The 52,425-nt window shown below is 53.1% G+C and carries 49 protein-coding genes and 1 pseudogene; 34 read left to right on the forward strand and 16 right to left on the reverse strand.

The features are described from left to right. The 4 genes from FDX14_RS01705 to fhuB form a co-directional block, all read left to right on the forward strand. Positions 1-753 (forward strand): TonB-dependent siderophore receptor (locus FDX14_RS01705; RefSeq protein ID WP_137348916.1); only part of this gene is annotated, 753 nt, incomplete at its 5' end. Positions 754-800: 47 nt separating this feature from the next. Continuing rightward, positions 801-1,598 carry a Fe3+-hydroxamate ABC transporter ATP-binding protein FhuC gene (gene fhuC / locus FDX14_RS01710; RefSeq protein WP_042312203.1) on the forward strand — a complete coding sequence of 266 codons (798 nt, stop codon included), beginning with the start codon at positions 801-803 and terminating at the stop codon, positions 1,596-1,598. Next, the gene (gene fhuD / locus FDX14_RS01715; protein ID WP_137348917.1) at positions 1,598-2,488 is read left to right on the forward strand and encodes a Fe(3+)-hydroxamate ABC transporter substrate-binding protein FhuD; all 891 of its coding nucleotides are present in this window, start codon (positions 1,598-1,600) and stop codon (positions 2,486-2,488) included. The genes fhuC and fhuD overlap by 1 nt, the downstream gene beginning before the upstream one ends. Then, on the forward strand, positions 2,485-4,467 hold the full coding sequence (fhuB, locus tag FDX14_RS01720) for a Fe(3+)-hydroxamate ABC transporter permease FhuB (protein ID WP_137348918.1): 1,983 nt from the start codon (positions 2,485-2,487) through the stop codon (positions 4,465-4,467). Before fhuD ends, fhuB begins: the two co-directional genes overlap by 4 nt. A gap of 113 nt (positions 4,468-4,580) precedes the next feature. Here the strand turns inward: fhuB and hemL are convergent, their stop codons facing one another. After that, a complete protein-coding gene (hemL, locus tag FDX14_RS01725) occupies positions 4,581-5,861 on the reverse strand; it encodes a glutamate-1-semialdehyde 2,1-aminomutase (protein WP_042312195.1) in 1,281 nt (426 codons plus the stop codon). Positions 5,862-6,029: 168 nt separating this feature from the next. Between hemL and clcA the strand changes: the two genes are divergently transcribed. The 3 genes and pseudogenes from clcA (at position 6,030) to erpA (ending at position 7,877) form a co-directional block, all read left to right on the forward strand. Further along, positions 6,030-7,451 (forward strand): H(+)/Cl(-) exchange transporter ClcA, encoded by a 1,422-nt coding sequence (gene clcA, locus FDX14_RS01730; protein WP_137348919.1) that lies wholly within the window; start codon positions 6,030-6,032, stop codon positions 7,449-7,451. 23 nt (positions 7,452-7,474) lie between these two features. Further along, positions 7,475-7,540 (forward strand): annotated as a pseudogene (gene yadW, locus FDX14_RS25275) (small protein YadW). Beyond that, complete coding sequence (erpA, locus tag FDX14_RS01735; protein ID WP_006686771.1) at positions 7,533-7,877, forward strand: iron-sulfur cluster insertion protein ErpA; 345 nt, start codon at positions 7,533-7,535, stop codon at positions 7,875-7,877. The pseudogene yadW and the gene erpA overlap by 8 nt, the downstream one beginning before the upstream one ends. Positions 7,878-7,977: 100 nt before the next feature. On the opposite strand, the gene FDX14_RS01740 is transcribed toward erpA, so the two are convergent. The 3 genes from FDX14_RS01740 to mtnN are packed head-to-tail and all read right to left on the reverse strand — an operon-like array spanning position 7,978 to position 10,130. Further along, a complete protein-coding gene (locus FDX14_RS01740; RefSeq protein WP_038637378.1) occupies positions 7,978-8,601 on the reverse strand; it encodes a TRIC cation channel family protein in 624 nt (207 codons plus the stop codon). A 37-nt stretch (positions 8,602-8,638) separates the two neighbouring features. After that, complete coding sequence (gene btuF / locus FDX14_RS01745) at positions 8,639-9,439, reverse strand: vitamin B12 ABC transporter substrate-binding protein BtuF (protein ID WP_042312193.1); 801 nt, start codon at positions 9,437-9,439, stop codon at positions 8,639-8,641. Then, positions 9,432-10,130, reverse strand: coding sequence for a 5'-methylthioadenosine/S-adenosylhomocysteine nucleosidase (gene mtnN / locus FDX14_RS01750; protein ID WP_042312191.1), 699 nt, complete (start codon positions 10,128-10,130; stop codon positions 9,432-9,434). The genes btuF and mtnN overlap by 8 nt, the downstream gene beginning before the upstream one ends. A gap of 83 nt (positions 10,131-10,213) precedes the next feature. Here mtnN and dgt point away from each other — a divergent pair, with 83 nt between their 5' ends. The 3 genes from dgt (at position 10,214) to cdaR (ending at position 14,599) form a co-directional block, all read left to right on the forward strand. Next, complete coding sequence (dgt, locus tag FDX14_RS01755) at positions 10,214-11,731, forward strand: dGTPase (RefSeq protein ID WP_042312189.1); 1,518 nt, start codon at positions 10,214-10,216, stop codon at positions 11,729-11,731. A 129-nt stretch (positions 11,732-11,860) separates the two neighbouring features. Then, positions 11,861-13,294, forward strand: a complete 1,434-nt coding sequence (gene degP / locus FDX14_RS01760; RefSeq protein ID WP_005132129.1) for a serine endoprotease DegP — start codon at positions 11,861-11,863, stop codon at positions 13,292-13,294. A 147-nt stretch (positions 13,295-13,441) separates the two neighbouring features. Then, complete coding sequence (gene cdaR / locus FDX14_RS01765) at positions 13,442-14,599, forward strand: DNA-binding transcriptional regulator CdaR (protein ID WP_042312184.1); 1,158 nt, start codon at positions 13,442-13,444, stop codon at positions 14,597-14,599. A gap of 83 nt (positions 14,600-14,682) precedes the next feature. Here the strand turns inward: cdaR and FDX14_RS01770 are convergent, their stop codons facing one another. The 4 genes from FDX14_RS01770 to map all read right to left on the reverse strand — a co-directional run bounded on the left by FDX14_RS01770 (position 14,683) and on the right by map (position 19,615). Further along, positions 14,683-15,069: a DUF3461 family protein gene (locus FDX14_RS01770; RefSeq protein WP_003018562.1), complete on the reverse strand. Its 387-nt coding sequence runs from the start codon at positions 15,067-15,069 to the stop codon at positions 14,683-14,685. A 109-nt stretch (positions 15,070-15,178) separates the two neighbouring features. Then, positions 15,179-16,003 (reverse strand): 2,3,4,5-tetrahydropyridine-2,6-dicarboxylate N-succinyltransferase, encoded by an 825-nt coding sequence (dapD, locus tag FDX14_RS01775; protein WP_006686779.1) that lies wholly within the window; start codon positions 16,001-16,003, stop codon positions 15,179-15,181. Positions 16,004-16,034: 31 nt separating this feature from the next. Beyond that, entirely contained in the window at positions 16,035-18,707 is a 2,673-nt protein-coding gene (gene glnD, locus FDX14_RS01780) for a bifunctional uridylyltransferase/uridylyl-removing protein GlnD (RefSeq protein ID WP_042312181.1), read from the reverse strand. A gap of 113 nt (positions 18,708-18,820) precedes the next feature. Beyond that, positions 18,821-19,615, reverse strand: a complete 795-nt coding sequence (gene map, locus FDX14_RS01785; protein WP_137348920.1) for a type I methionyl aminopeptidase — start codon at positions 19,613-19,615, stop codon at positions 18,821-18,823. Between the two features lie 451 nt (positions 19,616-20,066). On the opposite strand from map, the gene rpsB reads away from it, so the two are divergent. The 20 genes from rpsB (at position 20,067) to tilS (ending at position 43,523) form a co-directional block, all read left to right on the forward strand. Then, complete coding sequence (rpsB, locus tag FDX14_RS01790; protein WP_003018553.1) at positions 20,067-20,792, forward strand: 30S ribosomal protein S2; 726 nt, start codon at positions 20,067-20,069, stop codon at positions 20,790-20,792. Positions 20,793-20,928: 136 nt separating this feature from the next. Further along, on the forward strand, positions 20,929-21,780 hold the full coding sequence (tsf, locus tag FDX14_RS01795; RefSeq protein WP_003018551.1) for a translation elongation factor Ts: 852 nt from the start codon (positions 20,929-20,931) through the stop codon (positions 21,778-21,780). Between the two features lie 145 nt (positions 21,781-21,925). Continuing rightward, positions 21,926-22,651 (forward strand): UMP kinase, encoded by a 726-nt coding sequence (gene pyrH / locus FDX14_RS01800; protein WP_003018549.1) that lies wholly within the window; start codon positions 21,926-21,928, stop codon positions 22,649-22,651. 139 nt (positions 22,652-22,790) lie between these two features. Continuing rightward, positions 22,791-23,348 (forward strand): ribosome recycling factor, encoded by a 558-nt coding sequence (gene frr, locus FDX14_RS01805; protein ID WP_006686783.1) that lies wholly within the window; start codon positions 22,791-22,793, stop codon positions 23,346-23,348. Between the two features lie 97 nt (positions 23,349-23,445). Further along, positions 23,446-24,642 carry a 1-deoxy-D-xylulose-5-phosphate reductoisomerase gene (gene ispC, locus FDX14_RS01810; RefSeq protein ID WP_061380843.1) on the forward strand — a complete coding sequence of 399 codons (1,197 nt, stop codon included), beginning with the start codon at positions 23,446-23,448 and terminating at the stop codon, positions 24,640-24,642. A gap of 187 nt (positions 24,643-24,829) precedes the next feature. Next, the gene (gene ispU, locus FDX14_RS01815; protein ID WP_137348921.1) at positions 24,830-25,588 is read left to right on the forward strand and encodes a (2E,6E)-farnesyl-diphosphate-specific ditrans,polycis-undecaprenyl-diphosphate synthase; all 759 of its coding nucleotides are present in this window, start codon (positions 24,830-24,832) and stop codon (positions 25,586-25,588) included. Between the two features lie 12 nt (positions 25,589-25,600). Then, a complete protein-coding gene (cdsA, locus tag FDX14_RS01820) occupies positions 25,601-26,458 on the forward strand; it encodes a phosphatidate cytidylyltransferase (RefSeq protein ID WP_038637406.1) in 858 nt (285 codons plus the stop codon). Positions 26,459-26,469: 11 nt separating this feature from the next. Next, positions 26,470-27,822 carry a sigma E protease regulator RseP gene (gene rseP / locus FDX14_RS01825; protein WP_061380841.1) on the forward strand — a complete coding sequence of 451 codons (1,353 nt, stop codon included), beginning with the start codon at positions 26,470-26,472 and terminating at the stop codon, positions 27,820-27,822. 29 nt (positions 27,823-27,851) lie between these two features. Continuing rightward, on the forward strand, positions 27,852-30,266 hold the full coding sequence (gene bamA, locus FDX14_RS01830; RefSeq protein WP_079225453.1) for an outer membrane protein assembly factor BamA: 2,415 nt from the start codon (positions 27,852-27,854) through the stop codon (positions 30,264-30,266). A gap of 122 nt (positions 30,267-30,388) precedes the next feature. Further along, positions 30,389-30,874, forward strand: coding sequence for a molecular chaperone Skp (gene skp / locus FDX14_RS01835; protein ID WP_016151765.1), 486 nt, complete (start codon positions 30,389-30,391; stop codon positions 30,872-30,874). A 3-nt stretch (positions 30,875-30,877) separates the two neighbouring features. Then, entirely contained in the window at positions 30,878-31,903 is a 1,026-nt protein-coding gene (lpxD, locus tag FDX14_RS01840) for a UDP-3-O-(3-hydroxymyristoyl)glucosamine N-acyltransferase (RefSeq protein ID WP_042312169.1), read from the forward strand. Positions 31,904-32,006: 103 nt separating this feature from the next. After that, positions 32,007-32,462 carry a 3-hydroxyacyl-ACP dehydratase FabZ gene (gene fabZ, locus FDX14_RS01845; protein WP_003018528.1) on the forward strand — a complete coding sequence of 152 codons (456 nt, stop codon included), beginning with the start codon at positions 32,007-32,009 and terminating at the stop codon, positions 32,460-32,462. A gap of 3 nt (positions 32,463-32,465) precedes the next feature. Then, entirely contained in the window at positions 32,466-33,254 is a 789-nt protein-coding gene (gene lpxA / locus FDX14_RS01850) for an acyl-ACP--UDP-N-acetylglucosamine O-acyltransferase (RefSeq protein ID WP_003018525.1), read from the forward strand. Further along, on the forward strand, positions 33,254-34,402 hold the full coding sequence (gene lpxB / locus FDX14_RS01855) for a lipid-A-disaccharide synthase (protein WP_042312164.1): 1,149 nt from the start codon (positions 33,254-33,256) through the stop codon (positions 34,400-34,402). The genes lpxA and lpxB overlap by 1 nt, the downstream gene beginning before the upstream one ends. Beyond that, the gene (gene rnhB, locus FDX14_RS01860) at positions 34,399-34,995 is read left to right on the forward strand and encodes a ribonuclease HII (protein ID WP_038637421.1); all 597 of its coding nucleotides are present in this window, start codon (positions 34,399-34,401) and stop codon (positions 34,993-34,995) included. Before lpxB ends, rnhB begins: the two co-directional genes overlap by 4 nt. 24 nt (positions 34,996-35,019) lie before the next feature. After that, positions 35,020-38,502 carry a DNA polymerase III subunit alpha gene (dnaE, locus tag FDX14_RS01865; RefSeq protein WP_137348922.1) on the forward strand — a complete coding sequence of 1,161 codons (3,483 nt, stop codon included), beginning with the start codon at positions 35,020-35,022 and terminating at the stop codon, positions 38,500-38,502. Between the two features lie 12 nt (positions 38,503-38,514). Beyond that, positions 38,515-39,474, forward strand: a complete 960-nt coding sequence (accA, locus tag FDX14_RS01870; RefSeq protein WP_042312159.1) for an acetyl-CoA carboxylase carboxyl transferase subunit alpha — start codon at positions 38,515-38,517, stop codon at positions 39,472-39,474. Between the two features lie 99 nt (positions 39,475-39,573). After that, entirely contained in the window at positions 39,574-41,712 is a 2,139-nt protein-coding gene (ldcC, locus tag FDX14_RS01875; RefSeq protein ID WP_042312156.1) for a lysine decarboxylase LdcC, read from the forward strand. Positions 41,713-41,779: 67 nt separating this feature from the next. After that, complete coding sequence (locus tag FDX14_RS01880; RefSeq protein WP_061380838.1) at positions 41,780-42,169, forward strand: VOC family protein; 390 nt, start codon at positions 41,780-41,782, stop codon at positions 42,167-42,169. Positions 42,170-42,230: 61 nt separating this feature from the next. Further along, the gene (gene tilS / locus FDX14_RS01885; RefSeq protein WP_137348923.1) at positions 42,231-43,523 is read left to right on the forward strand and encodes a tRNA lysidine(34) synthetase TilS; all 1,293 of its coding nucleotides are present in this window, start codon (positions 42,231-42,233) and stop codon (positions 43,521-43,523) included. Positions 43,524-43,606: 83 nt separating this feature from the next. Here the strand turns inward: tilS and rof are convergent, their stop codons facing one another. Both rof and FDX14_RS01895 read right to left on the reverse strand, forming a co-directional pair. After that, positions 43,607-43,867 (reverse strand): Rho-binding antiterminator, encoded by a 261-nt coding sequence (gene rof, locus FDX14_RS01890; RefSeq protein WP_032940409.1) that lies wholly within the window; start codon positions 43,865-43,867, stop codon positions 43,607-43,609. Beyond that, positions 43,854-44,054 (reverse strand): YaeP family protein, encoded by a 201-nt coding sequence (locus tag FDX14_RS01895; RefSeq protein ID WP_005132083.1) that lies wholly within the window; start codon positions 44,052-44,054, stop codon positions 43,854-43,856. The genes rof and FDX14_RS01895 overlap by 14 nt, the downstream gene beginning before the upstream one ends. A gap of 188 nt (positions 44,055-44,242) precedes the next feature. On the opposite strand from FDX14_RS01895, the gene FDX14_RS01900 reads away from it, so the two are divergent. From FDX14_RS01900 to nlpE, 3 genes are read left to right on the forward strand one after another with little or no spacing between them, the layout of a single operon-like run. Further along, positions 44,243-44,788, forward strand: a complete 546-nt coding sequence (locus FDX14_RS01900; RefSeq protein ID WP_042312149.1) for a YaeQ family protein — start codon at positions 44,243-44,245, stop codon at positions 44,786-44,788. Continuing rightward, complete coding sequence (arfB, locus tag FDX14_RS01905) at positions 44,785-45,207, forward strand: alternative ribosome rescue aminoacyl-tRNA hydrolase ArfB (RefSeq protein ID WP_042312146.1); 423 nt, start codon at positions 44,785-44,787, stop codon at positions 45,205-45,207. Before FDX14_RS01900 ends, arfB begins: the two co-directional genes overlap by 4 nt. A 30-nt stretch (positions 45,208-45,237) precedes the next feature. Next, positions 45,238-45,936 carry an envelope stress response activation lipoprotein NlpE gene (nlpE, locus tag FDX14_RS01910; protein ID WP_094300986.1) on the forward strand — a complete coding sequence of 233 codons (699 nt, stop codon included), beginning with the start codon at positions 45,238-45,240 and terminating at the stop codon, positions 45,934-45,936. A gap of 42 nt (positions 45,937-45,978) precedes the next feature. Here the strand turns inward: nlpE and proS are convergent, their stop codons facing one another. The 6 genes from proS to metN form a co-directional block, all read right to left on the reverse strand. Then, positions 45,979-47,697 (reverse strand): proline--tRNA ligase, encoded by a 1,719-nt coding sequence (gene proS, locus FDX14_RS01915; protein WP_042312143.1) that lies wholly within the window; start codon positions 47,695-47,697, stop codon positions 45,979-45,981. 113 nt (positions 47,698-47,810) lie between these two features. Next, a complete protein-coding gene (tsaA, locus tag FDX14_RS01920; protein ID WP_137348924.1) occupies positions 47,811-48,518 on the reverse strand; it encodes a tRNA (N6-threonylcarbamoyladenosine(37)-N6)-methyltransferase TrmO in 708 nt (235 codons plus the stop codon). Then, positions 48,515-48,919, reverse strand: coding sequence for an envelope stress sensor lipoprotein RcsF (rcsF, locus tag FDX14_RS01925; RefSeq protein WP_016151780.1), 405 nt, complete (start codon positions 48,917-48,919; stop codon positions 48,515-48,517). The genes tsaA and rcsF overlap by 4 nt, the downstream gene beginning before the upstream one ends. A 116-nt stretch (positions 48,920-49,035) precedes the next feature. Next, positions 49,036-49,851, reverse strand: coding sequence for a methionine ABC transporter substrate-binding lipoprotein MetQ (gene metQ / locus FDX14_RS01930; RefSeq protein ID WP_006686809.1), 816 nt, complete (start codon positions 49,849-49,851; stop codon positions 49,036-49,038). Positions 49,852-49,895: 44 nt separating this feature from the next. Next, positions 49,896-50,549, reverse strand: coding sequence for a methionine ABC transporter permease MetI (locus tag FDX14_RS01935; RefSeq protein ID WP_006686810.1), 654 nt, complete (start codon positions 50,547-50,549; stop codon positions 49,896-49,898). Further along, the gene (gene metN, locus FDX14_RS01940; protein WP_061380834.1) at positions 50,542-51,573 is read right to left on the reverse strand and encodes a methionine ABC transporter ATP-binding protein MetN; all 1,032 of its coding nucleotides are present in this window, start codon (positions 51,571-51,573) and stop codon (positions 50,542-50,544) included. Before metN ends, FDX14_RS01935 begins: the two co-directional genes overlap by 8 nt. Before the next feature lie 189 nt (positions 51,574-51,762). Here metN and gmhB point away from each other — a divergent pair, with 189 nt between their 5' ends. Continuing rightward, entirely contained in the window at positions 51,763-52,329 is a 567-nt protein-coding gene (gene gmhB, locus FDX14_RS01945; RefSeq protein WP_061380833.1) for a D-glycero-beta-D-manno-heptose 1,7-bisphosphate 7-phosphatase, read from the forward strand. Positions 52,330-52,425: the final 96 nt, after the last annotated feature.

Consider the following 52,425-nt stretch of genomic DNA (forward strand, 5'->3'; position numbering starts at 1 on the left):
CAGGTGTCTGGAAATATAGGGGCAAATCCAGGCGGGATTAACTATCTCTTCGACAATGGTATTACGCCATACTTTAGCTACAGCGAATCATTCGAGCCGAACCCTTCAAAAGCATGGGCGGCAACACCTGCTGATAACGTTGCTTATGCGCCGTCAAAAGGTAAGCAATATGAAGCTGGCGTGAAATATGTTCCAAAAGATCTGCCCGTTGTTGTTACTGCCGCGGTATATGAGCTAACGAAAACGAATAACCTGACCACCGACCCGCTTAATCCGTTTGCGCAGGTTCCGGCGGGTGAAATACGTTCTCGTGGCGTTGAATTAGAAGCAAAAGCCGCAGTGAATGCGAACATTAACCTGACTGCGTCTTACACGTATACCGATGCGGAATATACAGAAGACACGACGCTTAAAGGTAAAACACCTGTTCAGGTACCAAAAAACATGGCCTCTCTGTGGGGGGATTACACCTTCTACGAAGGCCCGTTATCTGGGTTAACGCTGGGAACTGGTGGCCGTTATGTCGGTTCTAGCTATGGTGATCCTGGAAATACTTTCAAGGTGGGTAGCTCAACCGTGATGGATGCCGTCGTTAAATACGATCTCGCTCGTCTCGGTATGGCAGGTTCCAGCGTTGCAGTTAACGTTACTAATCTGTTTGACCGTGAATACGTTGCCAGCTGCTTTGATACCTATGGCTGCTTCTGGGGCGCAGAACGTCAGGTCGTTGCAACCGCAACCTTCCGTTTCTAATTTCTCTTTGGGCACGCTTTGCGTGCCCGTTTTACAAGTTGGCTGCTATGCAGGAAAACAGATCCCATCCCGACACCACTTTTGCGTTGCGTAATGTCTCCTTTCGTGTGCCTGGCCGCACGCTTTTGCATCCCCTCTCGTTAACGTTTCCTGTGGGAAAAGTGACAGGACTTATCGGTCACAACGGTTCCGGAAAATCGACGTTACTGAAAATGCTGGGACGTCATCAGCCGCCGTCAGAAGGCGAAATCCTGCTAGACGACCAGCCGCTGGAGAGCTGGAGCAGTAAAGCGTTTGCCCGCAAGGTTGCTTACCTGCCGCAGCAACTGCCGCAGGCTGAAGGGATGACCGTCCGCGAGCTGGTGGCCATTGGCCGCTACCCGTGGCATGGCGCGCTGGGACGGTTTGGTGTGGCTGACCGGGAGAAAGTAGAAGAAGCCATTTCGTTGGTGGGCTTAAAACCTTTAGCGCATCGTCTGGTCGATAGCCTGTCCGGTGGGGAACGCCAGCGTGCGTGGATCGCCATGCTGGTGGCGCAGGACAGCCGCTGTCTGCTACTTGACGAACCGACCTCCGCGCTGGATATCGCCCATCAGGTTGACGTGCTGGCGCTGGTGCATCGCTTAAGCCAGCAGCGCGGCTTGACGGTGATTGCCGTACTGCACGATATCAATATGGCGGCCCGCTACTGCGATTACTTAGTTGCGCTGCGCGGCGGCGAAATGATTGCTCAGGGAACGCCTGCGGAACTGATGCGCAGCGAAACGCTGGAACAGATTTACGGTATCCCGATGGGCATTTTGCCGCATCCGGCCGGTGCCGCACCCGTGAGTTTTGTCTATTAATGATCGGATTACCTCATATTACCCGTCGGCGGCTGCTGACGGCGATGGCGCTGTCGCCGCTGCTGTGGCGGATGAATACGGCGCACGCGGCGGCGATTGATCCACAGCGTATTGTGGCGCTGGAATGGTTACCGGTAGAGCTGTTGCTGGCGCTGGGTATTACGCCGTATGGCATTGCCGATATCCCTAACTACAAGCTGTGGGTCAATGAGCCTCCATTGCCGGAGTCGGTGATTGACGTCGGGCTACGTACGGAACCCAATCTCGAACTGCTGACCGAAATGAAGCCCTCGTTTCTGGTGTGGTCGGCTGGTTATGGCCCCGCCCCCGAAAAGCTCGCGCGGATTGCCCCCGGGCAGGGATTTAATTTCAGTGATGGCAAAAAGCCGCTGGCCGTTGCGCGAAAATCGCTGCAGGAAATGGCGCAATTGCTGAATCTGTCAGCCTCCGCTGAACGCCATCTGGCCGAGTACGATCGTTTTATCGCCAGCCTGAAACCGCGCTTTATGCAACGTGGCGAGCGCCCCGTGCTCCTGACATCCCTGCTTGATTCGCGGCATATGCTGGTGTTTGGGCCGAACAGCCTGTTTCAGGAGGTGCTGGACGAATATGGGATCCCCAACGCCTGGCAGGGAGAAACCAACTTCTGGGGCAGCACTGCTGTGAGTATTGACCGTCTGGCTGCTTATAAGGATGTTGATGTGCTGTGCTTTGATCACGGCAACGATAAAGAGATGGCTGCGCTGATGTCTACGCCATTATGGCAGGCGATGCCGTTTGTCCGTGACGGACGTTTTCAGCGCGTGCCTGCCGTCTGGTTTTATGGCGCAACGCTGTCCGCGATGCATTTTGCCCGCATTCTGGATAATGCGCTGGGAGGCAAAGCGTGAGTAAACGAATTGCGCTGTTCCCAACGCTTCTTCTGGCGGTTCTGTTTGTCGCTGCCTGCTGGCTCACCTGGGTTAACTTCTCTGTTTCGCTACCGCGCAGTCAGTGGCAACAGGCCATCTGGTCACCGGATATCGATGCCATTGAGCAGATGGTTTTCCACTACAGCTTGCTGCCGAGGTTGGCAATTTCGCTGTTGGTCGGTGCCGGGCTGGGCCTGGTCGGCGTGTTGTTCCAGCAGGTGCTGCGTAACCCACTGGCAGAACCCACTACGTTAGGTGTCGCAACCGGGGCGCAGTTAGGTATTACGGTCACGACGCTGTGGGCGATTCCGGGGGCGCTGACCGCGCAATTTGCAGCGCTGGCAGGGGCCTGTATCGTTGGGGCGCTGGTGTTTGGCGTCGCCTGGGGCAAACGTCTTTCTCCGGTGACGCTAATCCTTGCCGGTCTGGTGGTCAGCCTGTACTGCGGGGCGATTAACCAGTTGATGGTGCTCTTCCATCACGATCAGCTGCAAAGCATGTTTTTATGGAGCAGTGGCTCGCTGACGCAAACCGACTGGAGTGGCGTTCAGCGTTTGTGGCCGCAACTGCTGGGCGGCGTGATGTTGACGCTGCTGTTATTACGCCCAATGACGCTGATGGGACTGGATGACGGCGTGGCGCGCAACCTTGGGCTGGCGCTATCGCTGGCGCGCCTGGCGGCACTGACGCTGGCGATTGTCATCAGCGCCTTGCTGGTTAACGCAGTCGGAATTATCGGTTTTATCGGTCTGTTTGCGCCGCTGCTGGCAAAAATGCTCGGTGCCCGGCGCTTACTGGCACGTCTGTTGCTGGCCCCGTTGATTGGCGCGCTGATCCTCTGGCTCTCCGATCAAATCATTCTGTGGCTAACCCGCGTCTGGATGGAAGTCTCCACCGGTTCGGTGACGGCGCTGGTTGGCGCGCCGCTGCTGCTGTGGCTGCTGCCGCGCCTTAAAAGCATGAGCGCACCGGATATGAATGCCAGCAACCGCATCGCCGCTGAGCGTCAAAATGTACTGATGTTTGCGCTGGCGGGCGGTGCGATTTTACTGCTGGCGGTTGTCGTGGCGTTGTCGTTCGGACGTGATGCACACGGCTGGACATGGGCCAGCGGCGCGATGCTTGATGAACTGATGCCCTGGCGCTGGCCACGTATTCTGGCGGCGCTGATTGCCGGAGTGATGCTGGCGGTTGCGGGCTGTATTATTCAGCGTCTGACCGGAAATCCAATGGCCAGCCCGGAAGTCCTGGGTATTAGCTCCGGCGCGGCATTTGGCGTAGTGCTCATGCTGTTTCTGGTGCCCGGCAATGCCTTTGGCTGGCTACTCCCCGCCGGGAGCCTCGGAGCGGCGGTCACTCTGCTTATCATCATGGTTGCCGCCGGGCGCGGCGGTTTTTCGCCGCACCGTATGCTGCTGGCAGGGATGGCGCTCAGCACGGCGTTTACAATGCTGCTGATGATGCTGCAGGCCAGCGGCGACCCGCGCATGGCGGGCGTGTTGACCTGGATCTCTGGCTCAACCTATAACGCGACAGGCGAGCAGGTATTGCGTACCGGGATAGTGATGGTTTTCTTGCTGGTGCTGACGCCGCTGTGCCGTCGTTGGTTGACGATTTTACCGCTCGGCGGCGATACGGCGCGGGCGGTCGGTATGGCGTTGACGCCGTCACGCGTGGGATTACTGCTGTTGGCGGCGGGATTAACGGCGACAGCAACCATGACGATTGGGCCGTTGAGCTTTGTCGGGCTGATGGCGCCGCATATTGCTCGCATGATGGGTTTTCGCCGGGCGATGCCGCATATGCTGATTTCGGCGCTGGCGGGAGGCGTGCTGTTGGTCTTTGCCGACTGGTGCGGCAGAATGGTGCTGTTTCCGTATCAGATCCCGGCGGGATTACTGTCGACGTTTATCGGCGCGCCGTACTTTATCTATCTGCTGAGAAAGCAGAGCCGCTGAGGCTGATTCTTTTCATGTAGGCCGGATAAGACGCTCGCGTCGCCATCCGGCAATAAAAAAGCCGGGTGGCGGCTTCGCCTTACCCGGCCTACGTTGTTTCTGTACGTTCTCTTTTACAGTTTCGCAAACACCCGACGCGCGGCGTCGATGGTGTTATTGATATCTTCTTCGCTGTGCGCCACAGACATAAAGCCCGCTTCGAAGGCAGAAGGCGCCAGGTAAACCCCTTCATCCAGCATCATGTGGAAGAAACGCTTAAAGCGTTCAACGTCGCATGCCATCACATCCTGATAGCAGGTCACGGTTTCTGCATCGGTGAAGAAAATCCCGAACATCCCGCCCACATGGTTAACCACCAGCGGAATATTAGCGTCTTTGGCCGCTTCCAGCAGACCTTCCGCCAGACGCGTTGTCAGTTCGTTCAGCGTTTCATGAATACCCGGTTGGGCCACTTCGGTCAGACAAGCAAAGCCCGCCGCCATTGCAATCGGGTTACCGGACAGTGTACCCGCCTGGTAAACCGGACCGGTCGGCGCCAGCGCGTCCATCACATCACGACGGCCACCGAATGCGCCAACGGGCATCCCGCCACCGATGATTTTACCCAGGCAGGTCAGGTCCGGAACAACGCCGTAATAATCCTGTGCACCGGCCAGTGCCACGCGGAAACCGGTCATCACTTCATCGATAATCAACAGCGCGCCAAACTCATCGCACAATGCACGCAGGCCTGGCAGGAATTCTGGCAGCGGCGGGATGCAGTTCATGTTGCCGGCGACCGGCTCAACAATGATACAGGCGATCTCCTGCGGGTACTGTTCAAACGCTGCACGCACTGAAGAGAGATCGTTATAGGTGCAGGTCAGGGTGTGTTTCGCGAAATCAGCTGGAACGCCAGGGGAGTTCGGCTGGCCCAGCGTTAACGCGCCGGAACCGGCTTTGACCAGCAGGCAGTCAGCATGGCCGTGGTAGCAGCCTTCAAATTTGATGATCTTATCGCGACCGGTAAAACCGCGCGCCAGACGGATGGCGCTCATTGTCGCTTCCGTACCGGAGTTCACCATGCGCACCATGTCCATGGTCGGCACGAGTTCAGTGACCAGCTCCGCCATTTTCACTTCCATCTCGGTTGGCGCGCCGAAGCTTAAACCGCGTTCTGCGGCTTCAATCACCGCATTACGGATTGCCGGATGGTTGTGACCCAGTACCATCGGTCCCCAGGAACCGACGTAGTCGACATAGGCTTTACCATCGACATCGTACAGATACGCGCCGTCCGCTTTTTCGATAAACAGCGGAGTACCACCCACGCCAGTAAAGGCGCGAACGGGGGAGTTAACGCCGCCAGGGATAAGTTCGCGTGCTGCGCTGTAGAGATTTTCAGACTTACTCATGGATGGGGTCCTGGTTCGTAGAAAAAGTAAATGCCCGCTATTCTAGTTATTCAGAGAAGGTTATGAAAGTTTTACGCAATTGAAACAATGCGATTTGCAGGGGATTTTCGTGAAATGTGCGAGTAGAATGCCGATTCCGTATTTGTATTACCAATTAATGATCATCTGATGAAGACAGACACTCCCTCTTTTGAAGCACAGCAAATTGTGCGTTTACGCCGCAGGGATCAAATCCGTCGACTCCTGGAACGAGATAAAACGCCGTTGGCGATCCTCTTAATGGCCGCGGTAGTGGGTACCGTGACGGGACTTGTGGGCGTAGCCTTTGAGAAAGCGGTGACCTGGGTGCAGAATCAGCGCATAGGCGCGCTGGCTCAGGTTGCGGACCATGCCATTCTGCTGTGGCCGCTGGTGTTTATCCTCTCTGCATTGCTGGCGATGGTCGGCTATTTTCTGGTGCGTAAATTTGCACCGGAAGCGGGCGGTTCGGGGATCCCAGAGATTGAAGGCGCTTTGGAAGAGTTACGACCCGTGCGCTGGTGGCGCGTTCTGCCGGTGAAATTTATCGGCGGTATGGGCACACTGGGCGCTGGGATGGTGCTCGGGCGAGAAGGGCCGACCGTGCAGATTGGCGGCAACATTGGACGCATGGTGCTGGATATTTTCCGTATGCGCAGCGCCGAAGCGCGGCATACCCTGCTGGCTACCGGTGCCGCAGCGGGCTTGTCGGCGGCGTTTAATGCTCCTCTGGCGGGGATCCTGTTCATTATTGAAGAGATGCGTCCACAGTTTCGCTATAACCTCGTGTCGATCAAAGCCGTGTTTACCGGCGTCATCATGTCGAGCATTGTGTTTCGCGTTTTCAACGGTGAAGCCCCGATTATTGAAGTTGGCAAGCTCTCCAATGCGCCGGTGAATACGCTGTGGCTGTATCTGGTGCTGGGGATTATTTTTGGCTGCGTCGGACCATTGTTTAATACCATGGTGTTGCGTACCCAGGACATGTTCCAGCGTTTCCACGGTGGCGAGATTAAAAAATGGGTGCTCATGGGCGGTGCGATTGGCGGCCTGTGCGGGATCCTTGGATTAATTAAACCTGAAGCGGCAGGTGGCGGGTTTAACCTGATCCCGATTGCTGCGGCAGGCAATTTTAGCGTCGGTCTGCTGCTGTTTATCTTTATTACCCGGGTTATTACCACGCTGCTGTGCTTCTCGTCCGGTGCGCCTGGTGGGATTTTTGCCCCGATGCTGGCGTTGGGCACGCTGCTTGGTACCGCGTTCGGTATGGCCGCAGCGGCCTCCTTTCCGCATTATCACCTCGAGGCCGGGACCTTCGCCATCGCCGGAATGGGGGCTTTGTTGGCGGCGTCGGTAAGGGCGCCGCTCACCGGTATTGTGCTGGTGCTGGAGATGACCGATAACTATCAGCTCATTTTGCCAATGATTATTACCTGTCTTGGCGCAACACTATTAGCCCAATTTATGGGCGGAAAGCCGCTATACTCGACTATCCTTGCCCGCACGCTGGCAAAACAGGAAGCGGAGCAGGCGGCAAAAAGCCAGGGTACCGCCGCTGGCGAGAATACTTGAACGAAATACCAGGGTATTAGATAATGGCTTTAACCATTGGGTTATAATTTGCCCAATTGCCAATGTCGTTTGGAGCAAAATATGAGTGATGACGTAGCGCTGCCACTGCAATTTACTGAAGCAGCAGCCAATAAAGTAAAAAGCCTGATCGCTGACGAAGATAACCCGAACCTGAAATTACGCGTGTATATCACCGGCGGTGGTTGCAGTGGTTTTCAGTATGGTTTCACCTTTGATGATCAGGTGAACGATGGTGACATGACCATTGAGAAACAAGGTGTTGGTCTGGTGGTTGATCCGATGAGCCTGCAATATCTGGTGGGTGGTTCGGTTGACTATACCGAAGGTCTGGAAGGTTCCCGCTTCGTTGTGACTAACCCGAATGCTAAAAGCACCTGCGGGTGTGGTTCTTCTTTCAGCATCTGATTGCTGTTCGTTATGCCGGATGGCGACGCGAGCGTGTTATCCGGCCTACAGGAAAGATGTTCCAGGCCCGATAAGCGTAGCGCCATCGGGCAAAACAATATCAACGCCCGTTATCATCCAGCGCAAACGTCGGCAATTTCAAATGCCAGCGAATGGCGGCCAGCCGAATCAGCAGGGTGACAATCATCCCCATCATACTGGCGTTTTCCAGTGAAACATCAAAGGTATAAAACGCGGTCGCATGTACGATCCCGCCGATAATACAGGCTGTCGCGTAGATTTCGGTGCGCAAAATCATCGGTACTTCACGGGCTAATACGTCACGAATGATCCCACCGCCAACGCCGGTGATCACTCCCATACAAATCGCCACCAGAGGCCCTGTTCCGGCTATAAAAGCTTTGTTGACGCCAATGCCCACGAATACCGCCAGACCAACGGCATCCAGCACCGGCAGGATCCACTTCGGCAACCGTCGGGGCTGACGCACCAGCAGGATCGTCAGCATGCTGGTGATCATCGCCACCACCAGATCGGTAGGATCCTTAACCCAAAAAACCGGTCCGTTATCCAGCGCCATATCGCGGATCGTCCCGCCACCGACGGCTGTTACCACGCCTAAGACCAGAACGCCGAAGGGATCCATACGCAGTTTTCCGGCAAGCAAGACGCCAGAGATAGCAAATACCGCGGTACCGACAATATCCAGCCAATAGACGAGCATGTTTAAATCCTCACAACAAACCTGGTGGGGGCAGGCGCTAATTTACCTGTGAAAGCGCATTGCAGAGTTGTTTTGCGGCGAGGATAATACGCGGGCTCGCGCGTTCGAACCAGTCACTATTAAGTGTAATAATGGGTATTTTTAGCTGGTTTCCCCAGTATTGCTCAATTTTCAGCGTTTCGCCCGAACCACCGGTGGCAACGATAGCCTGCGGCGCTCTTGCCAGGACCTGTTCACGGCTAACCTGCGGCCATGGAACCCGACTGCCGGCAAAGATGTTTTCTCCACCGCATACCTCAAGAACCTCATGCTGAATGGAGCCTTTTCCACTGGTAAACAGAGGATTCGCCCCAAACTGCAGAAACACGCGTTTTTTCGGTTTGTTGGCATACTGAGATTTTAGTAAAGCATATTCATCAAGCAACGTTTTTGCTGCCTGTTTGGCCTGCTCTGGTCTGGGGCTCCATGGCGCCAACTGGCGTAGCGCATCGGCGACCTGCTCAATGGTAACAGCATCCACCCAGATGACCTTAACACCCAGCGCGGTCAGTTGATTTACCTGCCGCTCAGCATTTCCCCCGCGCCAGGCGACGACCAAATCCGGTTTCAACGCCACAATGCGTTCCAGATTCATGCCTTGCCAGGTTGAGACCTCTTCAATATTTTTAGCCTCGGGCGGGTAATTTGAATAGCTACTGACGCCAACGGGGGTAATGCCTGCGGCAAAAGCGAGTTCAGTATTGGCGGGAGAAAGCGTAACAACACGCGGTGCGGCGTAAAGGAACGCCGGGAGAGTGAAAAGCAGGGCGACCAGCGCCCTGGAGAGTAATTTAGCCATGCGCCAGTTTCTGTACCAGCGTTTCAACCATCAGGCTTGACTGCTTCGCGGCGACCACCAGGAACTCGTCAAAGCTGAGATGGGACTGCTGATCGGCGACGTCAGAAATGGCGCGAACCACGACGAACGGCACGTTAAAATTGTGGCAAACATGCGCAATCGCGGTTGCTTCCATCTCAACGGCAATCGCCTGTGGGAAGTTATGTTGAATTTTTGCCAGGCCAACAGAGCCATTAATGAAGGCATCGCCGCTGACGATAAGCCCACGGACAGCATTCAGATTCAGTTCTGCAATGCAGGCTTCTGCCGCAGCAATCAGTGCAGGATCGGCTTTGAAACCCGCCGGGCAACCCGGTAGCTGACCAAATTCATAGCCAAATGCCGTGACGTCGGCATCGTGATAGCGCGCTTCATCAGAAACCACGATATCGCCGACTTTCAGCGTAGAGGCCAGGCCGCCCGCTGAACCGGTATTAATGATGGCGTCCGGCTTGCAGCGTTCAAGCAGCAACGTAGCGCCCAGTGCAGCAGCGACTTTACCGATGCCTGATTTCAGTAGCGCAACCTCAGTACCGTTTAGTTGGCCGGTGTAAATTTCACAACCGCCGAGAGCGATGGTCTGACGGTTTTCGATTTTGTCACGCAGTAGCGTAACTTCTTCTTCCATTGCACCAATGATGCCGATTTTCATAGATTTACTCGCGATAAGCCAGATTTGAGGGCATAGTCTATCATGCGCTTAAGGGGTAGCGCATTTCTCAGGCGGGAGAGGACATGGCACAGATCGATTTCCGAAAAAAAATAAACTGGCATCGTCGTTACCGTTCGCCGCAGGGCGTGAAGACTGAGCATGAGATCCTGCGTATTTTCGAAAGCGATCGTGGACGTATTATCAATTCTCCGGCAATTCGCCGACTGCAACAAAAGACCCAGGTCTTTCCGCTGGAACGTAATGCGGCGGTGCGCACGCGTTTAACGCACTCAATGGAAGTTCAGCAGGTTGGCCGCTATATCGCGAAAGAGATCCTCAGCCGACTAAAAGAGCAAAAGTTGCTGGAGCAGTATGGCCTGGATGAACTGACGGGACCGTTTGAAAGTATTGTCGAAATGTCCTGCCTGATGCACGACATTGGCAATCCGCCGTTTGGTCACTTTGGTGAAGCGGCAATTAATGACTGGTTCCGCCAGCGACTGTATCCCGCAGATGCGGAAAGTCAGCCACTCAGCGATGACCGCTGTCTGGTGGCGGCATTACGTTTGCGCGAAGGCGAAGAGTCGCTGAATGATATTCGCCGTAAGGTGCGACAAGATTTATGTCATTTTGAAGGTAATGCGCAAGGGATTCGTCTGGTACATACCCTGATGCGCATGAATCTTACCTGGGCGCAGGTTGGCGGTATTTTGAAATATACCCGTCCGGCGTGGTGGCGTGGTAATGCGCCTGCAACACACAACTATTTAATGAAGAAACCAGGCTATTATCTTTCTGAAGAACTGTATATTGAGAGGTTACGTAAAGAATTATCATTAGCGCCTTACAGTCGCTTTCCATTAACCTGGATTATGGAAGCTGCCGATGATATCTCTTATTGCGTGGCCGATCTGGAAGATGCCGTTGAGAAAAGAATCTTTAGCGTCGAGCAACTTTATCACCATCTGCATGAGGCGTGGGGACACCACGAAAAAGGTTCCCTGTTCAGTCTGGTGGTAGAGAACGCCTGGGAGAAATCACGTTCAAATACATTAAGCCGGAGTACCGAAGATCAGTTCTTTATGTATTTACGCGTTAATACATTGAATAAACTGGTGCCGTACGCTGCTCAGCGATTTATCGATAACTTGCCGCAGATTTTTGAGGGATGTTTTAATCACGCGCTGTTAGAAGATGCCAGTAGCTTCAGCCAGTTGCTGGGTGTCTATAAAAATGTGGCGATAAAACATGTGTTTAGCCACCCAGACGTTGAGCAACTGGAGTTACAGGGCTATCGGGTGATCAGCGGGCTGCTGGAAATCTATCAACCGTTATTAAAAATGACTCAGTCAGATTTTACTGAACTGGTCGAAAATGAAAGAGTAAAACGTTTTCCTATCGAGTCCCGGTTATTTCAGAAGCTGTCCACTCGCCATCGCCTTGCTTATGTTGAGGCGGTCAGTAAAATATCGGTTGGCTGCGCTGAGTTTTCTGTTCTGGAATATTATTATCGCTGTCGTTTGATTCAGGATTATATCAGCGGGATGACAGATTTATACGCCTGGGATGAATATCGCCGGTTGATGGCAGTAGAGCAATAAATAATCATTTGTAAAGGCCGACAATAAAATTTTACTTTTTCCTTAAACTTAAATCTGGAACTTAGCGCTATAAAACGACTCTGACGTATACAGCAATTTTGCGTTACCTGTTAATCGAGAACGAAACACATGAAAAAAACCACATTAGCAATGAGTGCACTGGCTCTGAGTTTAGGTTTGGCGTTGTCCCCCTTGTCTGCAACAGCGGCTGAAACGGCGTCTTCAGCAACGACCGCCCAACAGATGCCAAGCCTGGCCCCGATGCTTGAAAAAGTGATGCCATCGGTGGTGAGTATTAACGTCGAGGGGAGCACGACGGTGAATACGCCGCGCATGCCGCGTAATTTCCAGCAGTTCTTCGGTGATAATTCCCCATTCTGCCAGGACGGTTCTCCGTTCCAGAGTTCCCCGTTCTGCCAGGGCGGCGCACCGGGCGCTGACAACGGCGGTGGCCAGCAGCAAAAATTTATGGCGCTGGGCTCCGGCGTAATTATTGATGCCGCGAAAGGGTATGTTGTGACCAACAACCACGTGGTGGATAACGCCACGGTGATTAAAGTTCAACTGAGCGATGGACGTAAATTTGACGCGAAGATCGTGGGTAAAGATCCGCGCTCCGATATCGCGTTGATCCAGATTCAGGATCCGAAAAACCTGACAGCAATTAAGCTGGCAGATTCTGACGCGCTGCGCGTGGGTGATTACACCGTGGCAATTGGTAACCCGTTTGGCCTCGGCGAGACCGTTACCTCCGGTATCGTTTCTGCGCTGGGCCGTAGCGGCCTGAATGCGGAAAACTACGAGAACTTTATCCAGACCGATGCTGCGATCAACCGGGGTAACTCCGGTGGCGCCCTGGTCAACCTGAACGGTGAGCTGATCGGGATTAATACCGCGATCCTCGCACCGGACGGCGGTAATATCGGGATCGGCTTTGCAATCCCAAGCAACATGGTGAAAAACCTGACCTCGCAGATGGTTGAGTTCGGCCAGGTTAAACGTGGCGAGCTGGGCATTATGGGTACCGAGCTGAGCTCTGAGCTGGCGAAAGCGATGAAAGTTGACGCCCAGCGTGGCGCATTCGTCAGCCAGGTCATGCCGAACTCTTCCGCAGCGAAAGCGGGTATTAAAGCCGGGGATGTGATTACCTCCCTGAACGGTAAACCTATCAGCAGCTTTGCCGCCCTGCGTGCGCAGGTGGGAACTATGCCGGTAGGCAGCAAAATTAACCTTGGCCTGCTGCGCGACGGTAAGCCTGTTACTGTGAATCTGGAACTGCAGCAGAGCAGCCAGACCCAGGTTGATTCCAGCTCTATCTTCAAAGGCATTGAAGGTGCCGATATGAGCAACAAGGGCCAGGACAAAGGGGTCGTGGTAAGCGACGTGAAACCGAATTCTCCGGCTGCACAGATTGGCCTGAAGAAAGGGGATGTGATTATCGGTGCTAACCAGCAACCGGTGAAAAATATCGCCGAACTGCGCAAAATTCTCGACAGCAAACCCGCTGTACTGGCGCTGAACATTCAGCGTGGCGACAGCTCCATCTATCTGTTGATGCAGTAATCTCCCTCAACCCCTTCCTGCACAGGAAGGGGTTTCTTTTTGTGATACCTCCCACAACTCCATACTTCTCTCTTGCGCTTTGTGCATTTGCACAATGTTGTCGTTTGTTATCTTCCTTATGCTTGAGCTCTGCTCACAGGAGGGTTTATGGCTGGCTGGCATCTTGATACCAAAATGGCGCAGGATATCGTGGCGCGTACCATGCGCATCATTGATACCAATATCAACGTAATGGATGCCCGTGGGCGGATAATCGGCAGCGGCGATCGCGAACGAATTGGTGAATTGCACGAAGGCGCGCTGCTGGTGCTTTCTCAGGGGCGGGTGGTCGATATTGACGATGCGGTCGCACGGCATTTACACGGTGTGCGACAGGGGATCAACCTGCCGCTGCGTCTTGAAGGCGAAATCGTTGGCGTTATCGGTCTTACCGGCGAACCGGAACATCTGCGCAAATACGGCGAATTGGTATGTATGACCGCCGAAATGATGCTGGAACAGTCGCGTCTGATGCATCTTTTAGCCCAGGACAGCCGTCTGCGCGAAGAATTGGTGATGAACCTGATTCAGGCGGAAGAAAATACCCCGGCGCTAATGGAATGGGCGCAGCGTTTAGGCATCGATTTGAACCAGCCGCGCGTGGCAGCGGTAGTTGAAGTCGACAGCGGTCAGCTTGGCGTTGACAGCGCGATGGCTGAGCTACAGCAATTACAGAATGCGTTGACCACGCCAGAGCGTAATAATCTGATTGCGATTGTTTCCCTGACTGAGATGGTGGTGCTGAAACCCGCGCTCAATCAGTTTGGCCGCTGGGATGCCGAAGATCATCGCAAGCGCGTTGAACAGCTTATTACCCGGATGAAAGAGAACGGACAGCTGCGTTTTCGCGTCTCGCTCGGCAACTATTTTACCGGGCCTGGCAGCATTGCCCGTTCGTATCGTACGGCGCGTACCACCATGATGGTCGGTAAGCAGCGGATGCCGGAAAGCCGAAGCTATTTCTATCAGGATCTGATGCTGCCGGTACTGCTGGACAGCCTGCGCGGCGGCTGGCAGGCCAATGAGTTGGCGCGTCCGTTGGTACGGTTAAAAGCAATGGATAATAACGGCTTGCTGCGTCGGACATTGGCGGCATGGTTTCGGCATAACGTTCAGCCGCTGGCGACCTCAAAGGCATTGTTTATTCATCGTAATACGCTGGAATATCGCCTGAATCGTATTTCAGAACTGACCGGGCTGGATTTGGGGAATTTTGACGACAGGCTGCTACTGTATGTGGCGTTGCAGTTAGATGAGCAGCATTGATTGCCTGATGGCGCTACGCTTATCAGGCAAAATGCCGGGTGGCGGCTTCGCCTTACCCGGCCTACGAATACATCCACTCGCGGTTATTTACGCGTCAGTTTTTCCAGATCGGCTTCAATTTCGCTGATCTTGTTGGTCACGACGCTTTCCAGATGACGTAAATCATCGAGGATCTTACGTTTAAGATCGACTTCGCTGCGATCGCGCTGGCAGATCTGATCCAGTTCATCGATCACATAGCGCAGGTTGGGGCTGATCTCCTGCACTTCTTTATAACCCTGGCCGACGCCATCGGCGACAACCGTTTTACGCTGGCGGGGATATTTGAACTTCACGCTCTTGGCAAAAAACTCGCCTTTATCCTTCTGGAAATAGATTTTCAGGATATCGTTGTTGGCTTCTTGCCGCAGGCTGTAACGATCGATCTCTTCAGGATTAGTAATGCCCAGACTTTTCAGATTGTCATACATAGCGGTACCCTTAAGCTCACTATAACCATTGAATAATTAACGAAAAGCCTTGTTTACGCCACTCGCAGATGTAAAAAAAGCGGGCTAAGCCCGCTTTTTCAAATTGCTGTTAGTCGATGGTGCGTAACAGTTCGTTGATTCCCACTTTGCCACGCGTTTTGGCATCAACCTTTTTCACTATCACCGCGCAGTACAGGCTGTATTTGCCATCTTTCGACGGCAGGTTGCCGGAAACGACAACGGAGCCCGCCGGAACGCGGCCATAATGCACTTCGCCAGTTTCGCGATCATAAATACGGGTGCTCTGGCCGATGTATACGCCCATGGAGATAACGGAGCCTTCTTCGACGATCACGCCTTCTACTACTTCAGAACGCGCACCGATGAAGCAGTTATCTTCAATGATGGTCGGGTTAGCCTGTAACGGTTCCAGTACGCCGCCAATGCCAACGCCGCCGGACAGGTGTACGTTTTTACCGATTTGCGCACAGGACCCGACAGTCGCCCAGGTATCAACCATCGTACCTTCATCAACATAAGCGCCGATGTTTACGTAAGATGGCATCAGCACGGTGTTACGGGCGATAAACGCGCCCTGACGCACGGCCGCAGGCGGAACCACGCGGAAACCTTCCTTCTGGAAGCGCGCTTCGTCATAGTCGGCGAATTTCATCGGCACTTTATCGAAGTAACGGCTTTCCGCACCATCGATAACCTGATTATCGTTAATACGAAAAGAGAGCAGGACCGCTTTTTTCAGCCACTGATGAGTGACCCACTGACCCTCAATCTTTTCTGCGACGCGCAGAGCACCGGAATCCAGTAAAGAAATAACCTGATTCACCGCTTCGCGGGTTACGGTATCCACATTTGCCGGAGTAATGTCGGCACGGCGCTCGAAAGCGGATTCAATAACGTTCTGTAACTGCTGCATTGTTAAACTCTTTCCATAATAAATAAAAACATCACCCTTTATCGTTTGGATTGAGGGCCTCTGTCAACCGTTGATGCACTTCCTGCTGCAGCTCATTATTAAGGGCGCGCCGGTCGGCGGTGGCGATTATGAATAAATCTTCTACTCGCTCGCCAATAGTTGTAATTCGGGCGCCATGCAGCGAAATTCCCAGATCGGCAAAAATCTGCCCGACCCGCGCCAGCAGTCCTGGCTGGTCGAGAGCGATAAGCTCGAGGAATGATTTTCGATCGGTATGGGTCGGCAGAAAAGTCACTTCGGTATCGACGGTGAAATGACGTAATTTTGCCGGCTGGCGACGCGGTTGCGGCGGCTGCCAGCTACGCTGAGTGATCGCCTGTTCCAGCCCAAAACGGATCGCTTCGTGTCGGTCTGACGACAGCGGGCTGCCGTCCGGCTCCAGCACAATGAACGTATCCATCGCCATCCCATCACGGGTGGTGAAAATCTGCGCATCGTGGACGCTCAGATTACGCCGGTCCAGTTCGGCGCAAACGGCGGCAAACAGATACGGGCGATCCGGACTCCAGATAAAGATTTCCGTTCCTCCACGCGTTGCCTGCGGGCTAAGCAGAATGAGCGGCTCTTTGAGGTCATGTTGTAAGAGATGACGCGCATGCCAGGCCAGTTGATTTGGACTGTGGCGCACGAAATAGTTCGCCCGACAGCGTGACCAGATATGGTGCAGCGCTTCTTCATCAATGTTATCCATCCGCAATAACGCCAACGCCTGAAGCTGATGGTGACGCACGCGCTCGCGCATATCCGGTGTGTTTTGCATCCCACGCCGTAGCTGTTTTTCCGTGGCAAAGTACAGCTCGCGCAGCAGGCTTTGCTTCCAGCTATTCCACAGCGTTTCGTTGGTGGCGCAAATATCCGCAACGGTCAGGCACACTAAAAAGCGCAGGCGGTGTTCCGTTTGCACTTCTTCGGCGAATTGCTTAATCACTTCGGGATCCTGAATATCGCGACGTTGAGCGGTGACTGACATCAGTAAATGCTGGCGCACCAGCCACACGATCAGCTGTGTTTCGCGGGAGTTCAGGCCGTGCAGCTCGGCGAATTTGAGTACGTCCTGAGCACCGAGAACCGAATGATCGCCACCGCGGCCTTTGGCGATATCATGGAACAAAGCGGCAATCAGAATTAGCTCCGGCTGCCGCAGGCGCGGCCACAGATCCACACACAGCGGATGGCGCTGGCGGGTATCTTCATTGGCAAAACTTTCCAGCTTGAGCATTACGCGAATGGTGTGTTCATCCACCGTATAGGCATGAAACAGGTCAAACTGCATTTGGCCGACTATATGCGACCATTGCGGCATATAGGCCCACAATACGCTGTGGCGATGCATCGGCAGCAGACCGCGGCTCACCGCGCCCGGATGGCGTAACATGCTGAGAAACAGCGAGCGAGCTTCCGGGATATAGCATAACGGCTGCGTTAAATGACGACGGGCATGGCGCAGATGGCGCAGCGTGGTGGAGTAAATCCCGCTGATTGCGCTGTTACGCACCATGATGTAAAACATCCGCAATATCGCTTCGGGTTTGCGGATAAACAGGTCATCGCTGCGCAGATCAATCAAGGAGCCGCGCAGTTGAAAGTCGTCATCAATCGGACGCGGCTTTTCGTCGGCGGGCATAGCGAGGATCGCCTCGTCGAACAGCTGCAACAGCATGTGGTTCAGTTCGCTGACCCGTCGTGTGACGCGGAAGTAGTCTTTCATCATCCGCTCGATAGGCTCATTGCCCTCGCCGCCGTAGTTTAGCCGTTGGGCTACGCTGAGCTGACGATCAAACAGCAGGCGGTTATCGTAACGACTCACGATCAGGTGCAGAGCAAAGCGTATGCGCCACAGGATATGCAAGCATTCATTCAGCTCGGCACGCTCCGCCAGCGTCAAAAAGCCGAAACCAACCATCTCATCCAGTGAGGTTGCGCCAAAATGGCGGCGGGCGACCCATTGTAGAGTGTGGATGTCGCGCAGGCCGCCGGGGCTGCTTTTGATATCGGGTTCCAGATTGTAGCTGGTGCCGTGATAACGCTGGTGGCGTTGGTTTTGCTCTTCCACTTTGGCGGCGTAAAACTTATCGGACGGCCAGAAACCTTCGCTAAAAATATGCTTTTGTAGCTCAAGAAACAGCGCCACGTCGCCAATCAGCAGGCGTGTTTCTATCAGATTAGTGGCGACGGTTAAATCTGATAAACCTTCCAGCAGACACTCTTCCAGCGTACGCACGCTGTGGCCCACTTCCAGCCTCACGTCCCACAACAGCGTTAACAGCTCACCGACTTTTTCGGCCTGCGCGTCAGGGAGCTTTTTACGGCTGAGGATCAACAGGTCAATGTCGGAAAGCGGGTGCAGTTCGCCGCGCCCGTAACCCCCAACGGCAACCAGCGCCAGGTCGGCAATTTGGCCAAAACCGGCTTCAATCCACAGGCGTTGTAGCAACTGGTCAATAAATTCGGTACGGGCCTCAATGAGCTGTTCAGCGGAAATTCCGCTGTCAAACGCTTCGCCTAACCAGCGCTGGAACGTGTCGATATGCGCTTTAATGCCGGCGCAGTTGAGATCATTCTGTGGCCAGGTTCCGGGGTTTTGCGGTTGGCCAGGCAGGGTGGGGAGGGCTGTATTTGCGTGCTGTTCAGGAAGAGTATTCATTATGCGCCACCCATTAAAAAGCCGGATGATGGCGTGAACGCCTTATCCGGCCTACGAAGTAGTACAATTTGTAGGCCTGATAAGATGCGGAGGCATCGCCATCAGGCAAAACATTATTCGTCGTGTGTGATGATCGCCGGGATGGTGTCATCCTTGCGTAACGTCAGGATCTCACAGCCGTTTTCCGCCACCACAATAGTATGCTCATACTGAGCAGACAAGCTGCGGTCTTTGGTTTTCACCGTCCAGCCGTCTTTCATGGTGCGGATGCGGTAATCACCGGCATTCAGCATCGGTTCTACGGTGAAGGTCATGCCCGGCTGCAGTACCACGCCGCCGTCGTCTGCATCGTAGTGCAGAACCTGAGGCTCCTCGTGGAAGCCTCGACCGATACCGTGACCGCAGTATTCACGTACTACAGAGAAGCCTTCGCCTTCCGCGTATTTCTGAATCGCTGCACCCAACGTGCGCAGGCGAATGCCCGGTTTAACCATCCGCAGCGCCAGATACAGGCTTTCCTGCGTTACACGGCACAGACGTTCGCCAAGAATGGTGGGCTTGCCGACGATAAACATTTTAGAGGTATCGCCGTGGAATTCGTCTTTAATCACGGTCACGTCGATGTTAACGATATCACCATCTTTCAGGTGCTTCGCGTCGTCCGGGATCCCGTGGCACACCACTTCGTTAATCGAGATACACACGGATTTAGGGTAACCGTGGTAGCCCAGGCACGCGGAAATGGCCTGCTGCTCATTAACGATGTAGTCATTACAGATGCGATCCAGTTCGCCGGTGCTGACGCCCGGTTTAATGAACGGTTCGATCATCTCCAGTACTTCCGCCGCCAGACGGCCAGCGACGCGCATTTTTTCGATTTCTTCAGGGGTCTTGATTGAGATAGCCATGAATTCTGTCCATCAGTGCCGATTATTTTCGGCAATAATTGTGTAAGTGCTGACAATGGTATCAGTCAGGGGTGTACCCTGCCAAATTGAGAATCATTCTGAACTTCGCCTTTCGTGCCACAGGTGCGTTGGCTACATTTTTTCACCCCGGTCACTTACTGGCCGTAAGCTCCCGGGGATTCAAAAATTTGCCGTCTGCCTGTAACACGAAATTCATCGTTCAATTCAGCACTGAGTGCCAACAATTATTGGTGTCGGTGGCGTATTTGTGGTATAAAGCGCGCCGGACTTCCGATCCATTCGAAGACTACACACGATGGACGGGAGCGACAAATCTCACTTTGTGTAACAACACACACGTATCGGCACATATTCCGGGGTGCCCTTTGGGGTCGGTAATATGGGATGCGTGGAGGCTTAACCCCAACTTTTATATATAGAGGTTTTAATCATGGCAACTGTTTCCATGCGCGACATGCTCAAGGCTGGTGTTCACTTTGGTCACCAGACCCGTTACTGGAACCCGAAAATGAAGCCGTTCATCTTCGGTGCGCGTAACAAAGTTCACATCATCAACCTTGAGAAAACTGTACCGATGTTCAACGAAGCTCTGGCTGAACTGAACAAGATCTCTGCTCGTAAAGGTAAAATCCTTTTCGTTGGTACTAAACGCGCTGCAAGCGAAGCGGTGAAAGAAGCGGCTAACAGCTGCGACCAGTTCTTCGTGAACCATCGCTGGCTGGGCGGTATGCTGACTAACTGGAAAACCGTTCGTCAGTCCATCAAACGTCTGAAAGATCTGGAAACTCAGTCTCAGGACGGTACTTTCGAAAAGCTGACCAAGAAAGAAGCGCTGATGCGTACTCGTGAGCTTGAGAAACTGGAAAACAGCCTGGGCGGTATCAAAGACATGGGCGGTCTGCCGGACGCTCTGTTCGTAATCGATGCTGACCACGAGCACATTGCTATCAAAGAAGCAAACAACCTGGGTATCCCGGTATTTGCTATCGTTGATACCAACTCTGATCCGGACGGTGTTGACTTCGTTATCCCGGGTAACGACGACGCAATCCGTGCTGTGACCCTGTACCTGGGCGCTGTAGCTACTACCGTTCGTGAAGGCCGTTCTCAGGATCTGGCTTCCCAGGCGGAAGAAAGCTTCGTAGAAGCTGAATAATAAGGCACGCTCGTTAGAGCCCTTATAGACCAGGTAGTATCACGTTTGGTTAGGGGGCCTGTATATGGCCCCCTTTTTCACTTTTAAATCTGTGCGGTTTCATGCCGGGCAGATCAAATCTTCCGAGGATTTTAGAATGGCTGAAATTACCGCATCCCTGGTAAAAGAGCTGCGTGAGCGTACTGGCGCAGGCATGATGGATTGCAAAAAAGCACTGACTGAAGCTAATGGCGACATCGAGCTGGCAATCGAAAACATGCGTAAGTCTGGCGCAATCAAAGCGGCGAAAAAAGCAGGCAACGTTGCTGCTGACGGCGTAATCAAAACCAAAATCGACGGCAACATCGCTTTCATTCTGGAAGTTAACTGCCAGACTGACTTCGTTGCTAAAGATGCTGGTTTCCAGGCATTTGCTGACAAAGTACTGGACGCTGCCGTTGCTGGCAAAATCACTGACGTTGAAGTTCTGAAAGCACAGTTCGAAGAAGAACGTGTTGCGCTGGTTGCTAAAATCGGTGAGAACATCAACATTCGTCGCGTGGCTTCCCTGGAAGGCGAAGTTCTGGGTAACTACCAGCACGGTGCGCGTATCGGTGTTCTGGTTGCTGCAACTGGCGCTGACGAAGAACTGGTTAAACAGCTGGCAATGCACGTTGCTGCAAGCAAACCAGAATTCGTTAAGCCGGAAGACGTTTCTGCTGAAGTGGTAGAGAAAGAATACCAGGTTCAGCTGGACATCGCCATGCAGTCTGGCAAGCCGAAAGAAATCGCAGAGAAAATGGTTGAAGGCCGCATGAAGAAATTCACCGGCGAAGTTTCTCTGACTGGCCAGCCTTTCGTTATGGAACCGAGCAAATCTGTTGGTCAGCTGCTGAAAGAGCACAATGCTGACGTAACTGGTTTCATCCGCTTCGAAGTGGGTGAAGGCATCGAGAAAGTTGAGACTGACTTTGCAGCAGAAGTTGCTGCGATGTCCAAGCAGTCTTAATTTTTAAAGGAGCCGCCTGAGGGCGGCTTCTTTTTGTGTCTGGCTTGTAAATTCAGCGAACCGCTATAGTGGTCATGCTGAAAAGCGACATACAATGTCGCCGGAATTAACTCATCTCATTCGTTGACAGTCTCAGGAAAGAAACATGGCTACCAATGCAAAACCCGTCTACAAACGTATTCTGCTTAAGTTAAGTGGCGAAGCTCTGCAAGGTTCAGAAGGCTTCGGTATTGATGCAAGCATACTTGACCGTATGGCTCAGGAAATCAAAGAGCTGGTTGAGCTGGGTATTCAGGTTGGCGTAGTGATTGGTGGCGGTAACCTGTTCCGTGGCGCTGGTCTGGCGAAAGCAGGGATGAACCGCGTTGTGGGCGACCACATGGGCATGTTAGCCACCGTAATGAACGGTCTGGCGATGCGCGATGCGCTTCACCGCGCCTATGTGAACGCTCGCTTGATGTCCGCCATTCCTCTGAACGGCGTGTGTGATAACTACAGCTGGGCGGAAGCGATCAGTCTGCTGCGTAACAATCGCGTTGTTATTTTGTCTGCGGGTACCGGCAATCCGTTCTTCACTACCGATTCAGCAGCCTGTCTGCGCGGTATTGAAATTGAAGCGGATGTAGTACTGAAAGCCACCAAAGTGGACGGCGTATTTACTGCCGACCCGGCTAAAGATCCTACGGCGACCATGTACGAACAGTTGACCTACACTGAAGTACTGGATAAAGAGCTGAAAGTGATGGATCTGGCTGCGTTCACGCTGGCTCGTGACCACAAATTACCGATTCGTGTCTTTAACATGAACAAACCGGGTGCGCTGCGCCGTGTTGTTATGGGTGAAAAAGAAGGCACGTTAATCACGGAATAATTCCCGTTGCGGCTAAATGCAGGTAATATTCCGCTTTAATGTCGCGGGATACGTCCCTCAAAATTAATCAAGACTATACTTGTCACACCTTGCGTGGTGGGTATGGTCTGACTGAAACGAGCTTTCAAGGATTCGTAACGTGATCAACGATATCAGAAAAGATGCTGAAGTACGCATGGACAAATGCGTCGAAGCGTTCAAAAATCAAATCAGCAAAATTCGTACGGGCCGTGCTTCTCCTAGCCTGCTGGATGGTATTGTCGTGGAATATTACGGCACGCCGACTCCGCTGCGCCAACTGGCAAGCGTAACGGTTGAAGATTCCCGTACCCTGAAAATCAACGTGTTTGACCGCTCCATGGGACCTGCCGTTGAAAAAGCAATTATGGCTTCCGACCTTGGTCTGAATCCAAGTTCAGCGGGTTCCGACATCCGCGTTCCGCTGCCTCCGCTGACCGAAGAACGTCGTAAAGATCTGACCAAGATCGTGCGTGGCGAAGCTGAAGGCGCGCGTGTTGCCGTACGTAACGTACGCCGCGATGCAAACGACAAAGTGAAAGCGCTGTTGAAAGATAAAGAGATCAGCGAAGATGACGATCGCCGTTCTCAGGACGAAGTACAGAAACTGACTGACGCAGCGATCAAGAAAGTTGATGCGGCGCTGGCAGAGAAAGAAACGGAACTGATGCAGTTCTGATTCATCTGTACGCTAAAAACGCCGCTTAGAAGGCCTGCAAGGGCTGGATGGCGGCGTTTTGCTTTTTCTGCCTATACCCTATTTTTCTGGATGTCTCATGAAGCAATTAACCATCCTGGGATCAACCGGTTCCATTGGTTGCAGTACGCTGGATGTAGTACGCCATAACCCGGAAAAATTTCGTGTTGCTGCGTTGGTTGCGGGTAAGAATGTTGCCCGTATGGTGGAGCAATGCCTGGAATTTTCTCCTCGCTATGCGGTAATGGACGATGAAAAAAGCGCGGCATTGCTAAAATCGGCTCTGCTGGAGCAGGGTAGCCGCACTGAAGTTATGAGTGGACAGCAGGCTGCCTGTGATATGGCCGCGCTGGATGATGTTGATCAGGTTATGGCGGCGATTGTCGGCGCAGCGGGCTTGCTGCCGACGCTTTCGGCGATCCGCGCGGGCAAAAGCATTTTACTGGCGAACAAAGAGTCTCTGGTAACCTGCGGACGTCTGTTTATGGACGACGTGAAACGCCACAAAGCGCAGCTTTTGCCGGTTGATAGCGAGCATAACGCGATTTTTCAGAGTTTACCGCAACCGATCCAACTCAATCTGGGATACGCTGACCTTGAGCAAAACGGCGTCGTGTCCGTGCTGCTTACCGGGTCTGGTGGCCCTTTCCGTGAAACGCCATTGCGCGATCTGGTTGCTATGACCCCCGATCAGGCATGTCGTCATCCGAATTGGTCGATGGGACGAAAAATTTCTGTCGATTCAGCCACCATGATGAATAAAGGTCTGGAATACATTGAAGCGCGTTGGTTATTTAATGCCAGCGCAAGCCAGATGGAAGTGCTGATTCATCCGCAGTCGGTTATTCATTCGATGGTTCGTTATCAGGATGGCAGCGTTCTGGCGCAGTTAGGGGAACCTGACATGCGTACACCTATTGCCCATACGATGGCATGGCCGGAACGTGTGAAGTCTGGCGTTAAGCCTGTCGACTTTTGCCAACTCAGTGCGTTGACGTTTTCGGCACCTGACTACCAGCGCTATCCGTGCCTGAAACTGGCGATGGACGCGTTTGAGCAAGGGCAGGCGGCGACGACCGCCCTGAACGCCGCGAATGAAATTACCGTTGCCGCATTTCTGGCGCAGCAGATTCGATTTACCGATATTGCCGATCTTAATTTATCCGTACTGGATAAGATGGATTTGCAGGAGCCGCAGAGCGTTGATGACGTACTGAAGGTTGATGCCATCGCGCGGGAAGTTGCCAGAAAAGCAGTGATGCGACTCTCAAGCTGATGATAATCCCTCTACGGAAGATCGTGCTATTTGTTAGCGTTGGGCTTCAGTGATATAGTCTGCGCCACTCGATCGCGGGTAGTTGCTTTTTGTCGGTCGGGTAAGCCGTGGTTTGACACGGCTTTTTTGTGTGAGGGCTTCAGTATTCCTGAGTACCGTAAATCCTTTCAGGGACTAAAAACGCGTTATGTTGTCTGCAACTAAACCATTAAGCGAAAGTTTGCCAGCACATGGTTGCCGCCATGTAGCAATCATCATGGATGGCAATGGCCGCTGGGCGAAAAAGCAAGGGAAGATTCGCGCCTTTGGGCATAAGGCCGGAGCAAAATCCGTCCGCCGGGCTGTCTCTTTTGCTGCCAATAACGGTATTGATGCGTTAACGCTGTATGCCTTTAGCAGTGAGAACTGGAACCGACCTGCGCAGGAAGTGAGCGCGTTAATGGAACTGTTTGTGTGGGCGCTTGATAGCGAAGTGAAAAACCTGCACCGCCATAACGTACGTCTGCGTATTATCGGGGATATCAGTCGATTTAACTCACGTTTGCAAGAACGGATTCGCAAATCAGAAGCGCTTACCGCCCAGAATACCGGGTTGACGCTGAATATTGCAGCGAATTACGGTGGACGGTGGGATATTGTCCAGGGAGTCAGGCAACTGGCACAACAGGTGCAGGAAGGTCTGCTGCGTCCAGAGCAAATCGATGAAGAGATGCTTGGGCAGCAAATTTGTATGCATGAACTGGCCCCTGTGGATTTAGTGATAAGGACTGGGGGAGAGCATCGAATTAGTAATTTTCTGTTATGGCAAATTGCCTATGCCGAACTTTACTTTACGGATGTTCTCTGGCCCGATTTCGATGAACAAGACTTTGAAGGTGCGCTGCATGCCTTTGCTAATCGTGAGCGTCGTTTCGGCGGCACCGAGCCCGGTGATGAAAAAGCCTGATGGGGGTCGCTTTTGCTGAAGTATCGCCTGATTTCTGCTTTTGTTTTAATACCCGTTGTCATCGCGGCGCTGTTTTTGCTGCCGCCGGTGGGGTTCGCCATTGTTACGCTGGTCGTCTGTATGCTGGCCGCCTGGGAATGGGGACAGTTAAGCGGTTTTACCACGCGTACACAGCGAGTCTGGCTGGCGGTTTTGTGCGGGCTATTGCTGGCGCTAATGCTATTTTTACTGCCAGAATACCATCGCAATATTCATCAGCCGCTGGTTGAAGTATCGCTATGGGCGTCGCTGGGCTGGTGGATCGTCGCGCTGTTACTGGTACTGTTTTACCCAGGTTCGGCGTCGGTCTGGCGTAATTCCAAAACATTACGCATAATTTTCGGCGTGCTAACCATTGTTCCTTTCTTTTGGGGAATGCTGGCGCTACGGGCATGGCACTATGATGAGAATCATTATAGTGGCGCGCTATGGCTGCTGTATGTCATGATCCTCGTCTGGGGAGCGGACTCTGGCGCGTATATGTTTGGTAAGCTGTTTGGCAAACACAAACTGGCGCCGAAGGTTTCTCCTGGTAAAACCTGGCAGGGTTTTATTGGCGGACTCGCTACTGCGGCCGTGATCTCATGGGGTTATGGCATGTGGGCGAATCTTGAAGTTGCGCCTGTCACCTTGCTTATTTGCTCCATCGTTGCAGCCCTGGCCTCTGTGCTGGGTGACCTGACTGAGAGTATGTTTAAGCGTGAAGCAGGTATTAAGGACAGTGGTCACTTAATTCCAGGACACGGCGGTATTCTGGATCGTATTGATAGCCTGACGGCTGCGGTACCGGTCTTTGCTTGCCTGTTGTTACTGGTATTCAGGACGCTCTAACGGATGGTCTTATGCTGAGTATTCTCTGGAATCTGGCTGCATTCATCGTCGCACTCGGTGTGCTTATCACCGTGCATGAATTTGGTCATTTCTGGGTTGCACGGCGCTGCGGAGTCCGCGTTGAGCGCTTTTCCATTGGCTTTGGAAAAGCGCTTTGGCGTCGTACCGATAAACTGGGTACAGAATACGTCATCGCACTAATCCCCCTCGGCGGTTACGTCAAAATGCTGGATGAGCGCGCTGAACCGGTGGTACCGGAGCTGCGCCATTACGCTTTCAACAATAAAACGGTTGGGCAACGCGCAGCCATTATTGCCGCAGGTCCGATTGCAAACTTCCTTTTTGCTATTTTCGCTTACTGGCTGGTGTTTATCATCGGTGTCCCTGGTGTTCGTCCGGTTGTTGGTGAAATAACGCCCAACTCGATTGCTGCGCAGGCGCAAATTCAACCAGGTACGGAACTAAAAGCGGTTGATGGTATCGAAACCCCTGATTGGGATGCCGTGAGACTGCAGTTGGTTGCCAAAATTGGCGATGAGCATACGACGCTCAGCGTGGCGCAGTTTGGCAGTGACCAGCGGCAGGACAAAACGCTGGATTTACGCCATTGGGCATTTGAGCCAGACAAACAGGATCCCGTCTCCAGTTTAGGGATTCGCCCACGCGGTCCACAGATTGAACCAGTGCTGTCAGAAGTGCAGGTTAACTCGGCTGCAAGTAAGGCGGGTTTGCAAGCTGGCGACAGGATCGTTAAAGTCAATGGTCAGCCGCTGACGCAATGGATGACGTTCGTGACGCTGGTGCGCGATAATCCGGATGAGCCGTTAGCGCTAGATATTGAAAGACAAGGAAGTTCCTTGTCTTTAACGTTAACCCCAGATTCAAAACAGGTTAACGGGAAGGCAGAAGGTTTTGCGGGCGTGGTGCCTAAAATTATTCCTCTGCCTGATGAGTATAAGACTGTACGCCAGTATGGGCCCTTCAGCGCCATCCTCGAAGCCTCGGATAAAACGTGGCAGTTGATGAAGCTGACGGTCAGTATGCTGGGAAAATTGATTACCGGTGATGTAAAACTGAACAACCTCAGTGGGCCGATTTCTATCGCCCAGGGGGCTGGGATGTCAGCGGAGTTCGGGGTGATTTATTACCTGATGTTCCTTGCGCTTATCAGCGTGAACTTAGGGATAATTAACCTGTTTCCGTTGCCCGTTCTTGACGGGGGGCATCTGCTGTTCCTGGCGATTGAAAAGCTGAAGGGCGGTCCGGTATCCGAGCGGGTTCAAGACTTTAGTTATCGCATTGGCTCTATCTTGCTGGTGTTGTTAATGGGGCTTGCACTTTTCAATGATTTCTCTCGGTTGTAAGAGAGTGTTAGGAAGAACGCATAATAACGATGGCGATGAAAAAGTTGCTCATAGCGTCGCTGCTGTTTAGCAGCGCCACCGTATACGGTGCTGAAGGGTTCGTAGTGAAGGACATTCATTTCGAAGGCCTACAGCGAGTCGCCGTTGGTGCGGCTCTCCTCAGTATGCCGGTGCGCACAGGCGACACGGTTAATGATGAAGACATCAGTAATACCATTCGTGCTCTGTTCGCCACCGGTAACTTTGAGGATGTCCGCGTCCTGCGCGATGGTGATACCCTTCTGGTTCAGGTAAAAGAACGTCCGACGATTGCCAGCATCACTTTCTCCGGTAACAAATCGGTGAAAGACGACATGCTGAAGCAAAACCTCGAGGCGTCTGGCGTACGTGTTGGCGAGTCTCTGGATCGCACCACGCTTGCCGATATCGAAAAAGGCCTGGAAGATTTCTACTATAGCGTCGGTAAGTACAGCGCCAGTGTGAAAGCGGTGGTAACGCCGTTGCCGCGTAACCGCGTTGACCTCAAACTGGTCTTCCAGGAAGGTGTTTCGGCGAAGATCCAACAGATCAATATCGTCGGCAACCATGCTTTCTCGACTGACGAACTTATCTCTCACTTCCAACTGCGTGATGAAGTGCCGTGGTGGAACGTGGTGGGCGATCGTAAATACCAGAAACAGAAACTCGCGGGCGATCTTGAAACCCTGCGCAGCTACTATCTGGATCGCGGTTATGCTCGTTTCAATATCGATTCTACCCAGGTCAGCCTGACGCCGGATAAAAAAGGTATCTACATCACCGTTAACATCACTGAAGGCGATCAGTACAAGCTTTCTGGAGTCGAGGTGAGCGGTAACCTGGCCGGACACTCCGCCGAAATTGAGAGCCTGACCAAAATCGAGCCAGGCGAACTCTATAACGGCACCAAAGTGACCAAAATGGAAGATGATATCAAGAAGCTTCTGGGGCGCTATGGCTATGCCTATCCGCGCGTTCAGTCGCAGCCTGAAATCAACGATGCCGACAAAACCGTTAAATTACGCGTAAATGTGGATGCGGGTAACCGTTTCTATGTGCGTAAGATTCGCTTTGAAGGTAACGACACGTCTAAAGACTCCGTTCTGCGTCGCGAAATGCGTCAGATGGAAGGCGCATGGTTGGGCAGCGATCTGGTCGACCAGGGTAAAGAACGTCTGAACCGTCTGGGTTACTTTGAAACCGTTGATACTGATACTCAGCGTGTTCCGGGCCGTCCGGATCAGGTTGATGTGGTCTATAAGGTGAAAGAGCGTAACACCGGTAGCTTTAACTTCGGCGTCGGTTACGGTACCGAGAGCGGCGTGAGCTTCCAGGCTGGCGTTCAGCAGGATAACTGGTTAGGTACCGGTTATTCCGTCGGTATTAACGGCACCAAAAACGACTACCAGACCTATACTGAGTTGTCTGTCACCAACCCGTACTTCACCGTTGACGGTGTGAGCCTTGGCGGCCGCGTCTTCTATAACGACTTTGAAGCGGATGATGCAGATCTGTCCGACTATACCAACAAAAGTTATGGTACTGACGTAACGCTCGGCTTCCCGGTTAACGAATACAATACGCTGCGTGCTGGTCTGGGTTATGTGCATAACAAACTGTCCAACATGCAGCCGCAGATCGCAATGGATCGTTATCTTGAGTCGATGGGACAACCTGCTGATACCAGCAGTTTTGCCGCTGATGACTTCACCTTTAACTACGGTTGGACGTACAACAAGTTAGACCGTGGTTATTTCCCGACAGACGGTTCGCGTGTCAACCTGAATGGTAAAGTGACCATTCCGGGTTCTGATAACGAATACTACAAATTGTCGATGGATACCGCGACCTACGTGCCGATTGATGACGATCACAAATGGGTTGTCCTGGGCCGTACCAAGTGGGGGTATGGTGATGGCATCGGTAGCAAAGAGATGCCGTTCTACGAGAACTTCTATGCTGGTGGTTCCAGTACCGTGCGTGGTTTCCAGTCGAATACTATAGGCCCGAAAGCGGTTTATAAAAATGGCGCCCACACTAGCTGGGACGATAATAATGATTACGAAGACTGTACCAAGGAAGCTGGCTGTAAATCTGATGATGCGGTAGGTGGTAACGCCATGGCTGTAGCCAGCCTGGAATTTATTACCCCAACGCCGTTCATCAGCGACAAGTATGCCAACTCGGTTCGTACCTCGTTCTTCTGGGATATGGGTACCGTTTGGGATACAAACTGGGATCCGTCATCTGCGCCGTCGGATGTACCGGACTATAGCGATCCGAGCAATATCCGTATGTCAGCAGGTATCGCTTTACAATGGATGTCCCCATTGGGGCCGTTGGTTTTCTCCTACGCCCAGCCGTTCAAGAAGTACGATGGAGACAAAGCGGAACAGTTCCAGTTTAACATTGGTAAAACCTGGTAATTGTTCTTCGCAAAGGAATGTAGTGGTAGTGTAGCGCTGACTTTAGGCGATCTTGCATGGGATCGCCTGGCCACGCAAAGAACTGTACCTACGGGTGCAAATGGGATGGTAAGGAGTTAATTGTGAAAAAGTGGTTATTAGCTGCAGGTCTCGGTTTAGCGATGGCAACGTCCGCACAGGCCGCTGACAAAATTGCAATCGTCAACATGGGTAGCCTGTTCCAACAGGTTGCACAGAAGACAGGTGTTTCCGCTACGCTGGAAAACGAGTTCAAAGGCCGTGCCAGCGAACTGCAGCGCATGGAATCCGATCTGCAATCTAAAATGCAGCGTCTGCAATCTATGAAAGCGGGTAGCGATCGTACCAAGCTGGAAAAAGACGTTATGGCTCAGCGCCAGACTTTCTCTCAGAAAGCTCAGGCTTTTGAGCAGGATCGTGCGCGTCGTTCCAACGAAGAACGTGGCAAACTGGTTACTCGTATCCAGACAGCTGTGAAATCTGTTGCTAACAGCCAGAGCATCGATCTGGTCGTTGACGCAAACACCGTTGCATACAATAGCAGCGATGTAAAAGACATCACCGCTGACGTACTGAAACAGGTTAAATAAGTAATGCCTTCAATTCGACTGGCTGATTTAGCAGAGCAGTTGGATGCAGAATTACACGGTGATGGCGATATCGTCATCACCGGCGTAGCGTCCATGCAATCTGCACAAACTGGCAATATCACATTTATGGTGAATCCTAAGTACCGTGAACACTTAGGGGTATGCCAGGCTTCTGCCGTTGTGATGACGCAGGACGATCTTCCTTTTGCTAAGAGTGCGGCGCTGGTAGTGAAGAATCCCTACCTGACCTATGCTCGTATGGCGCAAATTTTAGATACCACGCCGCAGCCCGCACAGAACATTGCACCGAGTGCAGCGATCGATGCGACGGCGAAGCTGGGTAAAAATGTCTCTGTGGGCGCAAATGCGGTCATTGAGTCTGGCGTAGAGCTGGGCGATAACGTCGTTATCGGCGCAGGCTGCTTCGTCGGAAAAAATACAAAAATCGGTGCAGGTTCGCGTTTGTGGGCGAATGTGACGATTTACCACGACATTCAGATCGGTGAGAACTGCCTGATCCAGTCCAGCACTGTCGTCGGATCGGATGGATTTGGTTACGCGAACGATCGTGGTAACTGGGTGAAGATTCCGCAGCTTGGTCGTGTGATTATCGGCGATCGCGTCGAGATCGGCGCTTGTACCACCATTGACCGTGGTGCTCTGGACGATACTGTGATCGGTAATGGTGTTATCATTGATAATCAATGCCAGATTGCACATAACGTTGTGATTGGCGACAATACGGCGGTAGCCGGTGGCGTCATTATGGCGGGTAGCCTGAAGATTGGCCGCTACTGCATGATTGGCGGCGCCAGCGTGATCAATGGGCATATGGAAATATGCGACAAAGTTACGGTAACTGGCATGGGTATGGTGATGCGTCCTATCACTGAACCTGGCGTCTACTCCTCAGGCATTCCGCTACAACCCAATAAGGTATGGCGTAAAACAGCTGCACTGGTGATGAATATTGATGATATGAGCAAGCGCCTCAAAGCGATTGAGCGCAAGGTTAATCAACAAGACTAAAGCACCTTTTTTGCATGTCTGACTTTTCGGCCTGTCTCATTCATACGATTGCGACAGGCCGTGTTATTATTGCCTTTTAGTATATTTTGACAGGAAGAGTATTTTGACTACTAACACTCATACTCTGCATATTGAAGAGATTTTAGAACTTCTGCCGCACCGTTTTCCGTTTCTGCTGGTTGACCGTGTGCTGGATTTTGAAGAAGGTCGTTTTCTGCGCGCAGTGAAAAATGTATCCGTTAATGAGCCTTTCTTCCAGGGCCACTTCCCGGGCAAACCTATTTTCCCTGGCGTACTGATTCTGGAAGCGATGGCGCAGGCCACTGGTATCCTTGCGTTTAAAAGCGTAGGAAAACTGGAACCAGGCGAACTGTACTATTTCGCGGGTATTGACGAAGCACGCTTTAAGCGTCCTGTCGTGCCGGGCGATCAGATGATCATGGAAGTGACTTTCGAGAAAACGCGCCGTGGCCTGACCCGTTTTAAAGGGGTTGCGCTGGTCGACGGTAAAGTTGTGTGCGAAGCAACGATGATGTGTGCCCGTAGCCGGGAGGCCTGATACGTGATTGATAAATCCGCCTTTATTCACCCTACCGCCATTGTGGAAGAGGGCGCCAGTATTGGCGCTAACGCTCACATTGGCCCATTTTGTATTGTTGGACCCCATGTTGAAATTGGTGAGGGTACCGTACTGAAGTCTCACGTTGTCGTGAATGGCCATACAAAAATTGGTCGCGATAACGAGATCTATCAGTTTGCCTCCATCGGCGAAGTTAACCAGGATCTTAAATATGCTGGCGAACCGACCCGCGTGGAAATTGGCGATCGCAACCGCATCCGCGAAAGCGTCACCATTCATCGTGGCACAGTGCAGGGCGGTGGAGTGACGAAGGTGGGCAGCGATAACTTACTGATGATTAATGCGCACGTCGCGCATGATTGTACGGTAGGCAACCGCTGTATTCTGGCGAATAACGCCACGCTTGCCGGACATGTTTCGCTGGATGATTTTGTTATCATCGGCGGTATGACTGCGGTGCATCAATTCTGCATCATCGGCGCGCATGTGATGGTTGGCGGCTGTTCTGGCGTTGCTCAGGACGTGCCACCGTACGTTATCGCCCAGGGCAACCACGCGACGCCGTTTGGCGTCAACATCGAAGGTCTGAAGCGTCGTGGGTTCACCCGCGAAGCGATTACCGCGATTCGTAATGCCTACAAAGCGTTGTACCGTAGCGGTAAAACGCTGGAAGAAGTGAAGCCGGAAATCGCCGAACTGGCGAAACAGTACCCCGAAGTCCAGGCTTTCAGCGACTTCTTTGAGCGCTCAACGCGTGGTCTGATTCGTTAATGACTGAGCAGCGTCCTTTAACGATTGCCCTCGTCGCCGGAGAAACCTCCGGCGATATTCTTGGTGCAGGGCTAATTCGCGCACTCAAAGCTCGTGTTCCCAATGCGCGTTTTGTTGGCGTGGCGGGGCCGCTAATGCAGGCCGAAGGCTGTGAAGCCTGGTACGAAATGGAAGAACTGGCGGTTATGGGCATCGTTGAAGTGCTCGGACGTCTGCGCCGTTTACTGCATATTCGTGCCGATCTCACTCGTCGATTCACCGATCTCAAGCCGGATGTTTTCGTTGGTATTGATGCGCCTGATTTCAATATTACCCTTGAAGGGAACTTGAAAAAGCAGGGCATAAAAACCATTCATTATGTCAGTCCGTCCGTCTGGGCGTGGCGACAGAAACGCGTTTTCAAAATAGGCAGATCCACCAATATGGTGCTGGCCTTTCTGCCTTTCGAAAAAGCGTTTTATGACAAATTTAACGTCCCGTGCCGCTTTATCGGCCACACCATGGCGGATGCCATGCCGTTGGATCCGGATAAAAACGCGGCACGTGATATTCTGGGTATTCCCCACGATGCTCACTGCCTGGCGCTGCTGCCTGGAAGCCGTGGCGCTGAAGTGGAGATGCTCAGCGCCGATTTTCTGAAAACGGCGCAGCTGTTACGTCAGCATTACCCGGATCTCGAAGTGGTGGTGCCGCTGGTCAATGCCAAACGCCGGGAGCAGTTTGAGCGTATCAAGGCTGAGGTTGCGCCGGAGCTTTCCGTGCATCTGCTTAATGGCATGGGACGTGAAGCGATGGTGGCCAGCGACGCCGCACTGCTGGCTTCAGGCACCGCTGCGCTGGAGTGTATGCTGGCAAAGTGTCCGATGGTGGTCGGCTACCGCATGAAACCCTTCACCTTCTGGCTGGCGAAGCGTCTGGTGAAAACGGATTACGTTTCGCTACCTAACCTGTTAGCGGGAAGAGAACTGGTTAAAGAGCTGTTGCAGGAAGAGTGTGAGCCGCATGCGCTGGCGCAAGCGCTGTTGCCGTTACTGGCGAATGGCAAAACCAGCCATGCGATGCACGACACATTCCGTGAACTGCACCAGCAGATCCGTTGCAATGCCGATGAGCAGGCAGCGGATGCAGTCCTGGAGTTAGCGCAATGATTGAATTTGTTTATCCGCATACGCATTTAGTGGCGGGTGTGGATGAAGTCGGGCGTGGTCCTTTGGTCGGTGCGGTTGTTACTGCTGCCGTTATTCTGGATCCGGCTCGCCCGATTATCGGTCTTAACGACTCAAAAAAACTGTCAGAAAAACGTCGCCTGGCGCTGTTTGATGAAATCAAAGAAAAAGCGTTAAGCTGGAGCGTAGGCCGTGCAGAACCGCATGAAATCGACGATCTGAATATTTTGCATGCCACCATGCTGGCGATGCAGCGTGCGGTCGCGGGTCTGCATATTGCGCCAGAATACGTACTGATTGACGGCAATCGTTGCCCGGCATTACCGGTACCGTCGATGGCGGTAGTCAAAGGTGATAGCCGCGTTGCGGAGATTAGCGCAGCGTCAATACTGGCAAAAGTGACCCGCGATGCTGAAATGGCTGCGCTGGATACGGTTTTTCCGCAGTATGGTTTTGCACAGCACAAAGGCTATCCAACTGCTTTTCATCTGGAAAAATTGGCACTGTATGGCGCGACAGAGCACCATCGCCGCAGTTTTGGCCCCGTCAAACGCGCACTGGGACTCACGTCCTGATTCTTGTGTCGAAGGAATCTGAAGATGTCTGAACCACGTTTCGTCCACCTCCGGGTGCACAGCGACTACTCCATGATCGATGGGCTGGCGAAAACCGGGCCGCTGGTGAAGAAGGCGGCCGCGTTAGGCATGCCCGCGCTGGCGATCACCGATTTTACCAACCTCTGTGGTCTGGTGAAGTTTTACGGAGCGGGTCACGGCGCCGGCATTAAACCGATTGTTGGTGCAGATTTTCATGTCCGCAGTGAGCTATTGGGTGATGAACTCACGCAACTCACCGTGCTGGCCGCTAACAATACCGGCTATCAGAATCTGACGTTGTTGATATCAAAAGCCTATCAGCGCGGTTATGGCGCAGAAGGGCCGGTCATCGACAGGGACTGGCTGGTCGAGCTAAAAGAAGGTTTGATTTTGCTCTCCGGCGGCCGCATGGGCGATGTCGGACGTAGCTTGTTGCGCGGTAATAGCGCCCTGGTTGACGAATGCGTGGCGTTTTACGAAGCGCATTTTCCCAATAGCTACTTCCTGGAGCTGATCCGTACCGGCAGACAAGATGAAGAAAACTATCTGCATGCCGCGGTAGAACTGGCCGAAAGGCGTGGTTTGCCGGTGGTGGCGACCAACGATGTTCGCTTCCTGGAAACCGGTGATTTCGACGCGCATGAAATCCGTGTGGCGATCCACGACGGATTCACCCTTGACGATCCCAAACGTCCGCGTAACTACTCCGCGCAGCAGTATATGCGCAGCGAAGACGAGATGTGCGAGCTGTTCTCCGATATCCCGGAGGCGCTGCAAAACACCGTCGAAATCGCCAAACGCTGTAACGTCACGGTGCGCCTTGGCGAATATTTCCTGCCGCAGTTCCCGACCGGCGATATGACCACCGAGGACTTCCTCGTGGCCAAGTCGAAAGAGGGTCTGGAAGAGCGTCTTGAATTCCTGTTCCCGGATCCGGAAGTGCGCGCCAAGCGTCGTCCGGAGTATGACGAGCGTCTGGATGTGGAACTACAGGTTATCAACCAGATGGGATTCCCAGGCTACTTCCTGATCGTTATGGAATTTATCCAGTGGTCGAAGGATAACGGTGTACCAGTCGGCCCGGGACGTGGTTCCGGCGCAGGTTCGCTGGTGGCCTATGCGCTAAAAATTACCGACCTGGATCCGCTGGAATTTGACCTGCTGTTCGAACGTTTCCTCAACCCGGAACGTGTCTCAATGCCCGACTTCGACGTTGACTTCTGTATGGAGAAACGCGACCAGGTTATTGAACACGTGGCGGAAATGTACGGTCGTGATGCGGTTTCACAGATTATTACTTTCGGTACGATGGCGGCAAAAGCGGTTATCCGTGACGTGGGCCGCGTGCTGGGGCACCCGTACGGCTTCGTGGATCGTATTTCGAAACTGGTGCCGCCCGATCCGGGCATGACGTTGGCGAAAGCCTTCGAAGCTGAACCCCAACTGCCGGAAATCTATGAGGCGGATGAAGAGGTTAAAGCGCTGATCGATATGGCGCGTAAGCTGGAAGGCGTCACGCGTAACGCCGGTAAGCACGCCGGTGGTGTGGTTATCGCCCCGACCAAAATTACCGATTTTGCGCCGCTATACTGCGATGAACAGGGGCTACACCCGGTTACTCAGTTTGATAAGAACGACGTGGAATACGCCGGCCTGGTGAAGTTCGACTTCCTGGGTCTGCGCACGCTGACCATCATCAACTGGGCGCTGGAGATGATCAACGCCCGCCGTGAAAAGAACGGCGAGCCGCCGCTGGATATCGCGGCCATTCCGCTTGACGATAAGAAAAGCTTCGACATGCTGCAACGCTCGGAGACCACCGCGGTATTCCAGCTTGAATCCCGCGGCATGAAGGATCTGATCAAACGTCTGCAGCCTGACTGCTTCGAAGATATGATCGCACTAGTGGCCCTGTTCCGCCCAGGCCCGCTACAGTCGGGGATGGTAGATAACTTTATCGACCGTAAGCATGGCCGCGAAGAGATTTCCTACCCGGACGTACAATGGCAGCATGAGTGTCTGAAGCCGGTACTGGAGCCGACCTACGGCATTATCCTGTATCAGGAACAGGTTATGCAGATTGCCCAGGAGCTATCCGGTTATACGCTTGGCGGCGCGGATATGCTGCGTCGTGCGATGGGTAAGAAAAAGCCGGAAGAGATGGCCAAGCAGCGCGGCACCTTTGAAGAAGGGGCGAAAAAGCGCGGCGTCGACGGCGAACTGGCGATGAAAATCTTTGACCTGGTGGAGAAATTCGCCGGTTACGGATTTAACAAATCACACTCCGCTGCCTATGCGCTGGTCTCTTACCAGACGCTGTGGCTGAAGGCACATTACCCTGCCGAGTTTATGGCGGCGGTAATGACGGCCGATATGGATAACACCGAGAAAGTGGTCGGGCTGGTGGATGAATGCTGGCGCATGGGGTTAAAAATCCTGCCGCCAGACATTAACTCCGGGCTTTACCATTTCCACGTTAACGATGATGGCGAGATTGTTTACGGCATCGGCGCGATAAAAGGCGTGGGTGAAGGGCCAATTGAAGCTATTATTGAGGCGCGCAACGAAGGCGGTTACTTCCGCGAGCTGTTTGATCTCTGTGCGCGTACGGATATCAAAAAACTCAATCGCCGGGTGCTGGAAAAACTGATTATGTCCGGGGCGTTTGACCGCCTTGGCCCACACCGCGCGGCGTTGATGAATTCGCTGAATGATGCGCTAAAAGCCGCCGATCAGCATGCGAAGGCCGAGGCTATTGGCCAGGCTGATATGTTTGGCGTGCTGGCGGAAGAGCCGGAACAAATTGAACAGTCTTATGCCAACTGTACACCGTGGCCTGAGCAGGTAGTATTAGACGGTGAGCGTGAAACGTTAGGGCTTTACCTGACGGGACACCCCATCAACCAGTATTTAAAAGAAATTGAGCGCTATGTTGGAGGCCACAGGCTGAAAGACATGCATCCGACAGAACGTGGTAAAGTCACCACGGCTGCGGGGCTCGTCATTGCCGCGCGGGTAATGGTCACCAAGCGCGGTAATCGTATCGGCATCTGTACACTGGATGACCGTTCCGGGCGTCTGGAAGTTATGTTGTTTACCGATGCCCTGGATAAATACCAGCAATTGCTGGAAAAAGACCGCATACTTATCGTCAGCGGACAGGTCAGCTTTGATGACTTCAGCGGCGGGCTTAAAATGATGGCCCGTGAAGTCATGGATATTGACGAAGCCCGGGAAAAATATGCTCGCGGGCTTGCTATCTCGCTGACGGACAGGCAAATTGATGACCAGCTTTTAAACCGACTCCGTCAGTCTCTGGAACCCCACCGCTCGGGGACAATTCCAGTACATCTCTACTATCAGAGGGCGGATGCACGTGCGCGGTTGCGTTTTGGCGCGACGTGGCGTGTCTCTCCGAGCGATCGTTTGCTAAACGATCTCCGCGGCCTTATTGGTTCGGAGCAGGTGGAACTGGAGTTTGACTAATACAGGAATACTATGAGTCTGAATTTCCTTGATTTTGAACAGCCGATTGCAGAGCTGGAAGCAAAAATCGATTCTCTGACTGCGGTTAGCCGTCAGGATGAGAAACTGGATATTAACATCGATGAAGAAGTGCATCGCCTGCGTGAAAAAAGCGTAGAACTGACGCGTAAAATCTTCGCCGATCTTGGCGCATGGCAGGTAGCCCAACTGGCGCGCCATCCACAGCGTCCGTACACCCTGGATTATGTCCGCCTGGCGTTTGATGAATTTGATGAGCTGGCGGGCGATCGTGCCTATGCGGATGACAAAGCTATCGTCGGCGGTATCGCGCGTCTGGATGGCCGTCCGGTGATGATCATTGGTCATCAGAAAGGCCGTGAGACCAAAGAAAAAATTCGTCGTAATTTCGGCATGCCAGCGCCGGAAGGCTATCGCAAAGCGCTGCGTCTGATGGAAATGGCTGAACGTTTCAACATGCCGATCATTACCTTCATCGACACCCCTGGGGCTTACCCGGGCGTGGGCGCTGAAGAACGTGGTCAGTCTGAAGCCATCGCGCGTAACCTGCGTGAAATGTCGCGTCTGAGCGTACCGGTCATCTGCACCGTTATCGGTGAAGGTGGTTCCGGCGGCGCGCTGGCGATCGGCGTAGGCGATAAAGTGAACATGCTGCAATACAGCACCTATTCCGTTATCTCCCCGGAAGGTTGTGCTTCCATTCTGTGGAAAAGCGCGGATAAAGCGCCGCTGGCCGCTGAAGCGATGGGCATTATCGCGCCGCGTCTGAAAGAGCTGAAGCTTATCGACTCTATCATTCCTGAACCGCTGGGTGGCGCGCACCGCAACCCGGAAGCCATGGCGGCGTCACTGAAAGCGCAACTGCTGACCGATCTCGCCGATCTTGATGTGTTAGGTAAAGAAGATCTGAAAAACCGTCGTTACCAGCGTCTGATGAGCTACGGCTACGCGTAAACTGCATTCATTCTGAAAAGGGCCACAATGCTGTGGCCCTTTTTTTTACCTGTTGTTTGACCAGGCTATGCTTAACTAAGGTTTTTCCAGGAGGAACGCATGAATATCATTGCCATCATGGGACCGCATGGCGTCTTTTATAAAGATGAGCCCATCAAGGAACTTGAGCGTGCGCTACAACAGCAGGGTTTTCAGATTATCTGGCCGCAGAATAGCGTTGACCTGCTGAAGTTTATCGAACATAACCCGCGAATTTGCGGCGTCATTTTTGACTGGGATGAATACAGTCTCGATCTGTGCAGTGAGATCAACCAGCTAAACGAATATCTTCCGCTCTACGCCTTTATTAATACCCATTCGACTATGGATGTCAGCGCCCATGATCTGCGCATGGCGCTGTGGTTTTTTGAGTATGCGCTGGGCCAGTCTGAAGACATTGCCACCCGCATCCGCCAGTACACCAGTGAATATCTGGATAACATCACGCCGCCTTTTACCAAAGCGCTATTTACCTATGTGAAGGAAGGAAAGTATACCTTCTGCACGCCCGGTCATATGGCGGGAACGGCATACCAGAAAAGCCCGGTCGGCTGCTTGTTCTATGATTTCTTTGGCGGCAATACGCTGAAAGCCGATGTGTCCATTTCTGTGACCGAGCTGGGTTCGCTGCTGGATCATACCGGCCCGCACCTGGAAGCGGAGGAGTATATCGCGCGCACTTTTGGCGCCGAGCAGAGCTATATGGTGACCAACGGCACGTCCACCTCCAATAAAATTGTTGGTATGTATGCCGCACCAACCGGCAGTACACTGCTGATTGACCGCAACTGTCATAAGTCGTTGGCGCATTTGCTGATGATGAGCGATGTGGTGCCAATCTGGTTGAAGCCGACGCGTAATGCGTTGGGCATTCTGGGCGGTATCCCCCGTCGGGAATTTACCCGTGCAAGCATTGAAAGCAAGATAGAGGAGACCCCCCAGGCGCAATGGCCGGTGCATGCGGTGATCACCAACTCTACTTATGACGGCCTGCTGTATAACACCAACTGGATCAAGCAAACGCTGGATGTGCCCTCTATCCATTTTGATTCAGCCTGGGTGCCATATACCCATTTTCATCCGATCTATCAGGGGAAAAGCGGGATGAGCGGTGAGCGCGTGCCGGGGAAGGTGATTTTTGAAACCCAGTCTACCCATAAGATGCTGGCGGCGTTGTCACAGGCTTCTCTGATCCACATTAAGGGTGACTACGACGAAGACACCTTCAACGAAGCCTTTATGATGCACACATCCACTTCGCCGAGTTACCCGATTGTTGCCTCGATAGAAACCGCAGCGGCCATGCTGCGAGGCAATTCAGGCAAGCGGTTAATCAATCGTTCGGTGGAGCGGGCGCTGCATTTTCGTAAAGAAGTGCAGCGGTTGCGTGAAGAGTCGGATGGCTGGTTTTTTGATATCTGGCAGCCGGAAAGGGTGGATGAAGCAGAATGCTGGCCGGTAGCGCCTGGTGAAGACTGGCACGGATTTGTCGATGCTGACGCCGACCACATGTTCCTCGACCCGGTGAAAGTCACTATTCTGACGCCGGGGATGGATGAACAAGGAAATATGAGTGAAGAGGGGATCCCCGCCGCGTTGGTGGCGAAATTCCTTGATGAACGCGGCGTGGTTGTCGAGAAAACGGGACCGTATAATCTGTTGTTCCTGTTCAGCATCGGCATTGATAAAACCCGGGCGATGGGCCTGCTGCGTGGCCTGACGGAATTTAAGCGTTCGTACGATCTGAATTTACGCGTGAAAAACATGCTGCCGGATCTGTATGCCGAGGATCCCGACTTTTATCGCAATATGCGTATTCAGGATCTGGCTCAGGGGATCCATAGGCTTATTCGCCAGCACGATCTCTCCGGGCTGATGCTGCGGGCATTTGATACCTTGCCGGAAATGAAAATGACGCCGCATCAGGCCTGGCAGCGGCAGATCAAAGGTGAGGTTGAAACGGTGGCGCTTGATCAACTGGTGGGGCGCGTTTCCGCCAATATGATCCTGCCTTATCCGCCTGGAGTACCGCTCTTGATGCCTGGTGAAATGATCACGGAAAAAAGCCGGGCTGTACTCGATTTCCTGTTGATGCTGTGTTCAGTGGGCCATCATTATCCTGGATTTGAAACCGATATCCATGGCGCTAAACTGGGTGAGGATGGCGTGTATCGTGTGAGAGTCTTAAAAATGGCATAACGACTTGCCTGAACCCATTACGCACGAGTAACGTGCTGAAAGAACAAACGAAAGAGGCGATGACGCTATGCTGGGATTAAAACAGGTTCACCATATTGCCATTATTGCGACGGACTACGCGGTGAGTAAGGCATTTTACTGCGATGTGCTGGGCTTCACCCTGATGAGCGAAGCCTACCGGGAAGAGCGTGACTCCTGGAAAGGCGATCTGGCATTGAACGGTCAGTATGTGATTGAGCTCTTTTCTTTCCCATTTCCACCTTGCCGCCCGAGTCGACCGGAAGCCTGTGGTTTACGTCATCTGGCGTTCAGTGTGGATGATGTAGAGAAAGCGATCGCGCATCTGGAGGCTCGCGATGTGAAGTGTGAGGCGGTACGCATCGATCCTTTTACTGGCAAACGCTTTACGTTTTTTAACGATCCCGACGGATTACCGCTCGAACTGTATGAGCTGTAAGGCTTGTTATTGTGGCGTTAGCCCGGTAACGTGCCGGGCAATGCCATTGTAAGTAACCATCATGACAACACTCACGCTGAATACTTCACTGCTGAATTCTCAATCGATTCTGGTCGCCTTTAGCGGCGGGCTGGACTCCACCGTGCTGCTGCATCAGTTAGTGCTGTGGCGAGCACAGCACCCTGACGTTACGTTGCGCGCAATCCATATTCATCATGGACTAAGTCCCCATGCGGACAGCTGGGTGCAGCACTGTGAATCGATATGCGCGCAGTGGCAGGTGCCGTTGGTGGTTGAACGGGTCCGTCTGGAGGATGATGGCCTGGGTATAGAAGCTCAGGCGCGGCGGGCGCGCTATCACGCATTTGCACAGACGTTACTGCCGGGCGAGGTACTGATGACCGCCCAGCATTTGGATGACCAGTGCGAAACCTTTCTGCTGGCACTTAAGCGCGGCAGTGGTCCTGCCGGGCTTTCCGCCATGGGGGAAAGCTCACCGTTCGCCGGGACCCGGCTGATCCGACCGCTGCTGGCGCAAACGCGAGAGGCGCTGGAAGGGTGGGCGCGACAGCACCAATTATGCTGGATCGAAGATGAAAGTAATCAGGATGATACCTACGATCGCAATTTCCTCAGATTGCGCGTTACTCCCTTGCTGCAACAGCGTTGGCCACACTTCGCGCAAGCTACAGCCCGCAGCGCCGCGCTGTGCGCCGAGCAGGAGAGCTTGCTGGATGAATTGCTTGCCAGCGATCTAGCCGACTGTGTCACGGCCCAGGGCACACTGTTGCTGGCGCCGCTTATGATGATGAGCGATGTGCGGCGCGCTGCGCTGCTTCGCCGCTGGCTGGCGGGATTACATGCGCCAATGCCTTCCCGTGACGCTCTGGAACGTATCTGGCAGGAAGTCGCGCTGGCACGAGAGGATGCTTCCCCCTGTTTTCGCCTTGGAGGGTTCGACATTCGTCGCTACCAGTCGCAACTGTGGTGGGTGAAACCGGTCGACGGGCACAGCGAAACCGTCATTCCTTGGCCATGCTGGCAAACGCCGCTGACGCTGCCCGTTGGGCTGGGAGCGGTGCAGTTAATCTCCGCAGGCGAATTGCGCGTGCCTAAAGCGGACGAGCTGGTCAGTATTCGTTTTAAAGCGCCAGGCGTATTACATATTGTCGGGCGTAACGGTGGACGTAAATTAAAGAAAATCTGGCAGGAGCAGGGGATTCCACCCTGGCGACGAGATACCACGCCGCTGCTTTTTTATGGTGAAACGTTGATTGCGGCTGCGGGTGTTTTTGTGACGCGTGAGGGAATAGCAGAAGATGAAGAAGGTGTGAGTCTGATTTGGCATGCCTGATGGCGCTGCGCTTATCCGGCCTACGTATCTCATGGACCGTAGGCCGGATAAGGTGCTTGCACCGCCATCCGGCAACAAAATAATCAGGATTCGCTGACTACCACGGTACCGATTTGTGGGTGGCTGAAGCTGGCAATTTTGTCGAGGCGAAGCTCACGGGTTTCACCTGCGACCTCTGCGACCAGATATTCCACGTTTTTGCGGGAAACCAGATCGTTTGCCTTCGCTTGCAAAACTTCGCCATCTTTTAACGCCAACGTCAGTAACAAATGGTGCTGGCAGGCGAGTTCAAGATTGTCGTAATCATCACAGTTGATGGGTTGATACGTTTCATTCATTGACATAATCGCTCACCAGTAAGTTCGCGGCAGCATAGGCCGCTTTTTCCCTGACCGACTCTGAAAGGGCGCTGTCTGCCGCCACTTCATTAAGCACCTTCAATACGCAGCCCAGCGCATCCGGGACATACCCTAAGTCTCCGCTGGCGATTTCCGCGTACCGCTTGCGTATTAACTCACAATATTTTTCCACATGCCCTCCTGTCAGCACTCTGACTTAACCGTGGATGCAAGTCTAAGCCTACGAAGATAAACTCTGTTTAGCAAGGTGACTATACCATACTCATTCAGGCAATATCAGCGCCTTGATAGAGGCGCTGTTAGCAGCCTTTTGCCGTGGTTTTCGCTACAATGTGCGCCTGATTCGAAAGGAGTTCTCAAATGGCGCTTAAAGCGACAATCTATAAAGCTGTAGTCAATGTGGCGGATCTTGACCGCAACCAATTCCTTGACGCAGCCTTGACGCTGGCGCGTCACCCTTCAGAAACCCAGGAGCGCATGATGCTGCGTCTGCTGGCGTGGATTAAATATGCCGATGAGCGCCTGCAGTTTACGCGGGGCCTGAGTGCGGAAGATGAACCGGAAGCATGGCTGCGAAACGACCATCTGGGCATTGATTTATGGATTGAACTCGGCCTGCCGGATGAGCGCCGTATTAAGAAAGCCTGCACTCAGTCTGCTGAGGTGGCCCTGTTTACCTACAACAGCCGTGCGGCCCAGATCTGGTGGCAACAAAACCAGAGTAAGTGCGCGCAGTTTAAAAATCTTACCGTGTGGTATCTGGATGACGAACAGCTGGCACAACTGAGTGAATTTGCTGGTCGCACCATGGCGCTGCAGGCGACGATCCAGGATGGCGCGATCTGGTTGTCCGATTCTCAGAACAATCTGGAAATTCATCTGACCGCGTGGCAGCCGCGTTCATGATTGTTATCTCCCGAAACGTCTCTATCCCTGACAATGAGCTGGAAATCACGGCGATTCGGGCGCAGGGCGCGGGCGGTCAGCACGTTAACAAGACCTCGACGGCTATCCATTTGCGCTTTGACATTCGGGCCTCTGGCCTGCCAGAGTATTATAAGGAACGACTGCTTGCCGCCAGCCATCATCTGATTAGCAGCGATGGCATTATTATCATTAAGGCGCAGGAATACCGTAGCCAGGAGCTTAATCGGGAAGCGGCAATCTCGCGGCTGGTGGCGGTGATCAAAGAATTAACCGCAGTGCAAAAAAGCCGACAGGCAACGCGTCCTACGCGCGCTTCGAAAGAGCGTAGGTTGTCGTCGAAGGCGCAAAAATCCACAGTGAAAGCACTGCGCGGGAGAGTTCGTCGAACGCAAGACTGACGAGCAGGAATAAAAATTTATAAGGAATTGATAGTGAAAACAGCAATATTGTCCGTAGTCGCTGCATGCACGCTTTTTTCCTTGATCGGCTGTAACAACCGTACTGAAGTCGAAGTGCTACAGCCGACACGGGCGGCAGAATTAAAACCGATGCAGCAGAGCTGGCGTGGCATCCTGCCTTGCGCAGACTGCGAAGGGATTGAAACTTCTCTGTTCCTTGAAAAAGACGGAACATGGGTGATGAACGAACGCTATCAGGGGGTGAGGGATGAACCGTCGTCCTTTGCCTCTTATGGTACATGGGCGCGCACTGCTGACAAGCTGGTGCTGACCGACAGCAAAGGTGAAAAGTCGTACTACCGGGTAAAAGGTGAAGCGCTGGAAATGCTCGATCGTGAAGGTAATCCGATTGAGTCGCAGTTCAACTACACGCTCCAGCCGGTTTCCGCCAGCTTACCAGTGACGCCAATGCCGATGCGGGGGATGTACTTCTATATGGCTGATGCAGCTATCTTTACCGACTGCGCAACGGGTAAACGGATGCCGGTGGCGAATAACGCCCAGCTTGAGCGTGACTATTTAGCCGCTCGCGCGGAAAACGGGCAATCTGTACTGCTGACGCTGGAAGCGCATTTCACGCTGGAGGCGAACCCGGACACCGGCGAAAAAGTGAAAACGCTGATGGCGGATAAAGATGCGAAGTTTATCCCTGGTAAAGCGTGTAATTAATCGATAAAAAAAGGCCCTGATAATCAGGGCCTTTTGCTGGTATTAGCCTTTAATGGCTTTTACCAGGTAGTCGACGATGTCGCCTGTTTTAATCAACTGCTTCTCGCCGTTACGACGGTATTTGTATTCGATATCGTCGTTGTCGAGGTTACGGTCGCCCAGCACGATGGTGTGCGGAATACCGATCAGTTCCATATCGGCAAACATCACGCCCGGACGCTCTTTACGGTCGTCCATCAGCACTTCAATGCCCTGCGCGCGCAACTCAGCGTACAGTTTTTCAGCCAGTTCCTGCACGCGATAGGACTTATGCATGTTCATCGGCAGAATTGCCACCTGGAACGGGGCAATGGCGTCTGGCCAGACGATACCGCGATCGTCATAGTTCTGTTCGATAGCGGCAGCAACCACGCGAGTTACCCCGATACCGTAGCAACCCATGGTCAGGATCTGGTTACGACCGTCTTCGCCCTGAACGGCGGCTTTCATCGCTTCAGAGTACTTGGTGCCCAACTGGAAGATGTGACCCACTTCGATGCCGCGTTTAATCAGCAACGTACCCTTGCCATCCGGACTCGGATCGCCAGCGACCACGTTACGGATGTCCGCAACTTCCGGGGTGGCAACGTCGCGATCCCAGTTGATACCGAAATAGTGCTTACCGTCGATGTTCGCGCCCGCGGCGAAATCGCTCATCACGGCAACGGTACGGTCGATAACAACCGGAATTGGCATGTTCACCGGACCGAGAGAACCCGGACCCGCTTTCACCAACGCGCGAATTTCTTCTTCAGTGGCGAAGGTCAGCGGGCTGGCAACCTGCGGCAGTTTTTCCGCTTTGACTTCGTTCAGCTCGTGATCGCCGCGAACCAGCAGCGCAATCAGCCGAGACTTGCTGCCTTCAACCGCTTTCACCAGCAGGGTTTTTACGGTTTTTTCGATCGGCAGGTTGAACTGTTCAACCAGCTCGGCGATGGTTTTCGCGTTCGGCGTATCAACCAGCGTCATCTCCTGCGTTGCTGCCGCACGCGGCTCTTTCGGGGCCACGGCTTCGGCGAATTCGATGTTTGCTGCATAGTCGGAGGAGTCGGAGAAGATCACATCGTCTTCGCCGCTCTGCGCCAGCACCTGGAATTCGTGAGAGGCGCTACCGCCGATTGAACCGGTGTCCGCCTGGACCGCACGGAAATCGAGACCCATACGGCTGAAGATCTTGCTGTACGCCGCATACATCGCGTCGTAGGTCTCCTGCAGGGATTCCTGAGAAGTATGGAAAGAATAAGCATCTTTCATCAGGAATTCGCGGGAACGCATCACGCCGAAGCGCGGACGGACTTCGTCACGGAATTTAGTCTGGATCTGGTAAAAGTTCAGCGGCAGCTGTTTGTAAGAGCTCAGCTCATTACGAATCAGGTCGGTGATCACTTCTTCATGCGTTGGGCCAAGGACGAACGGGCGATCGCCACGGTCAGCAATACGCAGCAGTTCCGGGCCGTATTGTTCCCAACGGCCACTCTCTTGCCACAGCTCAGAGGGCTGAACGACCGGCATCAACACCTCGATCGCACCGGCGTTGTTCATCTCTTCACGCACGATGTTTTCGACTTTTTTCAGGACGCGCACGCCGGTCGGCAGCCAGGTATATAACCCGGAGGCCAGCTTGCGGATCATCCCGGCGCGCAGCATCAGCTGGTGGCTGATGACTTCGGCGTCGGCAGGTGTCTCCTTCAGAGTGGAGAGCAGATATTGGCTAGTACGCATGTTGTTACGGTTCCAGTTGAACGATCGAACAGGCTCAAAACGAGCCTGGCACAAAACAAAAGTGGTTTAGTTTACCAGCGAGAAAGGGATGTCAAAAGAGTACGCGACGCAAATTAGCGGGCTTCCAGAGCAAAGACCTCAAATCCTGACGGCGTAACGCGCCAGCGGACGTTAAAGTCCAGCAGCCAAACGGCATAGGTTTTGCCTTCTTCCTCGTTTTTACGGTAGGCAGGACGGGGATCCTGCGCCAGCACTTCGGCAATAAACTGGCGAAGATGCGGATAACGTTTTTCCAGCCCAGCCAGTTGCCCAGCGATCTCTTCACTGAACGTCACATCTATGCTGGCCTGCGGTGCATCCTGAGCATAGCTGGCGCGAGCATCGGGCAGCGATTCGGCAAATGGCAGATACGGCTTAATATCCACTACCGGCGTACCATCGACAAGATCCAGCCCGTCGAGCTCAAGGATGACGTGCTCTTTATGGCAGCGGATGCCCCGCAGCTCAACCAAAGACATGCCAACAGGGTTAGGACGAAACGTTGAACGCGTGGCGAAGACACCCATTCTGGCGTTGCCGCCAAGACGGGGAGGGCGCACGGTTGGACGCCATCCTCCTTCCATTGTCTGATGAAAAACAAAAATCACCCACAAATGGCTGAAGGCTTCCAGGCCGCGAACGGCATCGGCCTGGTTATAGGGAGCGAGCAAATGCAGTTCGCCGCTGGCGCTTTTCACCAGACCTGGCTGGCGTGGAACGGCGAACTTTTCTTTATAAGGTGAGCGGATAACGCCTATTTGCTCGAACTGAAAATGGCTCATTTCGCCGAAATGTTCAGTGCAGAACCAATGCAAACCGCCTGACGATAGCAACCTGGGGTCCCGCTGGTTACTTCGCAACTGTGCAGCAATACCGCATTCGCTTTCATTTTAGAGGCGTTAATCTGCATGCGTTTACGTGCGGTTGGGATGCTAGGAGGGGAATCCTGGTTTGATGCCTGGCAGGATTCGCCGCTGACTTCGCCGAGATCGCGGAACGGTTTACCCACTAAATCTTCGGCGTTAGTAATGATTCTTACCGGCGCCGCGCGCGGTGCTTTTGGTTTTTCCGGCTCCGCTTTTGGCGGGGTAGCGGTGCTTTGAACGGGTTCAACAGGGGATCTGCTTAACATAGAACAGCCGCTCAGCATGAGTGCTACTAAACAGATCGGTAAAGCACGCATAATATTTCCTCAATGAATGATCTAAACGTCAGATATTGAATCAGGTGCTTGCATAAATGACAAGACGGGCAAGCGCCCGTCCTGATGATATTACAGATTCTGGAAACAGCCTAAAATTACCAGCCCTTAACCGCACCGCCGTTGAAGACTTTGTTTGCCGCTTCGTACACTTCGTCAGACTGGTAGGCCTGCACGAATTTCTTCACGTTCTCAGCATCTTTGTTGTCTTCACGGGTCACGATCAGGTTTACGTACGGAGAATCTTTATCTTCAACAAAGATACCGTCTTTTGCCGGGGTCAGGCCAATCTGGCTGGCGTAGGTGGTGTTGATGACCGCCAGGGCGATTTGCGCATCGTCCAGGGAACGCGGCAGCTGCGGCGCTTCCAGTTCAACCAGCTTCAGGTTTTTCGGGTTTTCAATCACGTCCAGCGCGGTCGGCAGCAGGCCAACACCGTCTTTCAGTTTGATTAAGCCCACTTTTTGCAGCAGCAGCAGCGAGCGGCCGAGGTTAGTCGGGTCGTTTGGAATAGCGACCTGAGAACCTTCCTGCAGCTCATCCAGTGATTTGATTTTTTTTGAATAGCCCGCAATCGGATAAACAAAAGTATTGCCTGCGGCAACCAGCTTGTAACCACGATCTTTAATCTGCTGATCCAGGTACGGTTTGTGCTGGAAGGCGTTGGCATCAATGTCGCCTTTGCTCAGCGCTTCGTTAGGCAGGACGTAATCGTTAAACGTGACCAGCTCAACGTCCAGACCGTATTTTTCTTTTGCCACTTTCTGCGCGACTTCTGCAACCTGCTGCTCTGCGCCAACAATAACGCCCACTTTGATGTGGTTAGGATCTTTTTCATCCTGACCGCAACCCACAAGTGCCAGAGAACCGATCAAGGCTCCAACTGCCGCAAAGGTTTTGAATTTGAACGCCATGCTTATTTCCTTTTCTTAATGAGTTTTTAGTGTTGTGTGCAATGTTATTTGTGCGTGACAACCCGGACGATGCGATCGCCGGATAACTGAATTAAATAAACCAGAACGACGAGCAATACCAGTACTGTATTCATCACGGTGGCGTTGTAGCCAATATAACCGTACTGGTAGCCAATCTGTCCCAGACCACCTGCGCCGACGGCACCGCCCATCGCGGAATAGCCAACCAGCGTGATAAGGGTGATGGTGGCGGCATTGACCAGGCCCGGCAGCGCTTCTGGCAGCAGGACTTTACGCACGATCTGTAACGGTGTAGCGCCCATTGCACGAGAGGCTTCAATCAGCCCGGTAGGGATTTCCAGCAGCGCATTTTCCACCATACGGGCGATAAACGGCGCGGCGCCGACGGTCAGCGGGACGATAGCGGCCTGCAGCCCGATAGAAGTACCCACAATCATGCGGGTGAAAGGAATCATCCACACCAGCAAAATAATGAATGGGATGGAACGGAAAATATTTACCAGTGCAGAGAGCGTACGGTAAAGCTTAGCGTTCTCAATGATTTGCCCAGGACGCGTAACGTACAGCAATACGCCAACCGGCAGGCCAATGACAAAACCAAAAAAACCGGACACAAAGGTCATTGCCAGCGTTTCCCATACGCCGCGAACCAGCAGCCACATCATCGGCTCAGACATAACCCAGTACCTCTACTTTTACATGGTGTTCCTGCAGCCAATTAATGGCTGCTTGTGTATCTTCTTGTGTGCCGTGCATTTCAGTCAGCATGATGCCGAACTTCACGCCGCCGGCGTAATCCATCTGCGCGCTAATAATGTTGTTATTTACATTAAAGCGACGGGCCGTCTCAGAGAGTAATGGCGCATCGACCGAATGACCGGTGAACTCCATGCGCAGCATTGGCACGCTGTCGGCCTCCGGCTCTGCTTTTAAACGTTCCAGATAATCTTCCGGGATATCCAGATGCAGAGTGGACTGGATAAACTTCTGTGCCAGCGGCGTTTTCGGATGAGAGAAAACTTCGCTGACGGTGTCTTGCTCAATCAGTTCACCATTACTGATGACCGCCACGCAGTCACAAATGCGTTTTACTACGTCCATCTCATGGGTAATTAGCAGAATGGTGAGACCCAGACGACGGTTAATGTCTTTCAGCAGCTCCAGAATCGAACGCGTGGTTGCCGGGTCGAGTGCGCTGGTGGCTTCATCGCACAGCAACACTTTGGGATTACTTGCCAGCGCACGAGCGATCGCCACTCGCTGTTTTTGTCCACCGGAAAGGTTGGCCGGATAGCTATCGTGCTTGTCGCCAAGACCGACTAAATCCAGCAGTTCTGTTACACGGCGTTTGATCTCTTCTTTTGGTGTGTTATCCAGTTCCAGCGGCAGCGCGACGTTGCCAAATACGGTACGGGAAGAGAGCAGGTTAAAGTGCTGGAAAATCATGCCGATTTGACGGCGAGCTTTGGTCAACTCGGACTCTGAAAGCGTGGTCAGTTCCTGACCGCCGACCTGAACGCTGCCTTCGGTTGGGCGTTCAAGTAAGTTAACGCAGCGGATAAGCGTACTTTTACCGGCACCGGAGGCGCCAATGACGCCATAAATCTGCCCGGCAGGAACGTGCAGGCTGACATTATTTATCGCCTGAATGGTGCGAGTCCCCTGCTGGAACACTTTGGTGATATTCGAAAGTTTAATCATTGGTTATTTATTATCGTAATTAAGTTAGCCGTGGCATTTTCGTCTGTCTGGGACGGTCAAGGCCGTCAACAAGATGGATGTTAAGGCATCCAGACGTCTAAATCAATCTAGCTTTGCACGATGAGCACTTTCTTGCCCGCCGAAACATGCGATACTAGAGCCACATGCCTTATTCAGGAGCTATAAAAGGTGGCAAAGTCTGTACCCGCAATTTTTCTCGACCGTGACGGCACCATTAATGTGGACCACGGTTACGTACATGAGATTGACGAGTTCGAGTTTATCGACGGTGTTATTGATGCCATGCGTGAACTTAAAAATATGGGTTACGCGCTAATTGTGGTGACGAACCAGTCTGGTATCGCGCGCGGTAAATTTACCGAGGCTCAGTTTGAAACGTTGACCGAATGGATGGACTGGTCGCTGGCCGATCGCGACGTTGATCTGGATGGTATCTACTATTGCCCGCATCATCCGCAGGGTACCGTAGAAGAGTATCGTCAGGTCTGCGATTGCCGTAAACCGCATCCCGGGATGCTGATTTCCGCCCGCGACTTCCTGCACATCGATATGGCTGCTTCTTATATGGTAGGCGACAAAATAGAAGATATGCAGGCGGCAGCTGCTGCGAATGTTGGAACCAAGGTACTGGTGCGCACGGGCAAACCCGTCACGCCGGAAGCAGAAAATGCGGCAGATTTGGTTATAAATAGTCTGGCAGACCTGCCAATAGCGATAAAAAAGCAGCAAAAGTAAGCGTTGTGGGTAAAAGGTGAGCGGTTGAAACAAAAATGCATTTTTCCGCTTGTCTTCCTGAGTCGACTCCCTATAATGCGCCTCCATCGACACGGC

It is taken from the genome of Citrobacter sp. wls710, assembly GCF_005281115.1.
In the GTDB taxonomy this organism is placed as follows: domain Bacteria; phylum Pseudomonadota; class Gammaproteobacteria; order Enterobacterales; family Enterobacteriaceae; genus Citrobacter; species Citrobacter werkmanii.

What these genes read in the sequence shown, in the direction of transcription:
- fhuC (WP_042312203.1), top strand. Translation starts at nt 801, where the DNA reads ATGCAGGAAAACAGATCCCATCCCGACACCACTTTTGCGTTGCGTAAT.
- fhuD (WP_137348917.1), top strand. Translation starts at nt 1,598, where the DNA reads ATGATCGGATTACCTCATATTACCCGTCGGCGGCTGCTGACGGCGATG.
- hemL (WP_042312195.1), bottom strand. Translation starts at nt 5,861, where the DNA reads ATGAGTAAGTCTGAAAATCTCTACAGCGCAGCACGCGAACTTATCCCT.
- clcA (WP_137348919.1), top strand. Translation starts at nt 6,030, where the DNA reads ATGAAGACAGACACTCCCTCTTTTGAAGCACAGCAAATTGTGCGTTTA.
- erpA (WP_006686771.1), top strand. Translation starts at nt 7,533, where the DNA reads ATGAGTGATGACGTAGCGCTGCCACTGCAATTTACTGAAGCAGCAGCC.
- FDX14_RS01740 (WP_038637378.1), bottom strand. Translation starts at nt 8,601, where the DNA reads ATGCTCGTCTATTGGCTGGATATTGTCGGTACCGCGGTATTTGCTATC.
- btuF (WP_042312193.1), bottom strand. Translation starts at nt 9,439, where the DNA reads ATGGCTAAATTACTCTCCAGGGCGCTGGTCGCCCTGCTTTTCACTCTC.
- mtnN (WP_042312191.1), bottom strand. Translation starts at nt 10,130, where the DNA reads ATGAAAATCGGCATCATTGGTGCAATGGAAGAAGAAGTTACGCTACTG.
- dgt (WP_042312189.1), top strand. Translation starts at nt 10,214, where the DNA reads ATGGCACAGATCGATTTCCGAAAAAAAATAAACTGGCATCGTCGTTAC.
- degP (WP_005132129.1), top strand. Translation starts at nt 11,861, where the DNA reads ATGAAAAAAACCACATTAGCAATGAGTGCACTGGCTCTGAGTTTAGGT.
- cdaR (WP_042312184.1), top strand. Translation starts at nt 13,442, where the DNA reads ATGGCTGGCTGGCATCTTGATACCAAAATGGCGCAGGATATCGTGGCG.
- FDX14_RS01770 (WP_003018562.1), bottom strand. Translation starts at nt 15,069, where the DNA reads ATGTATGACAATCTGAAAAGTCTGGGCATTACTAATCCTGAAGAGATC.
- dapD (WP_006686779.1), bottom strand. Translation starts at nt 16,003, where the DNA reads ATGCAGCAGTTACAGAACGTTATTGAATCCGCTTTCGAGCGCCGTGCC.
- glnD (WP_042312181.1), bottom strand. Translation starts at nt 18,707, where the DNA reads ATGAATACTCTTCCTGAACAGCACGCAAATACAGCCCTCCCCACCCTG.
- map (WP_137348920.1), bottom strand. Translation starts at nt 19,615, where the DNA reads ATGGCTATCTCAATCAAGACCCCTGAAGAAATCGAAAAAATGCGCGTC.
- rpsB (WP_003018553.1), top strand. Translation starts at nt 20,067, where the DNA reads ATGGCAACTGTTTCCATGCGCGACATGCTCAAGGCTGGTGTTCACTTT.
- tsf (WP_003018551.1), top strand. Translation starts at nt 20,929, where the DNA reads ATGGCTGAAATTACCGCATCCCTGGTAAAAGAGCTGCGTGAGCGTACT.
- pyrH (WP_003018549.1), top strand. Translation starts at nt 21,926, where the DNA reads ATGGCTACCAATGCAAAACCCGTCTACAAACGTATTCTGCTTAAGTTA.
- ispC (WP_061380843.1), top strand. Translation starts at nt 23,446, where the DNA reads ATGAAGCAATTAACCATCCTGGGATCAACCGGTTCCATTGGTTGCAGT.
- ispU (WP_137348921.1), top strand. Translation starts at nt 24,830, where the DNA reads ATGTTGTCTGCAACTAAACCATTAAGCGAAAGTTTGCCAGCACATGGT.
- rseP (WP_061380841.1), top strand. Translation starts at nt 26,470, where the DNA reads ATGCTGAGTATTCTCTGGAATCTGGCTGCATTCATCGTCGCACTCGGT.
- bamA (WP_079225453.1), top strand. Translation starts at nt 27,852, where the DNA reads ATGGCGATGAAAAAGTTGCTCATAGCGTCGCTGCTGTTTAGCAGCGCC.
- lpxD (WP_042312169.1), top strand. Translation starts at nt 30,878, where the DNA reads ATGCCTTCAATTCGACTGGCTGATTTAGCAGAGCAGTTGGATGCAGAA.
- lpxB (WP_042312164.1), top strand. Translation starts at nt 33,254, where the DNA reads ATGACTGAGCAGCGTCCTTTAACGATTGCCCTCGTCGCCGGAGAAACC.
- rnhB (WP_038637421.1), top strand. Translation starts at nt 34,399, where the DNA reads ATGATTGAATTTGTTTATCCGCATACGCATTTAGTGGCGGGTGTGGAT.
- dnaE (WP_137348922.1), top strand. Translation starts at nt 35,020, where the DNA reads ATGTCTGAACCACGTTTCGTCCACCTCCGGGTGCACAGCGACTACTCC.
- accA (WP_042312159.1), top strand. Translation starts at nt 38,515, where the DNA reads ATGAGTCTGAATTTCCTTGATTTTGAACAGCCGATTGCAGAGCTGGAA.
- ldcC (WP_042312156.1), top strand. Translation starts at nt 39,574, where the DNA reads ATGAATATCATTGCCATCATGGGACCGCATGGCGTCTTTTATAAAGAT.
- FDX14_RS01880 (WP_061380838.1), top strand. Translation starts at nt 41,780, where the DNA reads ATGCTGGGATTAAAACAGGTTCACCATATTGCCATTATTGCGACGGAC.
- tilS (WP_137348923.1), top strand. Translation starts at nt 42,231, where the DNA reads ATGACAACACTCACGCTGAATACTTCACTGCTGAATTCTCAATCGATT.
- rof (WP_032940409.1), bottom strand. Translation starts at nt 43,867, where the DNA reads ATGTCAATGAATGAAACGTATCAACCCATCAACTGTGATGATTACGAC.
- FDX14_RS01900 (WP_042312149.1), top strand. Translation starts at nt 44,243, where the DNA reads ATGGCGCTTAAAGCGACAATCTATAAAGCTGTAGTCAATGTGGCGGAT.
- arfB (WP_042312146.1), top strand. Translation starts at nt 44,785, where the DNA reads ATGATTGTTATCTCCCGAAACGTCTCTATCCCTGACAATGAGCTGGAA.
- proS (WP_042312143.1), bottom strand. Translation starts at nt 47,697, where the DNA reads ATGCGTACTAGCCAATATCTGCTCTCCACTCTGAAGGAGACACCTGCC.
- tsaA (WP_137348924.1), bottom strand. Translation starts at nt 48,518, where the DNA reads ATGAGCCATTTTCAGTTCGAGCAAATAGGCGTTATCCGCTCACCTTAT.
- rcsF (WP_016151780.1), bottom strand. Translation starts at nt 48,919, where the DNA reads ATGCGTGCTTTACCGATCTGTTTAGTAGCACTCATGCTGAGCGGCTGT.
- metQ (WP_006686809.1), bottom strand. Translation starts at nt 49,851, where the DNA reads ATGGCGTTCAAATTCAAAACCTTTGCGGCAGTTGGAGCCTTGATCGGT.
- FDX14_RS01935 (WP_006686810.1), bottom strand. Translation starts at nt 50,549, where the DNA reads ATGTCTGAGCCGATGATGTGGCTGCTGGTTCGCGGCGTATGGGAAACG.
- metN (WP_061380834.1), bottom strand. Translation starts at nt 51,573, where the DNA reads ATGATTAAACTTTCGAATATCACCAAAGTGTTCCAGCAGGGGACTCGC.